General features: G+C 67.5%; 58 protein-coding genes (1 of these 58 running past the window's edge). 29 read left to right on the top strand and 29 right to left on the bottom strand.

The genetic code is table 11. The features are described from left to right. Positions 1-123: 123 nt before the first annotated feature. From serA to ACXJJ9_RS15790, 8 genes are all read left to right on the top strand, one after another. Complete coding sequence (serA, locus tag ACXJJ9_RS15825) at positions 124-1,689, top strand: phosphoglycerate dehydrogenase (protein WP_457098082.1); 1,566 nt, start codon at positions 124-126, stop codon at positions 1,687-1,689. A gap of 2 nt (positions 1,690-1,691) precedes the next feature. After that, positions 1,692-2,336 carry a histidine phosphatase family protein gene (locus tag ACXJJ9_RS15820; RefSeq protein WP_457098081.1) on the top strand — a complete coding sequence of 215 codons (645 nt, stop codon included), beginning with the start codon at positions 1,692-1,694 and terminating at the stop codon, positions 2,334-2,336. A gap of 103 nt (positions 2,337-2,439) precedes the next feature. Then, positions 2,440-3,750, top strand: a complete 1,311-nt coding sequence (gene folC / locus ACXJJ9_RS15815) for a bifunctional tetrahydrofolate synthase/dihydrofolate synthase (protein ID WP_457098080.1) — start codon at positions 2,440-2,442, stop codon at positions 3,748-3,750. A gap of 144 nt (positions 3,751-3,894) precedes the next feature. Further along, positions 3,895-4,950: an SPOR domain-containing protein gene (locus tag ACXJJ9_RS15810; RefSeq protein WP_457098079.1), complete on the top strand. Its 1,056-nt coding sequence runs from the start codon at positions 3,895-3,897 to the stop codon at positions 4,948-4,950. 50 nt (positions 4,951-5,000) lie between these two features. Beyond that, positions 5,001-5,711, top strand: a complete 711-nt coding sequence (locus ACXJJ9_RS15805) for a CvpA family protein (protein WP_457098078.1) — start codon at positions 5,001-5,003, stop codon at positions 5,709-5,711. Positions 5,712-5,727: 16 nt separating this feature from the next. Beyond that, on the top strand, positions 5,728-7,212 hold the full coding sequence (gene purF / locus ACXJJ9_RS15800; protein ID WP_457098077.1) for an amidophosphoribosyltransferase: 1,485 nt from the start codon (positions 5,728-5,730) through the stop codon (positions 7,210-7,212). A gap of 117 nt (positions 7,213-7,329) precedes the next feature. Further along, on the top strand, positions 7,330-8,148 hold the full coding sequence (locus ACXJJ9_RS15795; RefSeq protein WP_457098076.1) for a ferritin-like domain-containing protein: 819 nt from the start codon (positions 7,330-7,332) through the stop codon (positions 8,146-8,148). 57 nt (positions 8,149-8,205) lie between these two features. Beyond that, the gene (locus ACXJJ9_RS15790) at positions 8,206-8,718 is read left to right on the top strand and encodes a hypothetical protein (protein WP_457098075.1); all 513 of its coding nucleotides are present in this window, start codon (positions 8,206-8,208) and stop codon (positions 8,716-8,718) included. Between the two features lie 200 nt (positions 8,719-8,918). Here the strand turns inward: ACXJJ9_RS15790 and lpxH are convergent, their stop codons facing one another. Then, entirely contained in the window at positions 8,919-9,650 is a 732-nt protein-coding gene (gene lpxH / locus ACXJJ9_RS15785; RefSeq protein ID WP_457098074.1) for a UDP-2,3-diacylglucosamine diphosphatase, read from the bottom strand. Between the two features lie 152 nt (positions 9,651-9,802). Between lpxH and gltX the strand changes: the two genes are divergently transcribed. Both gltX and ACXJJ9_RS15775 read left to right on the top strand, forming a co-directional pair. Next, positions 9,803-11,206: a glutamate--tRNA ligase gene (gene gltX / locus ACXJJ9_RS15780; protein ID WP_457098073.1), complete on the top strand. Its 1,404-nt coding sequence runs from the start codon at positions 9,803-9,805 to the stop codon at positions 11,204-11,206. A 9-nt stretch (positions 11,207-11,215) separates the two neighbouring features. After that, positions 11,216-11,713, top strand: coding sequence for a transcriptional repressor (locus ACXJJ9_RS15775; RefSeq protein ID WP_310053727.1), 498 nt, complete (start codon positions 11,216-11,218; stop codon positions 11,711-11,713). A gap of 19 nt (positions 11,714-11,732) precedes the next feature. Here ACXJJ9_RS15775 and ACXJJ9_RS15770 read toward each other — a convergent pair whose 3' ends face one another. Both ACXJJ9_RS15770 and ACXJJ9_RS15765 read right to left on the bottom strand, forming a co-directional pair. Beyond that, positions 11,733-12,962 carry an MFS transporter gene (locus ACXJJ9_RS15770; RefSeq protein ID WP_457098072.1) on the bottom strand — a complete coding sequence of 410 codons (1,230 nt, stop codon included), beginning with the start codon at positions 12,960-12,962 and terminating at the stop codon, positions 11,733-11,735. Further along, the gene (locus ACXJJ9_RS15765; RefSeq protein WP_457098071.1) at positions 12,959-13,408 is read right to left on the bottom strand and encodes a MarR family winged helix-turn-helix transcriptional regulator; all 450 of its coding nucleotides are present in this window, start codon (positions 13,406-13,408) and stop codon (positions 12,959-12,961) included. Before ACXJJ9_RS15765 ends, ACXJJ9_RS15770 begins: the two co-directional genes overlap by 4 nt. Before the next feature lie 143 nt (positions 13,409-13,551). Here ACXJJ9_RS15765 and ACXJJ9_RS15760 point away from each other — a divergent pair, with 143 nt between their 5' ends. The 5 genes from ACXJJ9_RS15760 to ACXJJ9_RS15740 all read left to right on the top strand — a co-directional run bounded on the left by ACXJJ9_RS15760 (position 13,552) and on the right by ACXJJ9_RS15740 (position 17,526). Then, complete coding sequence (locus tag ACXJJ9_RS15760) at positions 13,552-14,928, top strand: hypothetical protein (RefSeq protein WP_457098070.1); 1,377 nt, start codon at positions 13,552-13,554, stop codon at positions 14,926-14,928. A 19-nt stretch (positions 14,929-14,947) separates the two neighbouring features. Beyond that, positions 14,948-15,847, top strand: coding sequence for a metal ABC transporter substrate-binding protein (locus ACXJJ9_RS15755; RefSeq protein WP_457098069.1), 900 nt, complete (start codon positions 14,948-14,950; stop codon positions 15,845-15,847). Continuing rightward, the gene (locus ACXJJ9_RS15750; RefSeq protein WP_457098068.1) at positions 15,844-16,650 is read left to right on the top strand and encodes a metal ABC transporter permease; all 807 of its coding nucleotides are present in this window, start codon (positions 15,844-15,846) and stop codon (positions 16,648-16,650) included. The genes ACXJJ9_RS15755 and ACXJJ9_RS15750 overlap by 4 nt, the downstream gene beginning before the upstream one ends. 36 nt (positions 16,651-16,686) lie before the next feature. Next, complete coding sequence (locus ACXJJ9_RS15745) at positions 16,687-17,115, top strand: MerC domain-containing protein (RefSeq protein WP_457098067.1); 429 nt, start codon at positions 16,687-16,689, stop codon at positions 17,113-17,115. 222 nt (positions 17,116-17,337) lie between these two features. Then, positions 17,338-17,526, top strand: coding sequence for a 30S ribosomal protein THX (locus ACXJJ9_RS15740; RefSeq protein WP_310053720.1), 189 nt, complete (start codon positions 17,338-17,340; stop codon positions 17,524-17,526). A gap of 85 nt (positions 17,527-17,611) precedes the next feature. Here the strand turns inward: ACXJJ9_RS15740 and ACXJJ9_RS15735 are convergent, their stop codons facing one another. Next, positions 17,612-18,802: a dipeptidase gene (locus ACXJJ9_RS15735; protein ID WP_457098066.1), complete on the bottom strand. Its 1,191-nt coding sequence runs from the start codon at positions 18,800-18,802 to the stop codon at positions 17,612-17,614. 37 nt (positions 18,803-18,839) lie between these two features. Continuing rightward, a complete protein-coding gene (gene hutI, locus ACXJJ9_RS15730) occupies positions 18,840-19,997 on the bottom strand; it encodes an imidazolonepropionase (RefSeq protein ID WP_457098065.1) in 1,158 nt (385 codons plus the stop codon). Between the two features lie 74 nt (positions 19,998-20,071). On the opposite strand from hutI, the gene ACXJJ9_RS15725 reads away from it, so the two are divergent. After that, a complete protein-coding gene (locus tag ACXJJ9_RS15725) occupies positions 20,072-21,421 on the top strand; it encodes a formimidoylglutamate deiminase (RefSeq protein WP_457098064.1) in 1,350 nt (449 codons plus the stop codon). A 6-nt stretch (positions 21,422-21,427) separates the two neighbouring features. Here the strand turns inward: ACXJJ9_RS15725 and ACXJJ9_RS15720 are convergent, their stop codons facing one another. From ACXJJ9_RS15720 to ACXJJ9_RS15710, 3 genes are all read right to left on the bottom strand, one after another. Then, entirely contained in the window at positions 21,428-21,934 is a 507-nt protein-coding gene (locus tag ACXJJ9_RS15720) for a methylated-DNA--[protein]-cysteine S-methyltransferase (protein ID WP_457098063.1), read from the bottom strand. Beyond that, on the bottom strand, positions 21,931-23,451 hold the full coding sequence (locus ACXJJ9_RS15715; protein WP_457098062.1) for an AlkA N-terminal domain-containing protein: 1,521 nt from the start codon (positions 23,449-23,451) through the stop codon (positions 21,931-21,933). Before ACXJJ9_RS15715 ends, ACXJJ9_RS15720 begins: the two co-directional genes overlap by 4 nt. A 134-nt stretch (positions 23,452-23,585) precedes the next feature. Next, positions 23,586-24,839 (bottom strand): alkaline phosphatase family protein, encoded by a 1,254-nt coding sequence (locus ACXJJ9_RS15710; RefSeq protein ID WP_457098061.1) that lies wholly within the window; start codon positions 24,837-24,839, stop codon positions 23,586-23,588. A gap of 100 nt (positions 24,840-24,939) precedes the next feature. Between ACXJJ9_RS15710 and ACXJJ9_RS15705 the strand changes: the two genes are divergently transcribed. Together ACXJJ9_RS15705 and ACXJJ9_RS15700 are read left to right on the top strand one after the other, a co-directional pair. Further along, on the top strand, positions 24,940-25,476 hold the full coding sequence (locus tag ACXJJ9_RS15705) for a YybH family protein (protein WP_457098060.1): 537 nt from the start codon (positions 24,940-24,942) through the stop codon (positions 25,474-25,476). Between the two features lie 89 nt (positions 25,477-25,565). Then, on the top strand, positions 25,566-25,940 hold the full coding sequence (locus tag ACXJJ9_RS15700; protein ID WP_457098059.1) for a hypothetical protein: 375 nt from the start codon (positions 25,566-25,568) through the stop codon (positions 25,938-25,940). Between the two features lie 190 nt (positions 25,941-26,130). Here the strand turns inward: ACXJJ9_RS15700 and ACXJJ9_RS15695 are convergent, their stop codons facing one another. Further along, complete coding sequence (locus ACXJJ9_RS15695) at positions 26,131-26,538, bottom strand: hypothetical protein (RefSeq protein WP_457098058.1); 408 nt, start codon at positions 26,536-26,538, stop codon at positions 26,131-26,133. Positions 26,539-26,776: 238 nt separating this feature from the next. Further along, positions 26,777-27,361, bottom strand: coding sequence for a TetR/AcrR family transcriptional regulator (locus ACXJJ9_RS15690; protein ID WP_457098057.1), 585 nt, complete (start codon positions 27,359-27,361; stop codon positions 26,777-26,779). A 147-nt stretch (positions 27,362-27,508) separates the two neighbouring features. On the opposite strand from ACXJJ9_RS15690, the gene hutU reads away from it, so the two are divergent. After that, the gene (gene hutU, locus ACXJJ9_RS15685) at positions 27,509-29,179 is read left to right on the top strand and encodes a urocanate hydratase (protein ID WP_457098056.1); all 1,671 of its coding nucleotides are present in this window, start codon (positions 27,509-27,511) and stop codon (positions 29,177-29,179) included. Between the two features lie 121 nt (positions 29,180-29,300). Continuing rightward, a complete protein-coding gene (locus ACXJJ9_RS15680; protein WP_457098055.1) occupies positions 29,301-30,026 on the top strand; it encodes a TonB family protein in 726 nt (241 codons plus the stop codon). Between the two features lie 43 nt (positions 30,027-30,069). Here ACXJJ9_RS15680 and ACXJJ9_RS15675 read toward each other — a convergent pair whose 3' ends face one another. From ACXJJ9_RS15675 to ACXJJ9_RS15660, 4 genes are all read right to left on the bottom strand, one after another. Continuing rightward, the gene (locus tag ACXJJ9_RS15675; RefSeq protein ID WP_457098054.1) at positions 30,070-30,510 is read right to left on the bottom strand and encodes a hypothetical protein; all 441 of its coding nucleotides are present in this window, start codon (positions 30,508-30,510) and stop codon (positions 30,070-30,072) included. A gap of 121 nt (positions 30,511-30,631) precedes the next feature. Beyond that, entirely contained in the window at positions 30,632-31,306 is a 675-nt protein-coding gene (locus tag ACXJJ9_RS15670) for an NAD-dependent epimerase/dehydratase family protein (RefSeq protein ID WP_457098053.1), read from the bottom strand. 127 nt (positions 31,307-31,433) lie between these two features. Further along, complete coding sequence (locus ACXJJ9_RS15665) at positions 31,434-31,682, bottom strand: GIY-YIG nuclease family protein (RefSeq protein WP_457098052.1); 249 nt, start codon at positions 31,680-31,682, stop codon at positions 31,434-31,436. Positions 31,683-31,883: 201 nt separating this feature from the next. Next, complete coding sequence (locus ACXJJ9_RS15660; protein WP_457098051.1) at positions 31,884-32,246, bottom strand: DUF1428 domain-containing protein; 363 nt, start codon at positions 32,244-32,246, stop codon at positions 31,884-31,886. Positions 32,247-32,511: 265 nt separating this feature from the next. Here ACXJJ9_RS15660 and ACXJJ9_RS15655 point away from each other — a divergent pair, with 265 nt between their 5' ends. Continuing rightward, complete coding sequence (locus tag ACXJJ9_RS15655; RefSeq protein WP_457098050.1) at positions 32,512-34,116, top strand: PQQ-dependent sugar dehydrogenase; 1,605 nt, start codon at positions 32,512-32,514, stop codon at positions 34,114-34,116. 99 nt (positions 34,117-34,215) lie between these two features. Further along, positions 34,216-34,893, top strand: a complete 678-nt coding sequence (locus ACXJJ9_RS15650) for a GNAT family N-acetyltransferase (RefSeq protein WP_457098049.1) — start codon at positions 34,216-34,218, stop codon at positions 34,891-34,893. A 31-nt stretch (positions 34,894-34,924) separates the two neighbouring features. On the opposite strand, the gene ACXJJ9_RS15645 is transcribed toward ACXJJ9_RS15650, so the two are convergent. After that, positions 34,925-35,845 carry a CPBP family intramembrane glutamic endopeptidase gene (locus tag ACXJJ9_RS15645; RefSeq protein ID WP_457098048.1) on the bottom strand — a complete coding sequence of 307 codons (921 nt, stop codon included), beginning with the start codon at positions 35,843-35,845 and terminating at the stop codon, positions 34,925-34,927. A 169-nt stretch (positions 35,846-36,014) separates the two neighbouring features. Here ACXJJ9_RS15645 and ACXJJ9_RS15640 point away from each other — a divergent pair, with 169 nt between their 5' ends. Next, positions 36,015-36,893: a sterol desaturase family protein gene (locus ACXJJ9_RS15640; RefSeq protein ID WP_457098047.1), complete on the top strand. Its 879-nt coding sequence runs from the start codon at positions 36,015-36,017 to the stop codon at positions 36,891-36,893. Positions 36,894-36,924: 31 nt separating this feature from the next. Here the strand turns inward: ACXJJ9_RS15640 and ACXJJ9_RS15635 are convergent, their stop codons facing one another. From ACXJJ9_RS15635 to ACXJJ9_RS15625, 3 genes are all read right to left on the bottom strand, one after another. After that, entirely contained in the window at positions 36,925-37,827 is a 903-nt protein-coding gene (locus tag ACXJJ9_RS15635; protein WP_457098046.1) for a c-type cytochrome, read from the bottom strand. 91 nt (positions 37,828-37,918) lie between these two features. Further along, a complete protein-coding gene (locus ACXJJ9_RS15630; RefSeq protein ID WP_457098045.1) occupies positions 37,919-38,428 on the bottom strand; it encodes a hypothetical protein in 510 nt (169 codons plus the stop codon). Positions 38,429-38,536: 108 nt separating this feature from the next. Continuing rightward, positions 38,537-38,758 carry an RNA-binding S4 domain-containing protein gene (locus ACXJJ9_RS15625; RefSeq protein WP_457098044.1) on the bottom strand — a complete coding sequence of 74 codons (222 nt, stop codon included), beginning with the start codon at positions 38,756-38,758 and terminating at the stop codon, positions 38,537-38,539. A gap of 155 nt (positions 38,759-38,913) precedes the next feature. Here ACXJJ9_RS15625 and ACXJJ9_RS15620 point away from each other — a divergent pair, with 155 nt between their 5' ends. Beyond that, positions 38,914-39,942 (top strand): fatty acid desaturase, encoded by a 1,029-nt coding sequence (locus tag ACXJJ9_RS15620; RefSeq protein WP_457098043.1) that lies wholly within the window; start codon positions 38,914-38,916, stop codon positions 39,940-39,942. Between the two features lie 72 nt (positions 39,943-40,014). On the opposite strand, the gene ACXJJ9_RS15615 is transcribed toward ACXJJ9_RS15620, so the two are convergent. Next, the gene (locus ACXJJ9_RS15615; RefSeq protein WP_457098042.1) at positions 40,015-40,671 is read right to left on the bottom strand and encodes a serine/threonine protein kinase; all 657 of its coding nucleotides are present in this window, start codon (positions 40,669-40,671) and stop codon (positions 40,015-40,017) included. A 27-nt stretch (positions 40,672-40,698) separates the two neighbouring features. Then, a complete protein-coding gene (locus tag ACXJJ9_RS15610) occupies positions 40,699-41,214 on the bottom strand; it encodes an RNA polymerase sigma factor (RefSeq protein WP_457098041.1) in 516 nt (171 codons plus the stop codon). A 165-nt stretch (positions 41,215-41,379) separates the two neighbouring features. Here ACXJJ9_RS15610 and ACXJJ9_RS15605 point away from each other — a divergent pair, with 165 nt between their 5' ends. Next, positions 41,380-41,721 (top strand): cupin domain-containing protein, encoded by a 342-nt coding sequence (locus ACXJJ9_RS15605; protein ID WP_457098040.1) that lies wholly within the window; start codon positions 41,380-41,382, stop codon positions 41,719-41,721. 18 nt (positions 41,722-41,739) lie between these two features. On the opposite strand, the gene ACXJJ9_RS15600 is transcribed toward ACXJJ9_RS15605, so the two are convergent. The 3 genes from ACXJJ9_RS15600 to ACXJJ9_RS15590 all read right to left on the bottom strand — a co-directional run bounded on the left by ACXJJ9_RS15600 (position 41,740) and on the right by ACXJJ9_RS15590 (position 45,198). Then, complete coding sequence (locus ACXJJ9_RS15600) at positions 41,740-42,504, bottom strand: general secretion pathway protein GspB (RefSeq protein ID WP_457098039.1); 765 nt, start codon at positions 42,502-42,504, stop codon at positions 41,740-41,742. Between the two features lie 2 nt (positions 42,505-42,506). Continuing rightward, a complete protein-coding gene (locus ACXJJ9_RS15595; protein WP_457098038.1) occupies positions 42,507-44,177 on the bottom strand; it encodes an AAA family ATPase in 1,671 nt (556 codons plus the stop codon). A gap of 76 nt (positions 44,178-44,253) precedes the next feature. After that, entirely contained in the window at positions 44,254-45,198 is a 945-nt protein-coding gene (locus tag ACXJJ9_RS15590; protein WP_457098037.1) for a DMT family transporter, read from the bottom strand. A gap of 120 nt (positions 45,199-45,318) precedes the next feature. Here ACXJJ9_RS15590 and ACXJJ9_RS15585 point away from each other — a divergent pair, with 120 nt between their 5' ends. Continuing rightward, entirely contained in the window at positions 45,319-45,684 is a 366-nt protein-coding gene (locus ACXJJ9_RS15585; protein ID WP_457098036.1) for a TfoX/Sxy family protein, read from the top strand. On the opposite strand, the gene ACXJJ9_RS15580 is transcribed toward ACXJJ9_RS15585, so the two are convergent. After that, positions 45,681-46,583 (bottom strand): LysR substrate-binding domain-containing protein, encoded by a 903-nt coding sequence (locus tag ACXJJ9_RS15580; RefSeq protein ID WP_457098035.1) that lies wholly within the window; start codon positions 46,581-46,583, stop codon positions 45,681-45,683. The genes ACXJJ9_RS15585 and ACXJJ9_RS15580 overlap by 4 nt on opposite strands. Before the next feature lie 158 nt (positions 46,584-46,741). Between ACXJJ9_RS15580 and ACXJJ9_RS15575 the strand changes: the two genes are divergently transcribed. From ACXJJ9_RS15575 to ACXJJ9_RS15565, 3 genes are read left to right on the top strand one after another with little or no spacing between them, the layout of a single operon-like run. Then, entirely contained in the window at positions 46,742-47,137 is a 396-nt protein-coding gene (locus tag ACXJJ9_RS15575; protein WP_457098034.1) for a cupin domain-containing protein, read from the top strand. A gap of 60 nt (positions 47,138-47,197) precedes the next feature. After that, positions 47,198-48,097 carry a DMT family transporter gene (locus tag ACXJJ9_RS15570; protein ID WP_457098033.1) on the top strand — a complete coding sequence of 300 codons (900 nt, stop codon included), beginning with the start codon at positions 47,198-47,200 and terminating at the stop codon, positions 48,095-48,097. A 39-nt stretch (positions 48,098-48,136) separates the two neighbouring features. After that, positions 48,137-48,442, top strand: a complete 306-nt coding sequence (locus tag ACXJJ9_RS15565; protein WP_457098032.1) for an antibiotic biosynthesis monooxygenase family protein — start codon at positions 48,137-48,139, stop codon at positions 48,440-48,442. 8 nt (positions 48,443-48,450) lie between these two features. Here ACXJJ9_RS15565 and ACXJJ9_RS15560 read toward each other — a convergent pair whose 3' ends face one another. The 5 genes from ACXJJ9_RS15560 to ACXJJ9_RS15540 all read right to left on the bottom strand — a co-directional run. Beyond that, positions 48,451-49,299, bottom strand: coding sequence for a DUF72 domain-containing protein (locus ACXJJ9_RS15560; protein ID WP_457098031.1), 849 nt, complete (start codon positions 49,297-49,299; stop codon positions 48,451-48,453). Positions 49,300-49,527: 228 nt separating this feature from the next. Beyond that, on the bottom strand, positions 49,528-51,375 hold the full coding sequence (locus tag ACXJJ9_RS15555) for a DUF885 domain-containing protein (protein ID WP_457098030.1): 1,848 nt from the start codon (positions 51,373-51,375) through the stop codon (positions 49,528-49,530). A 137-nt stretch (positions 51,376-51,512) separates the two neighbouring features. Next, on the bottom strand, positions 51,513-51,815 hold the full coding sequence (locus tag ACXJJ9_RS15550; protein ID WP_457098029.1) for a hypothetical protein: 303 nt from the start codon (positions 51,813-51,815) through the stop codon (positions 51,513-51,515). A 187-nt stretch (positions 51,816-52,002) separates the two neighbouring features. Next, positions 52,003-52,824: a peptidylprolyl isomerase gene (locus ACXJJ9_RS15545; protein ID WP_457098094.1), complete on the bottom strand. Its 822-nt coding sequence runs from the start codon at positions 52,822-52,824 to the stop codon at positions 52,003-52,005. Positions 52,825-53,052: 228 nt separating this feature from the next. Further along, a protein-coding gene (locus ACXJJ9_RS15540; protein ID WP_457098028.1) for a DUF1579 family protein crosses the window boundary here: on the bottom strand, positions 53,053-53,358 show its 3' portion. The gene runs 177 nt beyond the window's last position; the window shows 306 of its 483 coding nt (coding positions 178-483); the start codon falls outside the window, past its right edge — the gene reads right to left on this strand; the stop codon is at positions 53,053-53,055.

Genomic DNA, 53,358 nt, shown 5'->3' with positions numbered 1-53,358 from the left:
CGTCCACGCTTCCGTGCGACGCATGCGTTCCGCAATCGGCCTGGCCGGTGCGGGACGCCGCAGGTTCCACACGTCGTGCCGGCTAGCAGGCTTTCCGCGCTCCCAACCCTATTGGAGCTTGCGATGAAAGTACTGGCCTGCGATGGCATCCACGAAGACGGTCTGGCCCTGTTCCGCGAGGCGGGATGGGACGTCCTCGTCGCCCCCGAACCGATCAAAGACCCCCACGTCCTCGCCCTGGCATTGGCCGAGGTCGATGCCGTGCTGGTGCGATCGGCCACCAAGGTCCCGGCCGAGGCGTTGGCCATGGCGAGCGGCCTGAAAGTCATCGGCCGCGCCGGCGCCGGCGTCGACACCATCGATGTCGATGCCGCCACTGCCAGGGGCATCGCGGTGATGAACGCGCCCGACGGCAACACGCTCGCCGCCGCCGAGCACGCGATCTCGTTGCTGTTCGCGCTGGCCCGCCACATTCCGCGTGCCGATGCCGGCATGAAAGCCGGTGAGTGGCCGAAGGCCGGGCTCACCGGTTTCGAACTGGAAGGCAAGAAGCTCGGCGTCATCGGCCTGGGCCGCATCGGCGGCACCGTCGCGCGCAAGGCGCAGGGCATCGGCATGGAAGTGGCCGCGCATGATCCGTTCCTGCCGGCGTCGGCCGCGGGCAAGGGCAGCGTGCCACTGAAGTCGCTCGACGAACTGCTGGCCTGGGCCGACATCGTCACCCTGCATATTCCGCGCACCAAAGAGACCACCAACCTGCTCTCGGAGCAGCGCATGCGCGCGATGAAGAAGGGCGCCTACATCATCAACGCTGCCCGCGGCGGACTGGTCGACGAAGCCGCGCTGCTGCGCCTGCTCGACGAAGGCCACCTCAACGGCGCCGCACTCGACACCTTCGCCACCGAACCGCTGCAGAGCGATTCGCCGTTGCGCGCGCATCCCAAGCTGATCCTCACTCCGCACCTGGGTGCGTCCACGAGCGAGGCGCAGCAGGCGGTGAGCACGATCCTCGCGCGCCAGATCATCGACTTCACGGCCACCGGCGCCGTTGCCGGTTGCGTCAACCTGCCGCCGCTCACCGCCGAAGCCGCGCGCGAAGTCGGGCCGTGGATGCCGCTGATGTCGTCGCTGGGCAAGCTCGCCTCGCGCCTGGTCGATGCGCCGACCAGGCTGACCGTGACCTATGCAGGCCGCACCGATGCGCTCGACACCCGTCCGCTCACGCGCCTGCTCGTCGCGGCGCTACTCGGCACGCACTCGGGTCGCGTCACCCCGGTGAACGCATTGCAGGAAGCCGCCGCGCGCGGCCTGGTCGTCGCCGAAACCGTGGGCGGCGACGGCGACGGTTTCGATCGCCTGCTGCGGATCCGCGTCGAGGGCGGCAACAAGCCGCGCGAGATCGAGGCGACCCTGCATCGCGGTCCGCGCGTGGTGCGCCTGGACGGCGTCGAGATCGAATTCGATCCACAGGCGCACGTGCTGCTGCTTCGCAACGAAGACCGCCCGGGCATGATCGGCACGGTCGGTTCGCAACTGGGCGCGGCCGGGATCAATATCGTCAACTTCGCACTCGGCGCCGCCGGCGATGGCCAGGCGCGCGCGGCGATCACGGTGGACCAGCCCCTGAGCGAACCGCAGCTCGTCACCCTGCGCGCCACCCCGGGCGTGCTCTCGCTGCAGCAGGTGTAAGCATGAAGATATTGCTCGCACGCCACGGCGAAACCCCGTGGAACGCCGAGGGCCGCTACCAGGGCCAGGAAGACATCCCGCTGTCGCCGATCGGCGAAGTGCAGGCGCGCGCGCTCGGAGAACGCCTCGGCGAGGTGCGCATCGATCGCGCCGTCGCCTCGCCGCTGGTGCGCGCCGCGCGTACCGCCCAACTCGCACTGGGTGACGAACGCGCGGCGTTGCTCACCTTCGACGAGGGCCTCAAGGAAATCGCGCATGGCACCTGGGAAGGCCTGCTCGCCGAGGAAATCCGGGCCCGCGATCCGGAGCTGATGCAGGCGTGGCGGCATGCCCCGCACGAAGTGCTGATGCCGCAGGGCGAGTCGCTGCAGCACGTGCTGGACCGCGCGTGGCCGGCGTTCGCGCGAGCGTGCGCGGGACTGGGGGCCCACGAGACGCTGCTGGTGGTCGCGCATGACGCGGTCAACCGCGTCCTGCTGTGCCGGATCCTCGGCATGCCGCTGGCGAAGCTGTGGTCCTTCCGCCAGGCGCCCACCACGCTCAACCTGCTCGAAGGCGCCGATGTCGACTATCTCGACGTCGTGCGCCTGAACGACTGCAGCCACCACACGGCGTTGTTCGGCGAGGCGGTGCATCGGGCGTTGTGATTGCTCCCTCCCCCGCAGAGCGGAGGCTGTGATTTTCTCCCTCCCCCGCAGAGCGGGGGWGGGTTGGGGTGGGGGCGGGCAAGGCGCGCCATACAATATCGGCATGCCGCAGACGCTTGCCGACTGGCTCGACTACATCGAGCGCCAACACCCGAAGACCATCGACATGGGCCTGGATCGCGTGCGCGCAGTCGCGTCGCGCCTGCGGCTTAAAAAGCCCGCGAAGAAGGTCATCACGGTCGGCGGCACCAACGGCAAGGGCTCGACCGTCGCCTTCATCGAGGCGATCGCACGCGCGGCGGGCTGGAAGGTGGGCGCCTACACGTCGCCGCACCTGCTCGCTTACAACGAGCGCGTGCGCATCGACGGCGCCGATGCGGGCGATGCCGATCTCGTCGCGGCGTTCGACGCGATCGAGGCCGCGCGCGGCGACACGCTGCTCACGTATTTCGAATACGGCACGCTGGCGGCGCTATGGCTGTTCGAGCGTAGCCGGCTCGACCTCGCCATCCTCGAGGTCGGCCTCGGCGGACGCCTGGATGCCACCAACCTGGTCGATCCAGATGTCGCGGTAATCACCACCGTGGATCTCGATCACCAGGATTACCTGGGCGACGACCGCGAAGTGATCGGTTTCGAGAAGGCCGGGATCGCGCGCGCCTGGAAGCCGCTGGTGCTGGGCGACGACGATCCGCCTGCCAGTGTATTGCGCCACGCCTATGCGATCGGTGCCTCGGCGATCCGTGCCGGCTGCGATTTCTTCTTCGACACCCCCGATGGCAACGGCAACCGCTTCACGCCCACCGACGCCGTTCTGCCCGGTGCTGGACGCTGGACTTGGCGCGAAATCGGTTTCGCCCTCGAGCTGCCGCTGCCACGCCTCGCCGCACCGGTGCAGTTGCGCAACGCCGCCACCGCGGTCGCCGCACTGCGCGCACTGGGCAGGAAATTGCCGCGGGAGGCATTCACGGCAGGTGTGGCCAATGCGCACGTCGCCGGGCGCCTGCAGCGTTTCGAGCGCGGTGGCGTCGAAGTGGTCGTCGATGTCGGCCACAACCCGCAGGCCGCGCGTGAACTGGCCGCATGGCTCGCCGCTGAGCCTGCTGCCGGGCAGACGATCGCCGTATTCGCCGCTTTGGGTGACAAGGATCTGCGTGGCGTGGCCGATGCCTTGGCCAGCCACATCGATCGCTGGCATCTCGCCGGTCTGGCGGAGCAGGGCCCGCGCGGGCTCGATGTCGACGCCTTCGCACAGCGCCTCGACGGAGCCGCGGCCGCATCCGGGCAGCGCCATGCAGGCGTCACGGCGGCACTTGCAGCCGCGTTGGCGCAGGCCAGGCAGGGCGATCGCATCCTGGTGTTCGGATCGTTCCATGCGGCGGCCGCTGCCCTGCGGGAGCAGGCGTCGCCCTGAAGGCGGTGTGCCGCGCCTTTCCGGCTCGATTCCACTCGAATTCCGGCGCATGGATATTGGCGACGCGTTCATCAACCCGGGGGCGGGAGGGTTCCCGGGGCGCGTTATAATTCACGCGCCATTTCCCCCGAGGCCGATGAATCGATGGAACCCGCTTTGAAGCAGCGCGTGGTTGGTGCGGTCGTACTCGTGGCCCTGGCAGTGATTTTCCTGCCGATGCTGATCAAGGGTCCCGCCCCGGAAAGCGGCGTTTCCGATGTTCCCCTCAAGCTCCCCGATGCCCCGCAGGGCGACGGGGCGATCCAGACCCGCGAATTGCCCTTGGTGGCACCGGGCGCGGCGCCCGCGAGCGGCGTGGTCGGGATGGATGCGAGCGACGCCCAGCCGGACGACGCCTCGGTCGCGACGACGGACAGCGCCGCCGCCGGCACGGGACTGATGCCGGCCGCCACCGCGGCTGGCGACTACGCCGTGAGCTTCGGTCGCTATGCCACCGCCGCGGATGCCGACAACGTGGTTGCGGCACTGCGCGCCTCGCAACTGACCGGCTACCAGGAATCCATCACCGACAACGGCCGCACGCTGTACCGCGTGCGCATCGGGCCCTTCACCACCCAGGCGGACGCCGAAGCCGCGCGGCTGCGCGCGGCGCACGTGCGCGACGATGTCAGCGCCAAGGTCGTGGTCCTGAATGATGCCGCGACGGCCAGCACCGCCGCGCCGCCGGTTTCGCAACCGGTCGCCGCCCCTGCCGCGCCGGTGTCCAAGCCCGAGCCCCTGGCCGAGACCAGGCCCACTGCCACCAAGCCCGCTGCCGCCAAGTCCGTGATCCCCGCACCCGCGTCGAAGCCGGCACCGCCGCCGGCCACGACCAAGCCTGCACCCACCACGGCGACGGCCGCGAGCAAGCCCGCCACTCCCATTGCCGCCGCGACCCGGCCGAGCGAGCCCGCCGCCGCCAGCACCGGCTTCGCCGTGCAGCTGGGCGCGTTCTCGAGCGCGGTCGAAGCCAACAAGCTGCGCGACCGCGCCCGTGCCGCCGGCCTGCATGCCTTCGTCGAATCGGTGCGCACCGACAAGGGCGTGCTCAGCCGCGTGCGTGTCGGACCGGTGCTGACGCGTGCCGAGGCCGACCTGCTCAAGGCGCAGGTCGTGGCCAAGCTCGGCATCGGCGACGCCATCGTGAAACCGCACCCGTGACGCCCCCGGCGTCGCGGGCGGTGAAGCCAGGGTTGTAGGAGCGACAAGCCATGACGGCGCTGGATTGGGTATTGCTGCTGATCGTGGGCGTGTCGGGCGTGCTCGGCCTGTTGCGCGGAATGATCGGCGTGGTGGTGTCGCTGGTGGCTTGGCTACTGGCGGGGCTGGCCGCATATCTGTTCGGTGGCGACGTGGGCCGTGGCCTGGTGACGGCGGGCCAACTGAGCTGGGGCGAATACCTCGGCGGCTACGCACTGAGCTTCGCCGTCGTGTGGATCGCCGTGGCGCTGGTCGGCCTGGTGGTGCGGCGGCTCGCAAAGGAAGCCGGGTTGTCGGGCGTGGATCGCCTGTTCGGCTTCGGCCTGGGCGTGGTGCGCGGCCTGTTCCTTGCCTGCGCGTTGCTGTTGATGCTGGGACTGACCAGCGTTCCCGGCAAGCGCGCATGGCATGAGTCGGCCGGCGTCGCGACGCTGCTGCCGGCGGCCAAGTGGATGCGCGGCTGCCTGCCGCCGTGGATGGCGCAACGCGTGGACCTGGATGGGCGCGGAACATCGCTGCAGGCGCAGGTACAGGCGCAGACGGAGCAACTCAGGCAGGTGATGCCGGAAGGACTGCCGCGGTCGATCCCGGAGCTACCGCGGGCGGTTCCTGAAATTCTCTCGCGGGTGCCGGAGCAACCGGCAACGCGTCCCGATCCAAAACGGGTTACCCCGGATCCGCCCCCGAACGGCTCGACGCCGGACGACAAGCGGGTTCTCTAAGACAGGATTCATTGCTATGTGCGGCATTCTCGGAATCGTCGGCAACACGGATGTCGCCGCCCAGCTCTACGACGGCCTGTCGGTGCTGCAGCATCGCGGCCAGGACGCGGCCGGCATCGCCACCTGCGACGGCGGCAAGTTGCGCGTGCAGAAGGGCAATGGCCTGGTCAGCGATGTGTTCGACGCGGACTCGATGCAGCTGCTGCAGGGCCGCTTCGGCATCGCCCATTGCCGCTATCCGACCGCGGGTTCCGAAGGTTCGGACGAAGCGCAGCCGTTCTACGTCAATTCGCCTTACGGCATCGCGCTGGCACACAACGGCAACCTGATCAACACCGACAAGCTGCGTCGCGAGGTGTTCGAGCAGGACCTGCGCAACGTCAACACCGAGTCGGACTCGGAAGTGCTGCTCAATGTCTTCGCGCACGAGCTGAGCCTGCAGAAGGCGCTGACGCCAGAAGCCGTGTTCAAGGCGATCGAGGGCGTGAATCGGCGCTGCGTCGGCGGCTACGCGGTCGTCATCACGGTGCTGGGCCTGGGCCTGGTCGCGTTCCGCGATCCGCACGGCATCCGCCCGCTGGTGCTGGGCAAGCGCACCAAGCGCGCTGACAAGAACGAGGGCTCCGACGAATACGCCGTCGCCTCCGAATCCGTGGCGCTCGACCTGCTCGGCTTCGAGCGCGTGCGCGACGTCGCCCCGGGCGAATGCATCGTCGTCACCGCGCGCGGCGAACTGTTCGCGCAGCAGACCGCACCGCCGCAGGAACACACGCCCTGCATCTTCGAGTACGTGTACTTCGCGCGCCCCGACTCGATGATGGACAATATCTCGGTGCACAAGGCGCGCATGCGCATGGGCCAGAAGCTCGGCGAGAAGATCCTGCGCCTGATGCCCGACCACGACATCGACACGGTGATCCCGATCCCCGACACCTCGCGCGACGCCGCGCTGGAAATCGCCAACGTGCTCGGCGTGAAGTACCGCGAGGGCTTCATCAAGAACCGCTACGTCGGCCGCACCTTCATCATGCCGGGGCAGGGCCAGCGCACGAAGTCGGTGCGTCGCAAGCTCAACCCGATCCCGCTGGAATTCAAGAATCGCGTCGTGCTGCTCGTCGACGACTCGATCGTGCGCGGCACCACCTCGCAACAGATCGTGCAGATGGCGCGCGACGCCGGTGCGCGCAAGGTGTACCTGGCATCGGCCGCGCCGCCGGTGCGCTTCCCCAACATCTACGGCATCGACATGCCGTCGGCGGAGGAACTGGTTGCGCACGACCGCAGCGAGGAAGAGGTGCAGAAGCTGCTCGGCTGCGACTGGCTGATCTACCAGGACCTGGCCGACCTCGAGGAAGCCGTATCCGGGCCGAAGCAGCGCATGGAGCACTTCGACTCGTCCTGCTTCAACGGCAAATACGTAACCGGCATCGAGGAAGGCTACTTCGACCGCATCAAGCAGCTGCGTTCGGACGAGGCCAAGAAGACGCGTCGCGCGTCCTAAGGGACATGTTGTCATCCGGGCGAAAGCCGGGATCCATTTTGCCGTTGCCTTTGCAATGCAAATGAACTGCCAAAGCAAAATCAAAATGGATCCCGGCTTTCGCCGGGATGACGAATCGTGAGTTCGTCGCTGTTCGACGCCGCGCGTGCCTGCCTCGACGCGGCCACGCCCACGGACAAGCTGGCCCGGACTTTCGCCGCCGCGGACGCCTTCCGCCGCGGCGAACTCGCCATTCCCGACGACGCGCCCGCGCCGGAACCGGTGCGCATGCCCGGCCGCCCCGCGCGCCCCGCGCTCGTGCATCCGCGCGAGCTGCCGCGTCGCGGCTTCGGCACCCGGGAAGGCCTGGCGGCCTTCATCCATGCCGTCGCCCATATCGAATTCAACGCGATCGACCTGGCATGGGATGCGGCCTACCGCTTCCGCGGCCTGCCGCCTGAGTTCTATGCGGACTGGATAGGCGTCGCCGACGACGAGGCGCGCCATTTCACCCTGCTGCGCGAGCGCCTGCAGCAGTTGGGCCATGACTACGGCGACTTCGACGCCCACAACGGGCTGTGGGAGATGGCCGAGAAGACCGCCCATGACGGCCTGGCGCGGATGGCGCTGGTGCCGCGCGTGCTGGAGGCGCGCGGACTCGATGTCACGCCCGGCATGATCGCGAAGCTGCGCTCGCTGGGCGATACCGCGACCGTGGCCATCCTGGAGCTGATCCTGCGCGAGGAAGTGGCGCACGTCGCCGCCGGGTCGCGCTGGTATCGCTGGTATTGCGAGCGCGCGGGCGTCGGCCACGCGGTCCGCTTCCGCGAGCTGTTGCGCGAGTACGCCGGCGGCGTGCTGCATGGCCCTTTCAACACCGACGCCCGCCTGGCGGCGGGCTTCGACGCGGACGAACTGCTCACCCTGCAGGCCGAGGCCGCCGCGAGCGCGCCCTGACATCACCACTGGCTAACGGCCGCGCGGCTAGCGTGCGCGGGTCGACCGGAGTCGTCCGTGCGCCATCCCATCCTGCCGCTGGTGATCGTTTGCATGGCAGCCGCGCTGCTCGCGGGGTGCTCGCGTGGGACGCAGGCGCCCGCCACTTCCCGCGATGCCCCGGCGGCACCGCCTGCCACGAGCAGCGCCAATCCGGCGCCCTCCGAGCCGGTCACGGCGCCACCGATCACTCCGCCCATGGCGCAGGGCAAGCGCGCTGCCGGCCAGGAGAACGCGCCCGTGCTGGCTTGGCGTGCCATAGGTACCGAACCCTTCTGGGGCGTGCGCGTGGATGGCGACACGCTGGTGTTCACCACGCCCGAAGACCAGGCGGGCAGGACCATGCACGGGCGGCGCGTGCCGTCGCCGGGGGGCGTGGTCATTTTCGGCACTGACGGCAAGACAGATTTCAATCTGTACATCCTCCCCGGGGAATGCAGCGACGGCATGTCCGACAACCGCTATCACTACGAGTCGCGCTTCCTTTATGGCGACAAGACATACAAGGGGTGCGCGGAAGCGGCGAAGTGAGCTGCGCCGCGTGCGCGTGCGCGCCTGTCGCATCGCAAATGCGCCGCAGCGCGTGGGAGCGTGGCTGTTACAGGGACTCCAGCAACGCGTCATCCCGCGTCACGCGCAGCACTGAGCCTTGGTCGTACCGCGCCTCGGTCGAATTTGCTCATGGCAGAGCACGACGCGCCGCAGCGCGTGGAGAGGCACAGCGCCGGCTGCTAGACGGACTCCAGCAACGCGTCATCCCGCGTCACGCGCAGCACTGAGCCTTGGTCGTACCAGTCCCCCAGCACGATGCGTTGATGCCCACGGCCGTCAATGACGAGTTCATGGATCGCCGGCCGATGCGTATGCCCATGGATCAGGCGCCCGATTCCGAAGCGCGCGAACGTCGCGGCCACGGTTTCCGGAGCGACATCCGTGATCGTTTCCATCGCCCCCTGGTCCTGCAGCCCGGCCTGGTGCGCCTTGCTTGCCGCACGCGCCTGGTGCGCGAACGCGACGCGTGCGGCCAGCGGCTGCGACAGGAACTGCTGCTGCCAGGCCGGATTGCGCACCTGCGCGCGGAATTGCTGGTAGGCGATGTCGCCGGTGCACAGCGTGTCGCCATGTGCGATCAGCGTAGGTTGCCCGTAAAGCACCACGACCGCCGGGTCCGGCAGGATCGTCATGCCGGCGCGGCGCGCGTAGTCCTCGCCCAGCAGGAAATCGCGGTTGCCACGGATGAAGTACACCGGCACGCCGCCATCGGCGAGGGTGCGCAGTTCGCGCGCGACGAAAGCGCCGGTTTCGGACGGGTCGTCGTCGCCGACCCAGGCCTCGAACAGGTCGCCCAGGATGTAGAGCGCGTCGGCTTTGCGGGCTTCCGCGCGGAGGAAACGGCCGAACAGGTCGGTGACCTGCGGGCGCTCGGCATCGAGGTGCAGATCGGAGATGAAAAGCGTGGTCATGGAGGCATTTTAGGGTCACGTCGGCAAACGCGGAGCCCTGGATGCCGTTGTTCGCCCCTGCCGGCCGCCCGCGCGGCATTATTGCGACCGCCGTCCGATGTCCGCCGGGGCGAGTAAAATGCGCGATTCCCGCCTGCTGCACCAATCCCACGATGACCCGCACCCGCTTCGCTCCCAGTCCCACCGGTTACCTGCACATCGGCGGTGCACGCACCGCGCTGTATTGCTGGCTGGAGGCACGCCGCCGCGGCGGCTCGTTCGTCCTGCGCATCGAGGACACCGACCGGGAGCGCAGCACGCAGGCCGCGATCGACGCCATCCTCGATGCGATGCAATGGCTGAGCCTGGATTACGACGAAGGCCCGATCTTCCAGACCCAGCGACTGGACCGTTACCGCGAAGTCGCCGAGCAGCTCGTCGCATCGGGCCATGCGTACTACGCGTACGAGAGCAAGGAAGAGCTCGAGGCCATGCGTGAAGCCGCGATGGCGAAGAACGAGAAGCCGCGCTACAACGGCGCGTATCGCACGCAGGATGCCGGCTTCCGCGACGATCCCAACCGCGTCATCCGTTTCCGGAACCCGCTCGAAGGCACGGTCGCGTGGGAAGACAAGGTCAAGGGCCGCATCGAGTTCAGCAACAGCGAGCTCGACGACCTGGTGATCTTCCGGTCCGACGGCTACGCGACTTACAACTTCGCCGTCGTGGTCGACGACATCGACATGGAGATCACCGACGTGGTGCGTGGCGATGACCACGTCAACAACACGCCGCGGCAGATCAACATCTACCGCGCGCTGGGCAAGCAAGTGCCGCATTTCGCGCACCTGCCGATGATCCTCGACGAGCAGGGCGCCAAGCTGTCCAAGCGCACCGGCGCGGCCGACGTCATGCAGTACCGCGATGCGGGCTACCTCCCACACGCGCTGCTGAATTACCTCGTTCGCCTGGGCTGGTCGCATGGCGACCAGGAGATCTTCTCGATCGCGCAGATGACGGCGTTGTTCGACCTGAAGGACGTGAATCCGAAGGCGTCGCGCCTCGACTCCGCCAAGCTCGGCTGGCTCAACCAGCAGTACCTGAAGAGCGATGCGCCCGAGGACGTGGCAAAGCACCTCGAGTGGCACCTGCGCAACCAGGGCTACGACCTCGCCAGGGGGCCGAAGCCCGCCGACATCGTCGTCGCCCTGCGCGACCGCGTGCAGACGCTGAAGGACATGGCCGAACGTGCCGCAGTGTGGTTCCAGCCGCTCACTCAGTACGAAGAGGCCGCCGTCGCCAAGCACCTCACCGCCGCCGCACGGGCGCCGCTGGCCGATGCGCGCGAGCGCCTGGCGAAGCTGGCGTCGTGGACCGCCGAATCGGTCGCGGCCGCGTTGCACGAAACCGCCGAGGCGCTCGGCATCGGCATGGGCAAGGTCGCCCAACCACTGCGCGTGGCGATCACCGGCACGCAGGTCAGCCCGGACATCTCGCACACCGTGTACCTGGCGGGCCAGGGCGAGGCGGTGACGCGCATCGACGCGGCCCTTGCAAAGGTGCCGGCGGGGGCATAAATCAGAGCCATGGCCCACTCGCACGCCTGCACCGACCCGCAGCACCACGTCCACGATGGCGATGCCTTCGTGCGCGAGGTCGAGCGTGCGTGCGAACAACGCGGCCTGCGCCTCACCCCGATCCGCGCCAATGCGTTGCGCCTGATCGCCGATGCCGGCCGTCCGATCAAGGCTTATGACCTGCTCGACCAGATGAAGGCCACGCACGATGCCGCGGCGCCGCCGACGGTGTATCGCGCGCTGGATTTCCTGCTCGAACACGGCTTCATCCACAAGCTCGCCTCGATCAACGCTTTCGTCGGCTGCCACCATCCAGGCAGCGCCGCGCATGCAGTGCCGTTCCTGATCTGCGACGGGTGCCAGTCGGCGACCGAGCTCGAGGACGCCGCGATCGTCGATTCGCTTGACGCCAGTGCGCGCGCCGTGGGCTTCATGCCACAGGCGCAGACACTGGAAGTGCATGGCCTGTGCGCGGACTGCGCCAGGCAGGCCGCGTCCGCGGGTTGAGCGGGCCAGCCGCCGCGGGCTACGCGGCCGCTGGTTGCAGGACGACCCGGGATTCGCGGATCGGCAGGTTCACGGCCGCCGCGATCAATGCCAGGGCGATGTCGGCGTACCACATCCAGGTGTAGCCGCCGAAGCGTTCGACGACGAGGCCGCCGACCCACGCACCGAGGAAGCCGCCGATCTGGTGCGAGAGCAGGGTGAGTCCGAACAGCGTGCCGAGGTAGCGCGGTCCGAACAGCTTGCCGACGAGGCCCGCGGTCGGCGGCACCGTGGCCAGCCACGTCAGGCCCAGTCCCGCGGCGAAGAGGAAGAACGTCATCGGTGTCGGCGGCGAGGCCAGGTAGACCGCGATCAACGCCGCGCGGCTCGCATACATCAGCGCGAGCAGGTGCTTCATGCGATAGCGCTGGCCGAGCCAGCCGATGCCGAGGCTGCCACCGATGTTGAACAGGCCGATCAGCCCGAGGCTGATCGCGGAGACCTGCGGCGACAAGCCGCACATCGCGATTTCCGTCGGCAGGTGCGTGACCAGGAAGGCGATGTGCACGCCGCAGGTGAAGAAGCCGATGTGCAGGCACCAGTAGCTGCGATCGCGCAGCGCAATGCGCAGCTGTTCGCGCAGGCTCATTCCGGCAGGTGCGGCTGATGTCACGGTGGCGGGAGCGGCAGGAGCTGCGCGCCGGCGCAGCGGCCATGCCAAGGGCAACGTCGACAGCGCGGCGACCGCGAGCGCCCACATCGCCGCCGCCCAGCCGAATGCGCTGATCAGCGCCTGCACGAACGGCGCGAACAGGAATTGCCCCAGCGAACCGCCCGCATTGATCACGCCGCCGACCATCGACCGCCTGCTCGTCGGGACATGCTGCGCCGTCGCCCCGATCAGCACGGAAAAACTGCCGGCGCCAGCACCTGCGGCAGTCAATACGCCGAGCGTCATCAACAGGCCCCACTGCGAATCGAACATCGGCACCAGCGCCGTGCCCGCGACCAGCAGCAGTCCGCCCAGCACCAGCACGCGTCCCGGTCCTTTCTGGTCGGCCACCGCACCGAACAGCGGCTGCACCGCGCCCCACACGAACTGCCCGATCGCCAGCGCGAAGCTGATCTGCGCGATGCCCAGTCCGGTCGCCTTGCCGATCGGACTGACGAACAGGCCCATCGATTGACGGATGCCCATCGTGACCATCAGCGTCGCGGTGGCGGCCAGCACCAAGGGCCAGTAGCGCGGGGAATGCGGGGTCGTGGTCATCCGGTCGGGCTGCCTTCGAGTTGTTGCATCGCGTGGTCGAGGTGTCCATGCAGCACTTCAACGCCGGTTTGTCCGAGCGTGGCTTCGATCGCTTGCTGCGCCTTGCGCCACAGCGGCAGCGCAGTATCGAGCACCCCTTTGCCGGCAGTGGTGACGCTGATGCAACGCTGGCGTGCATCGGTGGCGCCCTGGGTGAGTTCGACCCAGCCGGCTGCCACCAGCGGCTTGATGTCGCGGCTGAGGGTGGTGCGGTCCATGCCGAGCTCACGCGCCAGCGCCGTGATCGTTCTCGACTCGCGCGATGCGCGGCGCAGGATCGAAAACTGGTTGATGTTGATTCCGGTCGGTGCGAGTTCGCGGTCGTAGCGCTGGCTGACCAGTCGCGACAGCTTGCGCAGGCGGAAGCAGGTGCAAAGGCTGGGCGGGTGGGGGTCTGGGCGGGGCATAGCGTGTATATACACGCATATCCGCGCACGAGCGACTGGCGCTGGGGTGAATAGGGGGCGACACCGGGCCAAAGGTCATATTGACGACCCGTTCGGCACAAGTGTTATGTTATTACATCCTTTTAAAACTGAGCCCGGCGCCCGTGCGGAAATCCCTGCTTGCCCTGTGCGTGCTGAGCGCGCTCGCGACTTCTCCGGCGTTCGCCGGCGATCCCGTTACCGATCGCCGCATCGAGGCCCTGGAAGCGCAGGTCAAAGCGCTGCAGGCGGAATTGCAGGCGTTGAAGTCGCAGCCTGTCGCGGCCACGCCTGCGTCGGCGGCCACGCCCGCGAGCAGCGAAGAGGCAGAAATCGACGCGCTTGCCGCCACGCCGGAAGCCGCTCCCGCGACTGCCGATTCCACCGAATCCGTCGCGGCGACGCCCGGCACGACCAGCGCCAGCGGCGCCAATGGCAACGCGTTCAACCCGGCGATCAGCATCATCCTCAACGGCAGCTACTCGCATCATTCGCTCGATCCCGACAACTACGTCCGCGCCGGCTTTCCGCTGGCGGGCGAGAGTGGTCCGAGCCCGAACGGGTTCTCGCTGGGCGAAAGCGAGGTTTCCTTCGCCGCCAACATCGACGACAAGTTCTACGGCCAGTTGACCGCATCGATCGAGAGCGAGGACGGCGACGACCACCTCGGCATCGAAGAGGCCTACATCGATACCACCGCGCTGCCCGCCGGTTTCAGCCTGCGCCTGGGCCGCTTCTTCTCCAACATCGGTTATCTCAACGGCCACCACGCGCATACCGACAATTTCTTCGATCGTCCGCTCGCCTACCAGGCGTTCCTCGGCGGTCAGTACGGCGACGACGGCGTGCAGCTGCGCTGGGTCGCGCCGACCAGCCTGCTGTTCGAAGTCGGCGGCGAAGTGCTGCGCGGCCAGAACTATCCCAGCGGTGGCGCGCAGGACGGTGGCCTCGGCACGCGCACGTTGTTCGCGCACATGGGCGGCGACGTCGGCAGCAACAACGAGTGGCTGGCGGGCGTCTCGATGCTGAAGACGAAGACCGAAGGTGGCGAAGACGGCTTCAACGGCGATGCCAAGGTGTATCTCGCCGACGCGACCTGGAAGTGGGCGCCGCAGGGCAACTTCAAGGACGGTGGCATCACCCTGCGCACGGAATACTTCCGCGACGACCGCGATGGTGTCTTCATCGATCCGGAAGACGACACGCTCACCTCGCCATGGGATGGCCAGCGCAGCGGGGCTTACGTCGAAGCGGTGTATCGCCTCAACCGTCTATGGGATGTCGGCTATCGCTACGACAAGCTGTGGGCGGATGCCAATGGTCCGTTCGCAAGCGACCACGACCCCTATCGGCATTCCGCCGAACTCACCTGGCGCAACAGCGAGTTCAGTCTGTTCCGGCTGCAGCTGAGCCACGACAAACCCAACGCGGACGACAGCGACAACGCCGTCACCGTGCAGTACCAGACCAGCCTTGGCGCGCACGGCGCGCACAAGTTCTAAGCCCTTAGGAATACAGACGATGAAGCTCTTCGCGATTCCCGTATTGCTGCTTGCCGCGCTGGCCTCGACGCCGGCGCAGGCCAAGCTGAAGGTGTTCGCCTGCGAACCGGAATGGGGTTCGCTGGTGACCGAACTCGCTGGCGACAAGGTCGACGTCGATGTCGGCACGTCGGCGTTGCAGGACGTGCACCAGATCGAAGCCAAGCCGAGCCTGATTGCCAAAGTGCGCAGCGCCGACCTGATGGTGTGCATGGGCGCCGAACTCGAGGTGGGCTGGTTGCCGCAGCTGATCCGCCAGTCCGGCAACTCCAAGGTGGCCTCGGGCCCTGGTTCGTTCATGGCCGCCGCGCAGGTGAAGACGCTGGAGAAGCCGACCGCGCTCGATCGCGCCTACGGCGACGTGCATCCGGACGGCAATCCGCACGTGCAGATGGATCCGCGCCGCGTGCTCGTCATCGCCAAGGCGCTCGATGCCCGCCTGGTGCAGTTGGATCCGGCCAATGCCGCGACCTACCAGCAGCGCCTCGACAGCTTCAGCAAGCGCTGGCTCGCCGCGATGGCGAAGTGGAAGGCTGAAGCAGCGCCCTTGAAGGGCCGCAACGTGGTCGTCCACCACATCAGCTGGGTCTACCTGTGGGACTGGCTCGGCATGAACCAGATCGGTGCACTTGAACCCAAGCCCGGCGTGCCGCCGACCAGCGCGCACCTGGCCAGCCTGATCGCCACCACCAAGAACGGCAACACGCTGGCGATCGTGCGCGCGGCCTACCAGGACGGGAAGCCCTCCGAATGGCTGTCCGATCGCACCGGCGTGCCGGCAGTGTCGCTGCCGTTCACCGTGGGCGGCGATGCGCAGTCGAAGGATCTGTTCGGCCTGTTCGATTCCACGATTTCCAAATTGCTGGGAGCCGCCAAATGACACTCGAAGGTCTCGATCTCAGCATCCTCGGCCCCGCGTGCGTCGCCGGGCTCGTGGTGCTGTCCACGCACGTGCCGCTGGGCAAGCAGGTGTTGTCCCGCGGCATCATCTTCATCGACCTGGCGATCGCACAGATCGCCGGGCTGGGTGTGATCCTCGCCCAGTATCTCGGCATCGACGAGCACGGTTTCGGCGTGCAGCTCGCCGCCGCCGCCGCCGCACTGGCCGGCGCCGGCCTGCTGTCGTGGACCGACCGGCGCTGGCCGGAATACCAGGAGCCGCTGATCGGCACCCTGTTCGCGCTGGCTGCCACCGGCGGCCTGCTGCTGCTGGCCGACAACCCGCAGGGCGGCGAACACCTGAAGGATCTACTGGTGGGCCAGATCCTCTGGGTCAGCTATGCCCAGCTGATTCCGGCGGCCGTGTTGTCGGCCGTACTGCTGGCTTTCATGTGGCTGCGCGGCGGGAAGCTGGCCGGGCTGCTGTTCTATGCCCTGTTTGCCCTGGCCATCACCGCGTCGGTGCAGCTGGTGGGCGTCTACCTGGTGTTTGCGAGCCTGATCGTTCCGGCCCTGGCGACGGCGGGCATGAAGGGACGGTCGCGGCTGGTCGCGGCGTACATCATCGGCGCGCTCGGCTATATCTCGGGCCTGGTGCTGTCGGCCGTGTTCGACTTGCCCAGCGGCGCCATGATCGTGTGGACCCTGGCCGGTTGCGCCCTGCTGGCGCAGGCCGTCCCGGCCGTCCGCCGCTCCCACCCTGCGCATGAAACCGAGCAGGCCGTTTTTGACGCGGCAGCGTGACCGATCAACGGCATGCAACTGTTACAATGTAACGAAATGAGCGACTTCGCCCCCCGCCCCCAGTCCAAGGGTTCGACCCGGTCAATACTCGACCGGCTCGGAGCCGCCGGATCGCTGCTGTGTGCGATCCATTGCGCACTGCTGCCGCTGCTGATCGCGGCGCTGCCGTCGCTCGGCGTGGCGGCGTGGCTGGGAGATGATTTCGAGCGCGGTTTCGTCCTGTTCGCGACCATGCTTGGCCTGTTCAGCGTGATCTGGGGCTATCGCCGTCACGGGGCGGTCCGTGCGTTGGGCCTGCTGTTGCCGGGGCTGGCAACGCTCTGGGTTGGGGTGTTGTACGGCCCGCTGCACCACGCGCTGGTCCCGCACGCCATCGCGATGACCCTGGGCGGCACGCTCATCGGACTGGCGCACCTGGCCAACCTGAGGCTTGGCCACGTCCACGACGCATCGTGTGCGCATTAATCCATGCTCCGCATGGATTAATCCCAAAGTTTGCGCAGCAAACTTCGGGCCCCGCTATGTGCTTCCGATCCCGCGGCTTCGCCGCGCCCCCTTACCAAGAGGGCTCTCACCAGAGGGTCATCGGGTAGGCCCGCGTGATAGACTTCGCGGCCTCGCGCGCGACGCGATTTCTAGTAACCCCGCACCCGCGTGCGGATTTTTGACAGATTCAGGAGTACGAACATGGGCAAGGGCGACCGCAAGACCGCTAAGGGCAAGCGCTACAACTCCAGCTACGGCAACGCCCGCAGCAACAAGGCCGTGACCAAGGCCGCCGGCACCGCCGCCGCGCCGGTCGCCAAGAAGGCCGCGACCAAGACCGTTTCCAAGGCGCCGGCCAAGAAGGCCGCGACCAAGAAGTCCGCCGCCTGAGCAGGTCTTCGTGAGACAAGAAAAAGCCCCGCATCGCGGGGCTTTTTTGTTGTGCGACTCCGTGTGCGCGGCGCGGCGCGGCGGGTCAGGGCGTCGCCGCCCGTTCCACTTCGCTCCACACGCGCAGCAGGTTGCCGCCCAGGATCTTGCGGATGTCGGCGTCCTTGTAGCCGCGCTGCTGCAGGCCCGCGACCAGCACGGGATAGTCGGCGACCGAGTGCAGTTCCGAGACGAGCGCGCCATTGACGCCATCGAAGTCGGAACCGATGCCGGCGTGGTCCGCGCCGCCAGTCAGTTGCACGATGCGATCGATGTTGTCGAGTACCTCGGCGACCGACCCCGGGGCGACCTTCGGGAATTGCGGTTCGGTCGCGGTGAAAGCCTGGCCCGCGGCGGCCGCTGCCAGCTTCGCCTGGCGGTAGGCCTCGCGCGCGCTGACGTAATCCGCATACGCCTTCGCCGCAGGGGCATCGACAAACATGCTGCCGAACGGCACCTGCACCACGCCGCCCTTGGCCGCGATCGCCTTGACGTTCTCGTCGCTGAGGTTGCGCTGGAAGCCGGGGGTGAAGTGGCGCAGCGCGGAGTGGCTGGCGATGACCGGCACGCTGCTCAGCTCCACCGCCTGCCGGATCGCGTCCTCGGACAAGTGCGATACGTCGACCATGATGCCGACGCGGTTCATTTCCTTCACCACCTGCTGGCCGAACGGGCTCAGTCCGTGCCAGCGCGGCTGCGTGTCCGTCGCCGAATCGCTGATGCGGTTGTTGCGGCCGTGGGCGAGGGTGATGTAACGCACGCCGCGGGCATGGAATTTCGCGACGTTGCCGATGTCGTCGACCAGCGGTGCACCGTTCTCCATGCCCATTGCCAGCAATACCTTGCCGCCGCGTTGCAGCCGCTTGAGATCCTTGGGCGAACGCAGGAGTGCGAACTTGTCCGGATGCCGCTGCGCCAGCGCCTCGACCGAATCGATCATCGCGTTGGCGATCTGCCAGGCGGTGCCGGCGTCGTCCTGGTCGGCCGAGGTATAGATCGACATGAAGGGGACATCGAGGCCGCCTTCGCGTGCGCGGGGGTAGTCGAATTCCTTGCCGGGCGTGGGCAGCGCCAGGTCGTCCCAATGGTCGACCAGGCCTTCAGGCGCATCGATGTGGGTGTCGACAATGGTCGCGTCCTGCGCGAGGCGGCGTGCCGCCTCCGGCGCCGGGGCGGCCTGGGCATTGGACAGCAGCAACGAGAAGGAAACCAGGACTGCCAGCGTATTGCGATTCATGCGTTCTCCAGGGCCAGATGATGCGCAGCGGTAAACGTCACAGCGCGCGGCCTGAAGCGTACACGGCTTCCGCCAACTGGCCGCCGAGCCAATAGCACAGTTCCGCCGGATGGCCGACCTGCCACTGCACGAAGTCGGCGCGCATGCCCACGCGCAGCACGCCGCGATCCGCCAGCCCGAGCGCGCGCGCCGCATGTACGGTCGCACCACGCAGCGCTTCTTCCGGCGTGAGCTTGAAATGCGTGCAGGCGATGGCCATCGCCACGCCGTGTTCGCGGAACGCCTGCAGCGGAGGCAGCCGGGTCTCGCGCAGCACGTGGAAGGCACCGGGCAGCAGCACCGCGACGGTGCCGCGGGCCGCCATCGCCCGCACGCTCTCGAGCGACGTGTATTCGACGTGGTCGGCCGACAGGCCATCGAATTCCGCCACCAGCGCCGCGCCGCCGAGATCGCTGAGCTGGTCTGCATGCAGTTTCACCGGCAATCCCAGATCCCGCGCCGTGTCGAACACCCGCCGCGTCTGTTCCGGGCTGAAGCCGATGCCTTCGCAGAACGCATCGACCGCATCGACCAGACCCTCGGATTTCAGGCGCGGCAGCCACTCGCAGACCGCCGTGATGTAGTCGTCGGCGCGATCCTTGAATTCAGGCGGCAGGGCGTGCGCGGCGAGATAGGTCGTGCGCACGGCGATGCCGAGCAGATCGCCCAGCTGCCGCGCCACGCGCAGCATCTTGCGCTCGTTGTCGAAGTCGAGGCCGTAGCCGGACTTGATCTCCAGCGTGGTCGCGCCGTCAGCAAGCAGCGCGCGCGCGCGCGGGAGCGATTGCCTGAGCAGCTCGGCCTCGTCCGCCGCGCGGGTCGCACGCACGGTGGACACGATGCCGCCACCGGCGCGCGCGATCTCCTCGTAGCTGGCTCCCTGCAGGCGCAGCTCGAACTCGCGCGCGCGGTCGCCGGCGAAGACCAGGTGGGTGTGGCAATCGACCAGTCCCGGCGTGATCCAGCCGCTGGCTTCGATCACCTCGCGCGCCAGCGCGCGGGGTTCGCCGGGCAGCTGCGAGCGGGGCCCGACGAAGGCAAGCAGGCCATCGCGCCAGCCCAGCGCGCCATCGGCGATCTCGCCGTAACCATGGGCGGCATCCAGCGTGGCCAGGTGGGCGCCGAGGATCAAACCGTCGAAGGCAGGAGTGTTCATCGCGGCGATTCTAACGGAGGCCCTACCGGGCAGCGGGCAGCCAGCCCGTGCCGCGATAGGCGAGAATGCGCGCCATGAAGACAGCCGACGCCGCCATGCTCTGGACTCCTGCCGGCTGGCAGGCCGATTCCGGATTCGACATAGACGACCGCGGCGGCATCACTGCGTTGCGCAGCGCCGAGCCCAGCGAAAGTGGGGGCTGGATCGTGCCCGGCATCGCCAACCTGCATTCGCACGCGTTCCAGCGCGCGATGGCGGGGATGGCCGAGCGGCAGACCAATCCCAGCGATTCGTTCTGGACCTGGCGCGAGACGATGTACCACTTCGCCGCGCGCTTCGATCCCGATTCGCTGCATGCCGTCGCGTCGCAGCTGTATGCCGAGATGCTCGAAGCGGGATACACCTCGGTCTGCGAGTTCCATTACCTGCACCACGCGCCCGATGGCCGTGCGTATGCCGATCCCGCCGCGATGTCGCGCGCGCTGGTCGCCGCGGCGCGGGACACCGGCATCCGCCTCACGCTGCTGCCGGTGCTGTACATGACCGGCGGATTCGACGGCCGCGCGCTGGGCGCGCGGCAGCAACGCTTTGGCCACGACGTGGACGCCTACCTGCGCCTGCTCGACATGCTGCGCGCGGAAGCGGGCGACCGGCTGCGCGTCGGCTGCGCACTGCACAGCTTGCGTGCCGTGCCGGCGGATGCGATGCAGGCGGTGCTGGCGGCGCTGCCGACCGACAGCCGCATCCATATCCACATCGCCGAGCAGGTGGGCGAAGTGCAGGATTGCCTCGCGCTGCGCAATGCGCGCCCGGTGGAATGGCTGCTCGACAACGCCGAGGTCGACCGGCGCTGGACGCTGGTGCATGCCACCCACCTCACGGCGGATGAAACGCGGCGCGTCGCTGGAAGCGGCGCCGCGGTGGCGATCTGCACGACCACGGAGGGCAACCTCGGCGATGGATTGTTCCCGCTGCGCGCCTACCTCGATGCCAATGGCGCCTGGGGCGTGGGTTCGGATTCGCATATCTCGGTGTCGCCGGTCGAGGAGTTGCGCTGGCTCGAATACGGCCAGCGCCTGATCACGCGCCATCGCAACATCGCGGTGCGCCCGGATTGCAGCAGCGTCGGCGAAACCCTGCTGCGCGGCGTGGCGGCGAGCGCGGCGCATGCGAGTGGCCAGCCTGTCGGCACGTTGGCACCAGGCGCCTGCGCGGATTACCTCGTGCTCGATACCGATGCGCCGCACTTCGCGGGCGTGCAAGCCAGCGATGCGATCGATCGCTGGATCTTCAGCGGCAACCGCAACCTCGTTCGTGACGTCTTCGTCGGCGGCGAGCAGGTCGTGAAAAATGGCATGCACCGAGATCGCGATGCGATTGCCGGGCGTTACCGCAACGCCATGAAGGTCCTGTTGCAGGCGTAAGCACGTCTACGCGAACAGATCGCGTTCGCGCGGCAGCGCTCCTTCCAGCTGCAGCAGGAACTGCTTGGTAGGCAAGCCGCCACCGAAGCCGGTCAGGCTGCCATCCGCACCGATCACGCGATGGCAGGGCAGCACGATCGGGAGCGGGTTGCGACCGTTTGCCGCACCCACCGCGCGCGTGGCCGTGGGCCGCCCCACCCGCAGCGCGAGCTCGGCATAACTGATCGTGCCGCCGAACGGAATGTTGGCGATCTCCCACCACACCTCGCGTTGGAATCCGGTGCCCTGCGGCGCCAGCGGCAGATCGAAGTCGCGGCGTTGGCCGGCGAAGTATTCCGCCAGCTGCGCCTGCGCCTGGCGCAGCACGGCGTGGTCGCCCTCGCGCCAACCGTCGCCACGCGCCATCGGGTGGCGTGGCGCATGGAACTCGATCAGCTGCAGCCCGGCATCGTTTCCGGCGATCAGCAGCGGCCCGACCGGGCTTTCGATGCGGCGATGGAGCACGTCGCTCATGCCACCCCCTTCGCGGGCTTCGGTACGTTCATCGAATCCTTCCACAACTGGATCACGGAATACGCGCGCCACGGTCGCCATGCTTCCGACCGCGCCGCGAGGGTCTTCGCACTCATGCGCGAACCATCGTTGGGCACCGCGCGCTGCAGCACCAGGTCATCGGCGGGAAACGCATCGGGATGGCCCAGCGCGCGCAGTGCGATGTAATGCGCGGTCCACGGCCCGATCCCCGGCAGCGCGACCCAGCGTGCGGTGAAATCGTCAAGCGTGCGCTCGGGCCTGAAGTCGACGCGACCGTCGAGCACGGCACGCGCCACGGTACGCACGGTCTCGGCCCGCGCGCGGGTCAGCCCGATCGCGGTGAGGTCGGCATCGGCGAGCGCGTCCGGCGCCGGGAAGAGGTGATCCAGGCCGACGGCGAACGGCGCGGACAAGGGCTGGCCGAACTTCTGCGACAGGCGCGAAGCCAGCGTGCGCGCGCCGGCGACACTGATCTGCTGGCCGATGATGGCGCGCACCGCGATCTCGAAACCGTCCCAGCCGCTCGGCACGCGCAGCCCCGGGCGCCGCTGCAGCAGCGGGCGCAGTCGCGCATCCGCGGACAGCGCGGCGCCGATCGCCTGCGGGTCGGCGTCGAGGTCGAACATGCGCCGCAGCCGGCTGACGATTTCGAGCATCTGCGCCGGGCGCGCGCCATGCAGTTCCAGCTGCAATGCATGCGGGTCGGCGTGTTTGCGCGAAGCCGGCCATTGCGAGACACGCAGCCAGCCGGGTGCAGCGCTCGTGGATCCTGCGTCCATGGCGAACACGCGCGAGTAGCTGGCACCGTCGACGACTTCGACGCCCGGCAACGCACGTCCGCGCAGGAAATCCAGCATCGCGACGAAGTCGTACGGCGGGCGATAACCCAGGCGCAGCGTCAGCGTTTTCCCGGGCAGCTCGTCGCGTTGTTTGCGCAGATCGCGTGGCGCCATGCGGTAGGCATCGAGGAAGGCGGCATTGAAACGGCGCAGGCTGCCGAAGCCGGCGGCCAGCGCGACCTCGGTGACCGGCAGCGTGGTTTCGGTCAGCAGTTGCTTGGCGAACAACAATCGCCGGGTGCCGAGCACACCAATGGGCGCAACTCCGAGCCGGTCGACGAACAGGCGTCGCAACTGGCGCTCGCCGATGTCCACGCGTTCGGCCAGCGCCGACAGCGGCTGTTCGTCGAGCACGCCCTGTTCGATCAGCTTCAAGGCGCGCGCCAGCACCGCGTCGCCGCGACGCCATGCGCCATCGCCCGGCGACAATTCCGGCCGGCAGCGCAGGCAGGGACGGAAGCCCGCCGCTTCCGCCGCCGCGGCACTGGCGTAATACACGACCCGCTTGGCCATCGGCGCCGGACACACCGGCCGGCAATAGATCTTCGTGCTCAGGACTGCGGTGAAGAACAGCCCGTCGAAGCGCGGGTCGCGGCTGCGCCGGGCCTGTTCGCAGGTCTGCGCATCGGGAAGGGTGGGGATGGCGAGGCTGGACATGGCCGCAGGCTAGCACCGCGCCGGTGCGCGGACTCGCCGGATTCGGACATCGATGCAAAAGCTCGTCGGTCGCCCTGTTCACACGCGCTGCGGCGCATTGGACCAAGCGGCTCGCCGTAGCTGACCGTGGCGCGCTATTTCAACGCAGGCAGGACGGGGCCGATGTCGCCGTCGTTGGCCTGCGGTTGGATTCCGATCAATCGTGCCAGCAGTGGATAGACATCGACATTGTCGAATGGCGCCAGTTCCTGCCCGCGCCTGAAAGCCGGGCCCTGTGCGATGAACAGCGCGCGCATCGACGGATCCGCCGGATCGTAACCATGCGATCCGCGCGTCGAACCCGGTGTGCGTCGCGCGAGCTTCTGCGCGGTGACGGCCTCCCAGCCCACGTCCATCTGGCACACGATCGGCGGCACCCGGGGATTCGCGCCGTAATGCCAGCGTGGCGGCAATTCCGCTTTGCGCCAGCATTCGTGGTGGTCATGGCGGCCGAGCAGTCGCGCTTCGGCCGCGGCTTCATGGCCCGGATGCGGCACGAAGCCGAGCACTTCGCCCGTGGTCACGTAAGCCGCGTCGGCAGGGTCCACCAGTGCGCTGATGTCCAGTGAATGGGAATACGGCACCGGCGCCATGCCATGGTCGGACACGATCACCAGGTTCACGCGATCCTGCAGTCCGCGCGCGGCAAGCCCGCGTAGCAGTCGCCCGATGGCCACGTCGACTTCGGCCAGCGTCGCATCCGTCTGCTGTGCGTCGGGACCGAAGTCGTGTGCGGTGTGGTCCAGTGCGCCCAGGTACAGCGTCGTCAGGCGTGGCCGCTCGCCGGCAGGACGCGACAACCAGCCCAGCACGGTGTCGACGCGCTGCGTCATCGGCATGGCGTCGTCGTACTTGATCCAGTCGGTCGGCCAGGTGCCGTTGATCGGCGCCTCGCTGCCGGGCCAGAACAGCGTGGCAGTGCGCAGGTGGGCTTTTTCCGCCGTCACCCACACAGGTTCGCCGCCCCACCAGCGCGGTTCGCGCACGGCCGTTTCGTTCGAATTGCTGAAGTCGCCGAGCGCCGCGTCGCGCATCGTGTTGTGCACGATGCCGTGATGGTCGGGACGCAGGCCGGTGACCAGGGTGTAGTGGTTGGGGAAGGTGAGCGAGGGATACGACGGATTCATCCATTGCGCGCGCACGCCTTCACGGGCGATGCGGGCGAGGTTCGGCGTGACGCCACGGTCGAGGTAGTCCGGACGAAAACTGTCGATCGAGACCAGCAATACCGGCGCCCGTTCCTGCGGGGATTCCTGTGGGGGTTCCTGCGGGCCGACAGGTGCGGCGGCGCAGGCCGTCAGGGCGAGGGAAACGAGGGCGGCGCAGGCCAGCGATCGGAATGGGAGCATCGTCCGATCATAGCCAGCCATCCACGCGACAACTATTGCAGGACGCCAGGCGCGCCCGGGCTGGCAAGATGCCGGCCGATACGGCAAATCCGACCTGCTCATGCGCCTACGCCTGCTTGCCTTCGCCTGCCTGTTTCCCACCGTGGCCATCGCCGCGCCTGTCGCAACGCCGCAACTCAGCGCCGAGGAGTGCACGGTCTGGCAACGCGAACAGAGTTTCGCCGGCTCGCTCGCCGCGCATGACGCCACGGCCTTCGCCGGGCACGTGGGCATGAACGCGGCCTTTGGCGCCGGCACGCCGGAGCCGACTCGCGGCCGCGATGCCATCGTGAAGCGCTGGACCGGGCTGATCGAGGGCAAGCACGTTGCGCTGCGCTGGTATCCCACGCGCGTGACGATGGCCGCGGGCGTCGACGACACCGCCTGGTCCAGCGGCCCCGCCCTGTTCGAGGTGCTGGATCCACAGGCCAAGGACCGGTACCTGCTGGGCGCGTTCCATTCCGTGTGGCACAAGGATGCTGACGGCGTGTGGCGGGTGCTGTTCGACGACGGCGTGGAACCACGCCCCGCGACGGCCGAGGACGTGAGCGCGTTCAATGCGGGTCGCGCCGAATGCCGCAGCGCGCAGCGCAGCTGACAAGCGGCTGAATCCACGCGGGTGGGCACGTGCCAGCGCCGATATCGGGGCGTATGGTGGTGGCAGGAACATCGCAACCGAGGTGCATCATGAAACGCCTGATGATCAGCCTGCTCGGTGCACTGGCCTTCGCCGCCGCGGCGCAGGCCGCCGAACCCCAGGCCGTCGAGTCCCAAGCCGTCCAACCGCAGGCCGCCGAACCCCAGGTCGCCCAGTCGCAGGAGACCGCGTCGTCCGCCACCACCATGCCGGGCACGCAAGACGCGACGCAGGCGCCGGAAGTCAACGATCGCTATTGCCTGCGCCACACCGGCACGCGCATCCGCCATGCTGCCGACACCCGCCGGTCGGACAGGTGCCACCAGATGCAGAATGGTCGCGCCTACACCCGAGAAGACATCGATCTCACCGGCGAAATCGACATCGCCGCGGCGCTGCGCAAGCTGGATCCCTCGATCCACTGAGCGAGTCGATCCACCGAAGGCCGCACCGCTACATTCCAGACGCCCGGCCATGCCGGGCGTTTTTCATTCACGATCAAGGGGGGCGGAGGCAATCAGGCGAGACAAATTATCTCCGGCCCTTTGAAAACTCCGAACATTCAGAAGCTCCGATGTGCGCCTATCGCGAAGCGGCTTCGGCTTGAATGAATTGTTAGGCGGCACCCGATAAGCCGAATGCTGCCCTACGCCTCGAAGCAATCGCTAAGAGGTCCTGGCCGATGAGGCAATACTCAGGGTCTGAGAAATACAGCACTGAGTAGATATGAACCTGGATATCGCGATCTAACAGCTCTAGTGTCCGTGACCATTGAGGCTGTAAAGCCAGGGGGACGTCTGCGAACTCAAAGGAGTTCAGTAGGATCGCCATGAGGAGGAACTGCTCATCCTCTGTCAGGTCTCCACCCTCATAGACCGCCAGGAACTCATCAATTCTTTGCGAATCCGCGAACTCGGCCTCATGGACTTGCACATGCGGATCGACAGCGAACTGGAATCGCGAGGCAAGGCTGGCAATGGCATCTGCCGTAGGGAATCGCCAGAGGTTTTGGGGAATGGCCATGCCGCCTAACTACGATTAGACCCAAAAGTGGGGTGTAGCGCGGATTCTGAGCAAGACAAGAAGCGTGCGCCTAGAGCAATTCGAGAACACCGCGTTCGTAATTTGCGAACAGCCCTCACGACCATAGTGGAGCTCGGCGCTACTCTTCGATGACGTAGATCGCGATGGCGTCGGTGTGCGATTCGGCGTGCCGCCAAAAGCACGCGTCAATCAGGTTCTTGCTCGATTGTTTGTGAAGTCATGGCATCAATCCACGCAGCAAGCGTTGCAGCGATGCCTCATAGAACCCGCGGAACTGCGCCTCGTCGTAGCTGAAGCGTCCTGCGCGATACAACGCCACCAATCCGTGCGTATGCGCCCACAAGGTCATCGCCACATCCCAGGCGTCGTCCTCGCGCAGCAATCCGGCCTGCATGGCTTCGGCCACGGCTTCGGCGGCGACGGTGAGCGTGGGCGAACGCCCGGCGCGGAAATCGTCCGGGTACTTCCGCGCATCCGCGCGCCGTGCCGAGAACGCGTGATCGAACAGATGCGGATGCGACAAGGCATAGTCGAGATAGATTCTTTGCAGGCCGATCACCCGCGCCAGCACATCGCCGCCCTGGCTGCGCGCGATCCAGTGCCGCGCGATCTCGTCGAAACTGTCGTCGCCGATGCGCTTGAGCAGCGCTTCGCGATTGGGGAAGTGGCGATAGATCGCCATGGGCGTCAGGCCGACGGCGTCGGCGACGCGGCGCATGCTTACCGCATCCGCACCGCCGCCCTCGAACAGGGCGCGGGCGGCGCGCAGGATGCGTTCGGCGGTGGGCCGGCGGGCGGGCATGTATACATCGTATACAAAAACGGTCGCGAAGGGCTCTATCCGGCCCTCAGACAGCAGTTTCCGTGTGATCGGGGGGCTCGCGCATGACAGCAGCCGAAGCGGCGGCGCGATAATTTTTGCAACCTCCGTACCCGCAGGAACGCCACGATGTCGACGTCCACCCGTCGCGACCCCTCCCGCAAGATCCGCGCGCCGCGCGGCAACACGCTCAACTGCAAGTCCTGGTTGACCGAAGCCCCGTATCGCATGCTCCAGAACAATCTCGACAGCGAGGTTGCCGAGAATCCCGCCGAACTCGTCGTCTATGGCGGCATCGGCCGCGCCGCGCGCGACTGGGAGAGCTACGACGCGATTCTCGAATCGCTGCGCAACCTGGAAGACAACGAGACCCTGCTGGTGCAATCCGGCAAGCCGGTCGGCATCTTCCCGACGCATGCGGACGCGCCGCGCGTGCTGATCGCCAATTCCAACCTCGTCCCGCACTGGGCGACGTGGGAGCACTTCAACGAGCTCGATAAGAAGGGCCTGATGATGTACGGCCAGATGACGGCCGGCTCGTGGATCTACATCGGCTCGCAGGGCATCGTGCAGGGCACCTACGAGACCTTCGTCGAGATGGGCCGCCAGCATTACAACGGCAGCCTCAAGGGCAAGTGGATCCTCACCGCCGGCCTGGGCGGCATGGGCGGCGCGCAGCCGCTGGCCGCTTCGCTCGCCGGCGCGAGCTCGCTCACCATCGAATGCCGCCAGACCAGCATCGACTTCCGCTTGCGCACGCGCTACGTCGACGAACAGGCCACCGATCTCGACGACGCTCTCGCCCGCATCGCCAGGTACACCGCCACGGGCGAAGCCAAGTCGATCGCACTGCTCGGCAACGCCGCGGAAATCCTGCCCGAACTCGTGCGCCGCGGCGTGCGCCCGGATGCCGTGACCGACCAGACCTCCGCCCACGATCCGGTGCATGGCTACCTGCCGATCGGCTGGACCGTCGAGCAATGGCTGCGCATGCAGACCGAAGACCCGGGCCGCGTCCGCGACGCCGCCAAGAAGTCGATGCGCGCACACGTCGAAGCGATGCTCGCCTTCCACGCGCAGGGCATCCCCACGGTCGATTACGGCAACAACATCCGCCAGATGGCCAAGGACGAAGGCTGCACGAATGCCTTCGACTTCCCCGGCTTCGTTCCGGCCTACGTGCGTCCGCTGTTCTGCCGCGGCGTCGGTCCGTTCCGTTGGGTCGCACTGAGTGGCGACCCGGAAGACATCTACAAGACCGACGCCAAGGTGAAGGAACTCATCGCCGACGATCCGCACCTGCACCGCTGGCTCGACATGGCGCGCGAGCGCATCAGCTTCCAGGGCCTGCCGGCGCGCATCTGCTGGGTCGGCCTGGGCCTGCGTCACAAGCTCGGCCTCGCCTTCAACGAGATGGTGCGCAACGGCGAACTCAAGGCGCCCATCGTGATCGGCCGCGACCATCTCGACAGCGGCTCGGTGGCCTCGCCCAACCGCGAGACCGAAGCCATGCGCGACGGCTCCGATGCGGTTTCCGACTGGCCGCTGCTCAACGCGATGCTCAATGTCGCGGGCGGCGCAACGTGGGTGTCGCTGCACCACGGCGGCGGCGTAGGCATGGGGTACTCGCAGCATTCCGGCGTGGTCATCGTCTGCGACGGCACGGCGGAAGCCGACAAGCGCATCGCGCGTGTGTTGTGGAACGATCCCGGCACCGGCGTGATGCGGCATGCGGATGCGGGGTACGACATCGCGAAGCAGTGTGCGAAGGAGCAGGGGCTGAAGTTGCCCATGCTGTGATGCGTCCATGGCGCACGTGGCGGGCTTGCGGGCTCGGCCGTGCGCCAAAGACGAGGGATTGCCGCATACACTCGATGGCCAATAGTCGCCTGTGACGACAGGCGCATCCAAGGGGAATTCGATGGGCAATTCGCGCGTTGCAGCGGCATTGGTGATCGCCATGGCGGCTGCGCCAGTGTCCGCACAACAGGTGCCGGCTGCAGCAACGGATTCGTGCGCGCCCGGCACACCGTTGCGTATGCCGATCTATCCGGGCGAGATGGCTGCGCGCGAAATCTCCGGCAACGTGGTCCTGGACCTTACGATCGACAAGTGTGGCCGCGTGCTCGACACCAGGCTGAAGCAGGCGGACAAGCGGGCCTTCAATGACGCGGCGCTGGCTTCGGTCAAAGGCGTGACCTTGCCCGAATCCCTGCGCGCGAACGCCATCGACGGCCATGTCGCGCTGCCGATCGCCTTCAACCTGGGCCCGATCCTGACTTACCAGAAAGTGGACTGGCCGAAGACGCACCAGCGGCCGCGCTATGAGGTGGATGATGTGCCCATGGCGTACGCGAGCGCGGACGCGGCGAATAAGGCCATCCAGTCGTCTCCCGACCTGGTCTGGCCATCGCCGTATCCGGTGCAAAGCCGCTTCGTGCAGGTCGGTGAACCGGGAGCGCGCGAGTTCTGGCTCTTCACCTTCAAAAGCGGGAGCGTCAATGTCGCTGCGCATTACCGCCCTGTCATGGTGGAAGGCGAGCCGGTGGTGAAGCTCGCAATGCGTTGCGAGGACACCGCGGAGGCCTGTTCGAAAGCCCAGGAATTCCTGCTGCAGGGATTGCCATTCGCGAAGGCCAGGAAATAAACCGTGATTCCGCGGCCTGCGCGCAAGCGCCGGTAGCGATGCTTCACGGCTTGGAAATCGTGAATCCTTCGAACTGGACGCCCAGGTTCCAGCCTTCGCCTTTGCCCGCGAGGGCGAGCGAGATGTCGCCCTTGGTCATGGCCTGCGCGGCTGCCGCCTTGCCCGCCGCCGCATCCGCACCCGCGGAGGCGTAGGTGCCGAGGACATCCTTGATGTCCCGCACACCTGAGAACTCGCCAGTTCCGTTCGTGATCTTGTACTTGCCGGCCGTCAGTCCGCCCCCGTTGGCGGTGAGTTTGACCGCCATCTTCTTGCCGTTGCTGCAGGTGACCGTGCCCGTGCCCGAGGCATGCTTGTAGAGGATCGACCACCCGCTCATGGAGTAGGTCATCTTGCAGGTCATGGTTCCGGTGCGGGCGCCCACCGGGCCACATGACAGGGCCAGTGCGGTGGCGAACAATGCAATCGCAGCACTTCTGTACATGGTGGTGCTCCGTGGGGTGGCCGTTGCCAGTCTAGGAACTCGACGGTTAAGCGGCCGTGGGTCCGGGTTTCCGGCTTACGTGCATTCGGCGCGCTGCAGCGGGCCGCGATTCCCGATCCGCTCAACCCGATGGCCTGGCGCATTCGCCCAGCCGATTGATCTCCGCGTTCTCCACGATCCGTGGCGGATCCGGCTGGTGCAGCAATTGCAGCATGGCGCGGCCAACCCGTTCGGTGGTGGTCATGACGCCGGGCATCAGGCGCACGCCCAGGCCCATGAAGGGAGCGCCGACGGCGTAGATGAGCGCGAGCGTGGTGTGCGGAGAGGTCACGCCGTTCACGGGCTGGATGCCGCCGGGCCGCAACATGATGGTGCGTAACGGCAATGCGGCCAGCGCGCGTTCGGTTTCGCCCTTGATGCGCAGCGGCATCAGCTTGCTGTCGGGATTGGAATGCGCGCCGGAGATGTAGATGAACGTGAGCGCGGGATTGAGGCGGGCGAGCGTGCGCGCCACGTGGGTCGTCAGGTCGAGCGTGACGTGACGGTACTCGGGTTCGCTCGTGCCGATGGGTGGGGCGCCGGCACAGTACAGGCAGGCATCGTAGGGATGCAGGCGGGGCGCGATGGCGTGGAGGTCCGCGAAGTCAGGGGTGACCAGGTCGTCGAGTTTCGTGTGCGCATGGCCGCTCGCATGCCGGCCCAGTGCGGTGACATGCGAGACGCGCCGATCCTGCAGGCATTCGCGGAGGACGCCCTGGCCAACCAGTCCCGTTGCACCCGTGAGCAGGATTCGCATGGCAGGCTCCTTGGCGGAGACAGATGGGGTCGCTCGGCTCGATGGTGCCGGAAACCGGGTTGGCAAGATGCGACGGGGTGCCCGGATGGCGCGCCAGGCCGGCACGTGCCGGTCCCGGGTTCCGCCCTCATCCCGCCCCGCACAGCGCGCGTTTGCGCGCTGGCGTCAGTTGCTTGATCGCGTATTCGGCGCGGCTCGCGGCGGCGCGGTCGGGATGCTCGAAGCACGCGAGCAGGCGCAGCGGCGGATGCGAGCGCGTATAACGCGCGCCCTTGCCCGCGACATGTTCGGCGTAGCGACGCTCGACGTCGGTGGCGATGCCCGTGTAGAGGCTGCCGTCGCGGCATTCGATCAGATAGACGTACCAGCAGGACATGCCACGAGTTTAGTGGCTGCGGCAACGCCGGACGACGTGCCGCCATGACGATGTGCCGCCATGACGACGGAACGTCCACGCGCCTGCGCGCAAGCTGCGGAAAAGAGAGCAGCGGGCAGGATGCGAACCCCGCCAGGCTTAACACGCTGCTCTTGCGCCGGCGATGTGGACGCAGCACGTCAGCCGGGCATCGCCGCGACGCTAGTTCTTGCGCAGCTCCACCACCGGCGCGAAGCCGCCGTAGATGAGCCGTTTGCCGTCGAAGGGCATGGGATTGCTTTCCGGGCTCATGCGCGGGTCTTTCATCACGCGCTCCATGCCGCTGTCGCGGGTGCTCTTGTCCGGCCACTCGATCCACGAAAACACCACCGTTTCGTCGTCCTTGGCCTGGACGGCGCGGCGGAAGTCGGTGACCTTGCCGTCGGGGACATCATCGCCCCAGCACTCCAGGACGCGGGTCGCGCCATATTCCATGAAGACCGAATCGCCGCTGTTGGCGTGCTGGATGAATTTGTCCTTGTTGGCAGAGGGTACGGCCATCACGAAGCCATCGATGTAGGACATGGGGTTCTCCTGTGGGTGGGCGGATGCTGGGTGGGCCGATGCGCGCGGTTATCGCGTGCACCTCTTCACCACGACGAATGGGCTGGCCGCGCTTCGACACGCGGCACAACTCACGTTAGCGGCCCGGACCTTCAGGTCCTGTGGATGGGGGGCCCGGCCGCGCATCGCCTGCCGGCGCCGGGGCGCCTTCACAAAACCAAAGCGGGCGTCGCAGGAATCTTGCGCAATCCCCGGCCCGCTGTCGGCCGGTGCCGAGGAGCGTCCCATGGCAAGGTCAAGGCGATTCGGGCTGGGTGCGATCGTGCTGCTCGCGTTGGCAACCGTGGCCTGCGGAGGCGGCGGGGGCAGAGGCGGCAATACGCCGGTCACCGGGATGAACCGGCCGCCGGTGTTCACCTCGGCCGGCACGGTCACCGTGGCGGAGAACACGGCGGGCACCTTCTTCACCGCCACGGCAACGGATCCGGATGGCAACGCGCTGACGTTCTCGATCAACGGTGGCATCGACCGGCAGCTCTTCAGCATCACGACGGGCGGTGCCCTGTCCTTCATCACGGCGCCGGATTTCGAGGTGCCGACGGACGCCAACCGCGACAACGTCTACCAGGTCGACCTGGCCGTGAGCGACGGCCGGGTAAGCGTCACGCAATCGTTGTCGGTGGCGGTCACCGATGCCTCCGAAACCGCCTTCGGCGTGCGGCGCGTGGTGGCAGGCCTCAACCAACCCGCCTTCCTCGCACCGGTGCCGGATGGAACCGGCCGGGTCTTCGTCACCGAACTCGCGGGCCGCATCGTGGTGCTGACGCCTTCCACCGGGGCGATCGCCACGAACCCGTTCCTCGACCTGAGCGGTCAACTGTCGCTCGATGGCGAGCGGGGCCTGCTGGGATTCGCGACGTCGCCGGACTTCCGCACCACCGGCACGTTCTATGTGTACGTCACCGTGTTCGATGGCACCATCGAAGTGCGCCGTTATCGAACGTTCGCCAACAATCGCGAACTTGCCGATCCCGCGAGCGGCGACGCGATCCTGCGTGTGCCGCACCCGCGCAACAACCACAATGGTGGCTGGATCGGGTTTGGTCCCGACAACCTGCTTTACATCGCGATCGGCGATGGCGGCGGCTCCGGCGATCCCGACAACAACGGCCAGAACCCCAACACGCTGCTGGGCAAGATACTGCGCATCGATCCCACGCGCGATGACTTCCCGAATGACCCCACGCGCGATTACGGCATTCCGGCGGCCAATCCGTTCGCGACCAGCGGCGGTGCCCCCGAAGTCCTGGCCTATGGCCTGCGCAATCCATTCCGGAACAGCATCGATCCCAACACCGGGGTGCTCTGGATCGGCGATGTCGGCCAGAACGCCGTGGAGGAAATCGACATGCTCCGGCCCCAGGACGCCGGCGCCAATTTCGGCTGGCCGATCCTCGAAGGCACGGCCCCCTTCCGTGGCGGCTCCACGGCCGGCCTGACCCCGCCCATCGCCGAGTACACGCGCGGCACCGGCACGCGCCAGGGCACCACCGTCATCGGCGGTTACGTCTATCGCGGCCCCATCGAGCAGTTGCAGCGAGAGTACGTGTTCGCCGATTTCGGCACGCCGAATATCTGGACGCTCCCGATCTCGCAGGTGACGCAGGGGACGACGATACCGAGCACGGAGTTCACCGTGCGCAATGCCGACTTCGCTCCCAACGCCGGTAGCTACAACAGCATCGTCAGCTTCGGTGTCGACGAGGTCGGCAACCTCTACATCATCGATCTCGACGGCGAGATCTTCGTCATCGAACGGCTCACGACGGCGGCCGCCGCCGCGGCAGCGCCCATGTCGCAAAGGTGGAATTGGGCCGCGGGACGACGGTGATGCAGGGCGTGGTTCCCGCCCGGCGTGTTGCCAGCGGCCGGGCGGGCGGACGAACATGGCGGCAGGCAGCCGTTGGCCCTTGTGCTGCAGGTATCGCGAATGATCGCCCCCGACCTCGACAATCCCTTCTGGCATTCCCTGCGCACGCGGCATCGTGGCATCGCCTTGTCCCGGGGTGAGGCGGCCCGCTACCCGGCGGAGTTCGCGCCGTTCCTTGGCGTCGCGCATGCCGGCGTGGATGTCGTGGACGTCGTGGCGCCGCTGGTCGCCCCCGGCGAGAGCGTGTACCTGCTGGGGGTCGCGCCCATCGTGCCGGAAGGCTGGCACCTGGAAGCGTTGCGGCCTTTGGCGCAGATGGTCTGCACCGCGCCGCTCGATTTGATCGAGGGGCCGGAGATCATCGAACTGTCCGACGCACATCGTGACGATGTGCTGGCCCTGACCGCACTGGTCTATCCGCATTACTTCCGCCCGCGAACGATGGAGATGGGCCGTTACTTCGGCATCTACCAGGAGGGCAGGCTGGCGGCGATCATCGGCGAGCGCCTGGGCACCGATGCGTACACGGAGATGAGTGCGATCTGCACGCATCCCGACTTCAACGGCCGTGGCTACGCGCGCCGGCTGACGGCGATGCTCACCAATGACACGCTCGCTCGCGGCCGCACTCCGTTCCTGCACGTGAGCCACGAGAACACGCGGGCGAAGCAGCTGTACGAGCAGCTCGGTTTTCGCCACCGGCGCGACATCGGCTTCTGGTCGCTGCGGCGTTCCTAGCGGGCTCTTGCCGGCAGCGATCCTGCGGGACTCAGGCTGCGGTCCACGCACGAATGAACGGCGCGAGTTGCGGCAGCAGGTCGACCATGCCGTGCAGGGGCACGATCAGCCACAGCGACCGCGTGCGCGCCCACAACACGCCGAAGGCGATGCCGGCCGGTGCGACCATGACGAGGGAATAGGCGATGGCCCACGCCGGGGTGGCATGCGCGACGCCTTCCATCAGGTGGCCGCCGCGTAACCACAGGCCGGGCGCATGGGCCAGGCCGAACAGCAGCGAAGCCCACGCCACCGCGGCCACTTGCGAGCCGCTGGCCAGCGCGATTTTTTCCTGCAGGACGCGGCGGAACAGCACTTCCTCGCACAGCCCGGCTTCGAGCGTCTGCCAGAGCCAGCACAGCGGAATCGCCCACGCGAGCGTGCTGGCGGCGGGCGAGAGTTCGTGCAGGGTGATCAGGCCGCGTCCGAATACGGCCTGCATCGCCAGGTAGGCCAGCGACATCACGACGAAGACGAGCAGCAGCCTTCGCGACGAGAGCGTCGCGCGCGTATCGAGGCGGAAGCCGAGGAACAGCCAGGCGGGCAACACCACCATGGTCACCAGCTTCACCACGACCTGGACGATCGATTGCAGCGGCTCGTCCGGGAAGGCCGTATTGATCGCGGTGAAGCCCCAGCCGAGGATGGCCAGCGCGAACACCGCCAGGTACACCAGCACGCGCGGCAACTGATGAGGCTCGGGCAAAGGTGCGGTGGCCAGATCCCGCTTCAGCGTGCACAGCCACGCCAGCAGCGGAAACACCACGCCGAGCATGGCGAACAGGAACAGGGGTTCGGCGACACTGAAGCCGGGCTCGCGCTGCAGTACGAACAGGGAGCCGGCGTAAGCGAGCGCGGCGGCGGCCAGGGCGACGATCGCGGCACGCGACGAAGGGGAGTGCGGGAGGTTCATGGGGCGCCAGCATGCCCGGTGGCGCGAATGGCCGCTCCTTCCGTTGGTCGCCCAACCATAGGCACGGGACGCCGCGCCGGGCCCTGTGATGGCGCCATACGCCACGGTCTGGACGATGCCGCGATCACCCGGCAGACTCGCCGGCGGACCGCAGCAAGGAAGCGACGTCATGGAGAAGTGGATTCTGCTCGGCATGGGCCCGGTATTCCTCGGCCTGATCGCGCTCGAGGCCTGGTATTGGCGCAGGCGCCGGCCGGGCATGTACAGCGGCCTCGACACCTTGTCGAACGCGGCGCTGGCGCTGATGCACCAGGCGGCCGATGCGGTGGCCTGGCTGCTGGTGATCGGCCTCTACCATGCGGTGTACCGGCATCGGTTGTTCGACCTGGCGCCGGCTTCGGCCTGGACGATCGCCGCCTTGTTCCTCGCACAGGATTTCTTCTACTACTGGTTCCATCGCGCCAGCCACCGCATCCGTTGGCTGTGGGCGTCGCATGTGACCCATCACTCGTCGGAGCGGCTGAACCTGTCCACCGCGTTCCGGCAGAGCCTGACCTATCCGATTTCCGGGATGTGGCTGTTCTGGCTGCCGCTCGCGTGGCTCGGATTCGAACCCACGCACATCGTCGCGGTGGTGGCGATCAACCTGGGCTTCCAGTTCTTCGTGCACACCCAGGCAGTCGGGAAGCTGGGGTGGATCGAATACGTGTTCAACACGCCCTCGCACCACCGGGTGCACCACGCGCGCAATGCGAAATACATCGATCGCAACTACGCCGGCGTGCTGATCGTGTGGGACAAGCTGTTCGGCAGCTTCGTAGAGGAAGACCCGGCGGTGCCGTGCGAGTACGGCATCGTGGGACAGGGCGCACTTGGAAAGCTTGGCAGCCACAACCCGCTGCGCCTGACCTTCCACGAATGGATCGCGATGTTCCGCGACGCGGCGCGCGCGCAAGGCTGGCGCGCCGCGATCGGGCAATTGCTCTGCCCGCCGGAACGGGCTCTGTCGCATCGCCTGCGGGTCGAGCCTGACATCACGTCGCCTTGATGGCGCGTCGTCCGGGGTGCGTGACCCTGGGTTAGCGCTGGGCCACCTTGCCGCGTCCCGGCGAAGGCTCGACGGTGCGCAGATAGGCCCACACTGCACGCAATTCCGTTTCATCCATGTTGTTGTAGACGGCCCATGGCATCAGCGGATCCACCGCGGTGCCGTCGGGGCGATGGCCGGTGTGCATGAGGCGGAGGAAGTCGGCTTCGCTCCACTTCGCCAGTCCGTTCGGATGTGGCGTGAGGTTGGCGGACATCGGCTTGCCGGGAATGACGACGGTGCCGCCGGCGAGGTCCGGCGCATGGCAGCCCGTGCAGGATTGCGCGACATAGCGGCCATAGTCGGGCGTGGCCGCAGCGGCCGGTGCCTGGCGCGGGCGCGGCGCGTGGTCGATGGTTTCGGCGGAAAACAGGGGCACCTTGCCGAGCGTGTAGAGCACGCGCCCCATCGGACGGATGGTGCTGGTGCCCGGATCGTTGTCGCTGGGCGGTAGCGTGCGCATGTAGGCGACGAGGGCGGCGGTGTCGGCGTCGGCGAGGTTGGCGAACTCACCCGAAGGCATGAGCAGCAGCGGCTTGCCCCCTGGACGCACGCCGTGGCGGATGGCAGCGGCGAGCGCGTCGTCGGTGTAGGCCGGATTGCGCAGGCTGCGGGTGAGGTTGGGTGGCACGATGCGGCCGAGCATCGGATCGTCGATGAGCACGCGCCCGGCGCCCTGCGGGCCGTGGCAATCGCCGCAGCCGCGCGTGTCGAACAGGTGCTTGCCGCGCTGCAGCGCCGCGACGTCGGTGCCGATGCGCAACGGCGGGTCGTTGACCGCGTATCTGCGCGACATCGCCTTGCCGGTAACGCCCCAGGCCACGGCGAACAACCCGCCTACACCGAGCAGGAGGATGGCCAGGCCGAGGCCGGCCCATTTCATGAAACGTCGCATCGTTCGTGTCTTCCTGTTGATTCAGGACCACTCACGAAAACCGGCTGCTCAAGCGGACAGGGCTCCGCGCCGGACGCGGATGAATACGTATTCAGTGCCGGCCGGCACCTGCGACCGCCGCGTTGCGTAAACGCCACAGGTGCGCCGCGCCACACCCCGCGATCGCTTCGAAGGCCTGCTCGTAACGCGGGTCATAGAACGCGGCGTCCACGGCTTCGCTGTCGAGCACTCCGAGCAGGATCTCGTCGTGGCTGATGGCGGTGGCGAGTTCGGACAGGCCCAGCCCGCCGTCGTGGACATAGCGCGTATCCAGGCGGGTGTCGTCGACGCGTTGCGTGCGCAACAGGCGCGCGCAATCGCCTACCACGCCACGGCCGGCGGACAGGCGCAGGCGCGCTTCCGGCATGCGCCCGGCGCCACGCCGTGGCCCCCAGGCCGCGGCCTGCACCAGCGTGTCGTCACCGGCGGGCAGGTACATGACGCAGTCGGCGAGATTGAGTTCGCGGCCGGTGTGCTCGCACAGGATCCAGGCCACCTCATCCGCATCGGCGGATTGTTGCAGCAGTTCGTCGAGCCGCAGCAGCAGCCGGTCTCGGTGCAAGAGGAATCGACTGACGACGTCCACCAACGGCGACCTCCGCGTGCGGGAGTCGAAGCGTAAACCAGTTTCGTCGGCGAAATGTCGGTTGCGCCCGTGGGCCCCGTGCGCTCAGTCCGGCGCAACCACGTCGATCCCGATGTCGTCAATCGTCACGCGCTGGCCTGCATGGATCTTGCAGGTCTTGCGCAACTCCACCGTGCCGTCCACGTGCACCACGCCGCTGGCGACTAGCTGCTTGCCGGCGCCACCGCTGTCGCACAGGCCGGTGAGCTTGAGCAGCTGGTTGAGTTCGACGAAGTCGCGATCGAGTTCGAAAGTGATGAGTTGCATGGTCGCTTCTGGCAGGGGTGGCCCAGCGTCGCAGCCGGATCGCGGATCCGCAAGCAGAGTGTGACCGCGGCCGCATTCATATCGGACCGTAGCACCCCTCATTTGCGGTGGGACGTGCTGGGCCGGACAATGGGGGCCCCTTTCGGGAGAACACCTTGAATACTGCTGCATCGCACGTCACCCCCAACGCCGCTCCGTCCGTCAACCTGCGCAAACTCTGCGCGCAATTCGCCGCTCCCCAACTGGGTCGTGCCGTGTGGCAGCTGATCAACACGCTGGTGCCATTCGCCGTGCTGTGGGCGCTGATGGCATGGAGCGTGATCGGCGAATGGGGCCATGGATGGACGCTGCTGCTGGCAGTCCCTGCAGCCGGCCTGTACGTCCGCACTTTCATCATCCAGCACGATTGCGGCCATGGCTCGTTCTTCGCCAGCGCGCGTGCGAACGACATCGTGGGCCGTGTCCTCGGCGTGGTGACGCTGTTTCCCTACGGTTACTGGAAGAAGACGCACGCCATCCACCACGGCACCTCCGGCAACCTCGACCGCCGCGAGATGGGCGATATCGAAACGCTGACCGTCGCCGAATACCGTTCGCGTTCGAAGTTCGGTCGCCTGGTCTACCGCATGTATCGCAGCACGCCGGTGCTGCTGGGCATCGGCCCGCTGTACCAGTTCGTGCTCAAGCACCGCTTTCCGTTCGACCTTCCCTTCACGTGGAAGAAGGAATGGGCGAGCGTGCTGCTCAACAACCTGGTGCTGGTCGTCGTCGGTGGCGCAATGATGTGGGCGCTGGGCTGGAAGGCCGTGCTGCTGGTGCACCTGCCGATCGTGCTGATCGCGGGCGCCGCCGGCGTGTGGCTGTTCTATGTGCAGCACACGTTCGAGGACGCGTACTGGTCGCGCAAGGAAGACTGGGATTCGAGCCAGGCCGCGATCGCCGGCAGCTCCTACTACGACCTGCCGCGCGTGGTGCATTGGTTCACCGGCAACATCGGTTACCACCACATCCACCATCTCGCCAGCCGCATTCCGAACTACCGTTTGCGCGAGGCTTTCGAGTCGAGCCCGCTGCTGCAGGCGGCGCCGCGCATCACGCTGTGGACCAGCCTGAAGAGCGCGCGCCTGAAGCTGTGGTGCGAGGAGACGCGCCGGATGGTGGGCTTCAAGCAGCTGCACGCCTGAGGCCCACGCCCCACGCCCTCATATCGCGCAACAAAAAGCGGGCTTCGGCCCGCTTTTTGTTTGCGTCTGGATTTACTCGCGCTCGAACTGCATCAGTTCGTCCAGTTGCGCCTTCGCCTTGCGCAGGCTGCCTCCCGTGATGCTGTCTTCCATGGCCCGTGCCAGGCGCGGGCGGCTGGGATGCCGGGACCAGTGGTGGAACCACCAGGTCGCCAGCAGGCCCACCACGCCGACCAGTGCGCCGATCCCGACCAGTGATGGTGCCCGCGCGTAGAGATCGACGCCGGCCAGGGCCAGCAACACCATCAGGACGGGCAGCCACATGAACCACCAGGGCAGGCCGGCCACCATGCCGCTGACGATGTACGAGCGCCGAACCTTCGCCAGTTGCTTCTGGATGTCGAGCACCGGCGCCGAGTAATCGATGCGCGCCATCTGCCCGAGGGTGATGCCGGCGAGGATGATGCAGGCCACGCCGTAGGCGTGCACGATCACGCCCGCCACGATCACCGGCGCCGCTTCCGGCTTCTGGCTCCACAGCAGCGCGGCCATGGCGATGAACGCCAGGCCCCACAGCATCTGCACGATCTGGCCCCAGAACAGCGGGCGCAAGCCGGATTTCATGCGGTCGAGCTTGCCCTGGCGGAACACCTGCAGGTTGAGCTGGTGTTGCTGTTGCAGGCGACGGTCGAGGCTCTGCCACGCGGTCTTGAAGTCGTCGAGTTCCATGGGTGGGGTCCTGTCTGCGTGCATGGCTCAGGCCATGTCGTTGCGGATTCGCTGCTTGAGTCGGCTGATCTTGGTGGCGACGTTGCCTTCGCTGATGCCGAGGATGTCGGCGATCTCGCGATGGCTGCGGTCTTCCAGGTACAGCAATAGCAGTGCGCGGTTGAGCGGGTCCTGCCGGACGATGAAGCGGTGGAGCAGGCGCAGGTGCTGGTCGCTTTCGTGGTCCCCGCCATCGCCGGGGATGTCGTGCAGCGACTCGTCGAGCGGCACCGACTGCTGCTGGCGATGGCGGTTGCTGCGCAGTTGGGAAATCGCCACGTTCAGGGCAATCCGATACATCCACGTGGAGAAGCTGGCGCGGCTGGCGTCGTAACCGGGGAACGCGCGCCACAGCTGCGTGGCGATCTCCTGGGCCAGGTCGGCGCGATCGTCGGGGTGGTGGCAGTACGAGTACGCCACCTTGAACACGATGCCGCGATGGCGGTCGAGCAGTTCGCCGAATTCCTGTCGCGTGCTGTCCTGCATGGGGGCGGCGATTTCCATGGAAGGTCCGTGTCGATTCTAGGGGGAGTGGCTGCGGGCCATCTGGCTGCCCACGACGTCATCGGAAACATGATTCGCGCAGAGCGGCGATTCCTTACAGGGTCGTCCTGCATCCGGCGTTGACGCCGGCGCGGGCAGGCTTGGGCCCGTTCCCGGGAGGCGGCCATGCGCAGCAAAACCCTGAAGTTCGGCAAGGGCTTCCGCGTCGCCTTCGATGTGCGCAAGGCGCAGGCGGCGGAGATGGTGATCGCGCCGGGCGGCAGCGAAGGCGGGCCGGATAACCGTCATCGCGGCGCGGACCAGTGGCTGTTCGTACTGTCGGGCAGCGGCGTGGCGATCGTCGAGGGGCGCCGCGTGCCGCTCAAGGCGGGCACGCTGCTGGTGATCGAGAAGCGCGAACGCCATGAAGTCCGCAACACCGGGCGCGCCCTGCTCAAGACGCTCAACTTCTACTACCCGCCGGCCTTCGATGCTGATGGCAATCCGAAGGGGCCGGGCAGGGGTTGAGACGGTTCGGGCGAACCTTCAGCGAATCGGCAAACGCAGGCGGCGCCCGCGCCACGCCAGTATCACGCCGTCGTTCTGGATCGATTCGACGGTGGCTTCGCCGAGGCGATCGCCCTGGTTGACGCGCGTGCCGTCGATGATCGCGAAGCGGTCGGCGGCATCGGGCGCCCACATGTGCATGCTCACCTTCAACGCGGGCAGTTGCTGGCGCTCATCGGACGACAGGTCCGAGAGCCGCAGGGGCAGGTCGGGACTGGTGAACGAGGGTTGCGCGGTCGTGGACGGCGGTTCGGGCACGACACGCGTGGGCGCCGGCAGCGGGGTGGGGACGACGGCGGCAGCAACGGAAGCGACGGAAGCTGGTTCGGGGTTGCCTGGCGTCGCGGCGGCCGCCGCCGGTGGCCGGGGCCGCGGCGACGCCACCGGCGGTGGTGCGAGCGGAGCCGTGGATGGCAGGTTGACGGCTCCGGCCGCGGCCGTCGTGACGGGCGCGTTCGCGCGCGGCTGCAGGGGCAGGGATGCGGGCAGCGAAACGACCGCCGGGGCCGTGGGTTCCGGGGCGATGGGGCTGGACGCGGGCTCCACCAGCGCCGGGCGCAACCACCATGCGAGCAGCAGCAGCGTGGCCAGGGCCGCTGCCGCCACCGCGATCGATGCGTTCCGGTTGCGCGTCGCGGTCGCTGCCGCTGGTGTGATCGGGCTGGCATCGCTAAGCAGGTCGGGCGCCTGGCCGCGGCGACGCTCGGCTTCGGACTTGCGCAGCGCTTCGAGGATCATCGACATGGCTACTCCAGTCCCTTCAGCAGGCGCGGGCCGGCTTCGTCGCGCGCGGCGAGGGCCATCAGGGTTTCCGGACCGATCACGCCGTCACTGGCGAGCCCGCTGTCGCCCTGGAAGCGCCGCACCGCGGCCTGCATGTCGGCGTTGAGGGTGGCGACGGCATCCGCCGGCAGGTAGCGCGTCGTGAGGCGGTCGCGCACCCACGTGAGCGACGGCGTTTGTCCGGCGACGGGCAGGGTCAGGTTGGCGGGGCCGCGCCACAGTGCCGCGTATTCGCCGTTCCAGTGGCGCGCCAGCGCCAGGCGTTCGATATCGAGCGTGTGGCCGTCGAGCGACACGCGGGCAATGCGTGCATCGGCGCCCAGGAGCACGGCCCACGCCTCGTGCGTGTCGCTGCGCAGGCGCAGCAACACGGGTCGATCCTGCGCCACCAACCGGTCGAGCGTGCCCCGTGCGCGCAGGCAGTAGGCGTCGCTGGCGATCGCGAAGGAGCAGCCCGAGGCGATGGAGATGCTGAGGTTGTCGGATGGCAGCTTCCACGCCTGCAGCAATTGCTGCCACGCCAGTGGCGAAGCGGCTGCGGCGCCATCGATGCGATTGGCCAGTGCATCGGCGTCGAGCGCCGCGGGACGCGCGGATTGCGCGGCTGCGGCGGCTGGAGCGGGCCGGACCTTGTCCGCCGTCGTCGCGGGAGTGGCCGCGGTGATCGTTGCGGTCATCGACTTTGTTGCCGTCGGCTTCGCCACCGGAGTTGCTGGCGGCGCCCGCCATGCGTACACGCCCGCGACCAGGGCCAGTGCCGCCACGCCCACGCCGCCGGGTATCAGCCAGCGCCTGGCGCGCCAGGCCGACGCCGCCCTCGGCGCCAGTGCTTCCCGCGCGGCGCGATCGACCGTGCGGGCATCGATGCGGGTGTCGTCGTGCGCGTAGCCACCGAGCAGGGCGCGCTCGGCAATCACGTTGATCAGGCGCGGTACGCCACCCGAATGCACGTGGATACGCTTGATCGCGCCGGCGTCGAACGGCAGGTGCAGGCCGCCCGCGACGCGATAGCGGTGGCGCAGATAGGTGGCGGTTTCCTGCGCGTCCAATGGGGTCAGGTGGTAGCGCGCGGTGATGCGCTGCGCGAGCTGGCGCAGGTCTGGCCGCGCCAGGATCGTGCGCAGTTCCGGCTGGCCGAGCAGGATGATCTGCAGGAGCTTCTGGGTGTCGGTCTCGAGGTTGGTGAGCAGGCGCACCTGCTCCAGCGCGTCGACGGACAGGTTCTGCGCCTCGTCGATGATCAGCACCACGCGCAGGCCCTGCGCATAGGCGTCGAGCAGGTAGGTGTTGAGCGCGTCGGTGAGCGCCTTGATGCTGCCCGACATGCCCGGGTCGACGGGCAGGTGCAGTTCCTCGCAGATCGTTGCCAGCAGTTCCGCCGGCGTCACGCGCGGATTGAGCACCAGGGCGACGCGGGTATGGGGCGGGATCTGTTCCAGCAGCAGCCGGCTCAGGGTGGTCTTGCCGGTGCCCACCTCGCCGGTGAGCTGCACGAAGCCGCCGCCGCCGCCCTGGCCGATGCCGAACAGCAGGTGCGCCAGCGCATCCCGATGGCGCTCGCTGAGGAACACGAAGCGCGGGTCGGGCGTGATCGAGAAAGGCGGCTCTTTGAGGCCGTAGTGCTCGAGGTACATGCGCAGACCAGGGGTGGACCGGCGCCTAGCCTGCCACGAACACGGGCGCGTAGCGATGTCCGTCTCGTTCAGGAGACTATTCGGCCGCGCCCTTGGATTCGGCGGTGCCCAGCACTTCCGGGCGCAGGCGATGCGGCGTGCCCAGCAAGGGGTGGATGAAGACCGCGGCGAGGATGATCGCGACGCCGAGATAGAACTGCGCACTCAACTCGCGCTGTTCGCCCAGCAGCACGATGGCCAGGACGATGGCATAGACCGGCTCCAGGTTGACCGCCAGCTGCTGGGCGAAGGCACTCATGTGCCGCAGTGCCACCAGCGACAGCGTGAACGGCAACAGCGTGCAGGCCAGCGACAGGGCCAGCAGCAGCAGGACGTCGCGCGTGCTTGGCAGCACCAGCAGGTCGCCGGCGAAGGCCGGGAACAGCAGCGGCATCACGGGGGCGAGCGCCGTGAGCACGACCGCGCCGGCGCCGAGTTCGAGTGCGGTGACGGTGAGCGGATCGGCATGTTCGACGAAGCGCTTGTTGAGCGAACCGAAGATCGCGACGAGAAGCGCCGACAGCGCGCCGACCGCGATGCCCGCGCGCATGCCGTGCGGTACGCCGCCGACTACCAGCACCACGCCGGGCAGCACCAGCACGCCCAGGGCGAGTTCGCGCTTGGAGAAGCGGGTGCGCGTGAGCCACGGTTCGATCATCGCGACGAAGACCGTGCCCAGCGCGATGCAGGTCGCGCCCACCGAGGCATTGGACAGCTTGATCGCGCCGTAGAAGGTGAGCCAGTGCAGCGACACCAATGCGCCGATGCCGGCGTAGGCGAGGATCAGCCGCGGCGGCATCGCGCGCAGCCCGCGCCAGACGCGTGGCACCAGCGCGAGTGCGGCGACCACGATCAGCAGGCGCCACCACACCAGCGGCAACGCCGGCAGCGAGATCATCTTGCCGAGAATGGCGGTGAAGCCCCACAGCACCACGCAGAAGTGGATTTGCAGGAAGGCCTTGCGGGTGTCGGTCATGGGCATGGGGGCATTATCCGCGAGCATGCCCGCCTGGCGCGCGACCGGCCCCGGTCATGGCAAGCTGGTGCCAGGCAGCGTCGAGAAGGCGCGTCGCCAGTGGTTCCTGCCGGCAGTACATCCTCCATGCGCGATGACTTCATCGATTACCTGCAGGACCTGTTCGCCGACTTCGGTCCGGTGACCGCGCGCAGGATGTTTGGCGGGCACGGCCTCTATCGCGATGGCGTGTTTTTTGCGCTCGTGATCGACGAATCGCTGTACCTGAAAGTCGATGCGCAGACGCAGGCGCGTTTCGAGGCGGCGGGCAGTGCGCCGTTCGTGTACGAAAAGCAGCGCGAGCCCATCACGCTCAGTTACTGGTCCGCGCCGGCCACCGCCATGGAATCCGCGCAGGACATGCGGCCGTGGGCGCAACTCGCCTACGAGGCGGCACTGCGCAAGGCCAGCGCAGCGCCGAAGCGCGTCCGCGCCTCCAGGCGTCCTCGTTAGCCAGGTGGGCTAGCGGATTCGCCGGGCAGGGCGAGCAGCCAGTCGACGAAGGCACGCGCCGCGGGTTTGAGGCGCTTGTGCGCCGGATACACCACGTAATAGCCCCAGCGCGCCTTCAACGCCGGACCGGGGAGGCGGACAAGCATGCCGGCGGCGAGATAGGGCGCGACGATCTTGTCCCGCGCCAGGGCGGCACCCAGTCCATGCACCGCGGCATTCAGGGCGGCCGTGCTGTCGCTGAAGCGGTAGCGTTCCTCGATCGAAGCGCCATGCACGTCGGCCGCGCGCAGCCAGTCGTGCCAGCCCTGGCGGGCGAGGTCGGACACCAGCGGCAGGCGCGTGATCGCGGCGGCATCGCGCACGTCTTCCACGCCGGGCAGGGTGGGCGACGCCACCGGGAACAGGTAGTCGTCCATCAGGTGGTGGGCGGTGAGTCCCGGCCAGTGCCCCGCACCATGGCGGATGCCGAGGTCCGGCCCGCCATCGTCGAAGCGGGTCAGCGCCACTTCGGTATCGACGGTGAGCCGAACGTTCGGATGCAGCGCGGCGAATTGCGGCAGGCGTGGCTGCAGCCAGGTGTAGGTGAGCGAATGCAGTGTCGTGATGTGCACGCGATCCAGCTCCGCGCGTGCGACGCGCAGGCTGCGCACCACGCTTTCCATGTCGGCCATCGCGCTGCCCGCGGCGTCGGCCAGCTGGCGCCCTTCGGCGGTCAGCGATACCCCGCGCGCATGGCGCTGGAACAGGACCACGCCCAGGCGCGCTTCGAGCTTGCGGACGTGGTGGCTGACGGCGCTCGCGGTGAGGTGCAGTTCTTCCGCGGCATGGGCGAAGTTCTGGTGGCGCGCGGCGGATTCGAATGCCGCCAGCGCCGGGAGCAGGTCTGCACGCAGGGCCATCATGAGCCTCAAATCTGGTTTGTGTCTGTCGGCGAAAGTATGCGCTTGTGCCGGATGGCCATGGGCCGAAAATTGCGTATGCCGACAGTGCTGCCCGACGGGCCGTGCCGTGCTCCTCCCCCACGGGCGCCATGCGCCCACCGCCAACGGAACAAGACATGGGCCGACTGGATGCGATCTCGCTTTCCACCCTGCAGGCGTCGTTGATCGACGACATTCCGGCAGTTCGCGTCGGCGCCGGTTGCTCGCGCCGCGACCTGTCGTCCGACGGCAGCGTGCGCGTGTGGGTGGTCGACATGGAGCCGGGCAGCACCTGGCCGTACGTCGACGACCACGACACCGGTGAGCACTACTACGTGATCGCAGGCGAAGTGATCGAAGGCCACGCGCGCCATGGCGCGGGTACCTACGTGCGCTTCCTGCCGGGCACGAGCCACAGACCGAGGACCGAGACCGGCGTGCGCCTGTTCGGTTTCAACCTGGATTCGGCGGCGCTGGGGGCCGCGCGCGAAGCCGCAAGCCGTGCACATCGTTTCAATTACAGCCAAGGTTGACTGTCGCTGCGATCACGCCAGACCGGCCCGCATGACAGCATTCCAACGAGGACTCGCACCATGAACACTCTTGCCACCGATCGCCCGCTGCGCAGCCTGCGCGAAAGCGCCTGGCTGACGCCGGTGGAACTGGCGGTGCTCGGCGCCATCTGGGGCGCCTCGTTCCTGTTCATGCGCGTGGCCGCCAACGACTTCGGTCCGATGCCACTGGTGGAAGTGCGCCTCGGCCTCGGCTCGCTGGTGCTGCTGCCGTTCCTGTGGCGTTATCGTTCGCACTTCGCTTCGCCGAAGCTGTGGGGCAAGCTCGCGCTGATCGGTGCGATCAATTCCGCCGTGCCCTTCATGCTGTTCGCCTGGGCGGCGCAGCGGGCCCCCGCGGGCGTGGGCGCGATTTCCAATGCGATGACGGTGCTGTTCACCGCGCTCGTCGGCTTCCTGTTCTTCGGCGAGAAGATCGGTGCCAAGCGCGCGGTCGCCTTGTTCACCGGCTTCGCCGGCGTCGTGGTGCTGGCCAGCGGCAAGATCGCGGGCGCGAGCATCGGCTGGGCGGTCCTGGCGGGCAGCGCGGCGGCGTTCCTCTATGGCATCGGCATCAACCTGGTACGCCGCCACCTGACCGGCCTGCCGCCGGCGGCGGTGGCGTCGGCGACGCTGGGCACCTCGACCCTGCTCACGCTGCCGTTTGCGATCGCCACCTGGCCACAGCATGCGATCCCGCTGAAGTCGTGGTTGTCCGCGGGCATGCTCGGCGTGCTGTGCACGGGCATCGCCTTCGTCATGTACTACCGCCTGATCGCCCGCGTCGGTGCGAGCCGTGCCTCGACGGTGACCTACCTGATCCCGGTGTTCGGCGTCGCCTGGGCATGGCTGCTGCTTGGCGAATCCTTAACCTGGACGATGGCAATCTCGGCCGCGCTCATCCTGGGTAGTGTGGCCATGAGCCAGCAACCGTCGCGCTGACAAGTGGCGGGCATTCCGCCACTCATCAAGGGGTGAGGCATGATCGCCCGACTCTGGCATGGCACCACGCGCCTCGATCGCGCCGATGCGTATGCGACGTTCCTCTCCGATCGCGCGATGCCCGATTACCGCGGCACGCCGGGCAACCTCGGCGCGCAGGTGTTGCGGCGCGACGAAGGCGACATCGCCCACTTCCTCACCCTGAGCTACTGGGAAAGCGAGGATGCGATCCGCGCGTTCGCCGGTGATGACCTGTTGARAGCGAAGTACTACCCGGAAGACGAGGGCTTCCTGCTCGCGCGCGAGCCGCAGGTGGAGCACTACGAGGTGCGGTCAGCGGGCTGACGGCGAGGTCATTGCCGGAGCAGGCGGGTAAGCGCCATCGCCGCCGCTGGATTGCGTTCCTTCGCGGCGCTGATGAAGAACACATACACGTCGCGCTGCTCCGTGGGTGGCACGCCATTGGCCGCGATGTGCGGCAGGTCGTCCGGATGCCCGCCCCGCGCCCACAGTCGTACCCGCTCGGCCCAATGAGCCAGTTCCTCTGCGGTGTAGCCGGTGTCGATCTCGCTGCGCGAGCGCATCAGCCGCGCGTAGACGAAGTCGCTGGTGACGTCGGCGAACGAGGGATAGTCGCGTGAGTCGGTGAACACGGTGCCGAGGTTACGCTCGCGCATCAAGGCGACGAAGCGTGCATCGACGAATGACGAGTCGCGCACGTCCAGCACGTGGCGCAGGCGGCGGCCATCGACTTCCTCTGGCAGCAGGTGGAGGAAGGCGGTGAAGTCCTGGTGTTCCAGCTTGCGCCCGACATCGAATTGCCACACCACCGGCCCCAGGCGATCGCCCAGCGACGCGATGCCGCCCAGGAAGTCCTCGACCTGTGCCCCGGTGTTGGCGAGCACGCGCGACTGCATGATCCGCATCGGCGCCTTGAGCGAGAACACGAAACCGTCGGGCGTTTCCGACGCCCACTTTTCGTAGACCGCGGGCCGCTGCGCGCCGTAATAGGTGCCGTTGATCTCGATCGCGCTGAGGTGGCGCGAGGCATATTCCAGTTCGCGCCGCTGCACCAGGCCGGGCGGATAGAAGTTGCTGCGCCAGGGCACGTAGTTCCAGCCACCGATGCCGACACGGATGCCGTCGATGGCGGGCACCGAGGTGCGCGACCAGTCATCGGGCAAGGCGGGTTTTCGGCTCATGCAGGCAGGGGACTTTGGGAGGGCCCGGGATGGTACCGCTGGATGTTGCTAATGGACGAACGGCGAAGTGGGGGCATTGCGGGCAAGGGCGGCCGCCACCCGGACGGGTCGGGCGGCGCCGCCCGACTGTGACAAGGACCTGGCGGCGTCCGTTCGTCCGCCCGACTGACCGACTGACCGACCACGGTAGGCCGGCGCGCGCCTTGCGACGCGCGCCGGCCCGGCGTGTCACTTGATCGGTTCGTCCAGCATCAGTTCGCGCGCGAACCGGCCCGGGGGCGAGCCGAACGACAGCAGCTTGTCGTGGTAGGCCTTGACGTTGAACTTGTCGCCTTCGCGCTTCTGCACTTCGTTGCGCAGGTCCATGTGCTCGCTGTAGCCGACGAAGTAGGTCGGCAGCTGGGCCGAGGTCAGCGACGCGCGCACCCACTTGCCGGCCGCTTCGCGCTCCTGCTGGAAGGCGGTGACGGTCATCAGCTTCATCGCGTCGTCGCGGCTCATGCCGTCGACGTGGATGGCCTGGTCGAGGATCGCGTTGGCCATCGCGCGCAGCGCCCACTTGCGCTGGATCAGCTGCATCAGCGGATCATTGTTCATGTAGCCCGCATCGGCCATGACCTTCTCGCCGTACATCGCCCAGCCCTCGATGAAGGAGCCCGAGCCCAGCACCGCGCGCAGCGTCGACGGGTACTTGTTGGAATGCCACAGCTGCAGGTAGTGGCCCGGCATCGCTTCGTGGATGCTCAGCTCGTGGATCGAACGGGTGTTGTATTCGCGCAGGAAGGAATCGACCTGCTCCTTGCTCCAGTCATCCGGGATCGGCGACACCGCGTAGAACGTATCCAGGCCCTTGTCCAGCGGGCCGGGCGAATCGCAGTAGGCCACGGACACGCCGCGCTGGAATTCCGGCATCAGGATGATCTGCACCGGCGCATCGGGCGCCGACACCAGCTGCTTCTCGCGCACGAACGCGGTCGCATCGGCGGTGGCCTGCTTGGCGAGTTCGACTACCTTGTCGCGTGCCGGGCGATCGGCGTAGGCAAGTTCGAGCGCGGCTTCGATCGCCTTCTGCTGCTGTTCGTCGCTCGGCGCGTCCGGCATCTCCGTGGGCGCGGTCGGCTTGCCGGCCAGTACCTTGCGGGCGATGTCGTACATCTCGGTGCGCGTCTGCTTGATCGCGGATTCGGCGCGGGTGCGGATTTCCTGGCGGGAGAGCGGCGAGTTCAGCGCGAAGGCGAGCTTCTCGTCGTACAGCTTCTGGCCGATGCGGAAGTCGCCCTTCGCACCGGGCACCAGGGTCTTGTCGAGCCAGGCCTGGTTCTCGGCAACGGCCTTCTTCAGCGTGGCCATCGCGGCATCCAGGCGGGTTCGGTCGGCGCCACTGAGTTCGCCCGCATGCGGGGCGATCATGTCGTCGATGATGCTGGTGACGCCGGCATTCTGCTTCTGCACCGTTTCGGCGTGGATCTTCGGCACGCGCGCCAAGTCGAGGTTCTCGCGCATCTGGGCGAACAGCGCGGGGATCTTCTCCATGCGCGCGGTGGCGGCCTTGAGGCGCTGCGGCATCGGTGCGAAGTCGCGCGCCATCAGCGTGTACAGCGCGCCGCCGGCGATGCCGTTGTAGACCTGCGGATCCCATGCCCAGCTCTGCAGCGTGTCCATCTGCCAGATGTCGTAGCGGATCTGGTTGCGCAGGATGGCGAGGTCGACCTGGTTCTCGCGCGAGAGCTTGCCGGCGTCGAGCGCATCGACCTCGGCCAGCATCTGCTTGCTGAAATCAGTGAACTTCTGGCGGCCGGCGGCGCTGAGGTCGTCGATGCGGTCGTCGAAGTCGTGCTTGCCGGTCTGGGTGGCGCTGACCGGCTGCTGTTCCAGCCAGCCGTCGAGCCAGCGCTTGGAGAGGTCGGCGAACTTCGCGTCGGCTTCGGCGGTGGACGCCTGCGTCGCCGCCGGCGTGGCGGTGGTAACGGGAGTTTCGTGCTTCTGGCAGGCGGCGGTGGAGATCAGGAGGGCGAGGGCGATCGACAGTGGGATCGCCGTTGGGACGGGACGCAGGCGCATGGTGGTCTCGGGCATCTCGGATGGAGTGGTCGGGTGTGCAGCGGAGCTGCGACGGCCGAGCATATCGCCATGCCCGCGGCGATGCGCGGGCCGCAGGTCCTGGTCTGGCGCGTCGCGGATGGTCGTACGGAAGGGACGAACGAAGCCGCGGTCTATTCGCTCCATTCCGCGTCGGACTCGAATTCGACGAGCACGTCGAGTTCGAATGCCAGCGCCTCCACCGCCTCCCGCACCTTGCCGGCAGTGGCGTTGTTGGGGGCGTCGATCTCCAGTTCGTGCACGCCGGGGCCCTGGTCGTCGGGCAGGCCGGCGGAGCTGGAGTCGTCGTCGTCCATGTGGTCCATGAGGTCGGCCACTTCTTCCACGTGCTCGATCCCTTCGATGCTCGCCAGCAGGTTGCCGATCGCGCGTGCATCGTCCTCGCTGCCGGTGATTCGCAAACGCAGTTGGGGCATGGCGCGGCCTTGTCCTGGTCTGGGCTGGGGCGCGGTCAGGCTAGGCGCCGGCGCGGCAAGGGTGCGTGACGGAGCGACCGGGCTTTGTCGAGCCGGAGCCGCTTCTATCTGCAGAATTTCCGGGGTCATGCGCTGCAAACAAAAAGGCCGCCTTCGGGCGGCCTTTCTGCTTCAGGAAACGCGGGCGTTATTTCTTCACGGGACGCACCGGCAGCGGCACGTTGCACAGATCGATATGCCCCGCGGGCCGCTTGTACCACTCGTCGCGGCGGTTGCGGCGCGCTTCCACCAGCTGGGTGAAGGCGGGCGTGTCCGTGCGCAGCAGCTCCAGCGGCACGCGGTCGTTTTCCGGTACCTCCGATGCAAGCCGGATCGCCTTGATCGCGGTGCGCTGTTCGGGCTTCTCGTAGAAACCGAGCGGACCGGTGCCGCGCGGCAGTACCGAGAGCAGTTCGATGCCCTGGACTACGCGGCCCACCACGGTGATGTTGCGGTCGAGCTGGCGCGGCGACTGGCCGGTCACGACGTACAACTCGGTGCCGTTGCTGGAATCGGCGGCGACGTCACGCCCCGCGCCGATGGCGCCGTAGCAATGCGCCAGCCACGTCTTGCCGGCCTGCGGATCGCGCGCGGCCGGGAAGCCCTCGGCGAAACCCACCTGCGGCGCCCAGCCGTCGCTGTCGGGCAGGCGATCGAACTTCACGCTTTTGCCCGTGCGTTCGAATTCCGCGGGCAGCTTGGCCTGGGCGGTGCCGAGCGGCTTCTTCTGCTGGTCGTCCTCGGCGGCATCGCCCCACTGCACGACGAAGTTGTCCTGCGAGCGGTTGATGCTCAGGCCGTTCCAATATCCTTCCTTCGCCAGCGTGCGGATGTTGGCGACATGCGCGGGGGCGAAGCCGGGGGCGAGTTCGATCACGACGCGGCCGGAGGCGAGATCGAGGTACAGCGTGTTGGCCGGATCGAGCGTGCGCCAGTCGGCCGCGTGGGTCGCGTCGAGGATCTCCTGCATCGATTTCGGCTTGGTGGCCTGCGCGCCGGGCGTCGCCGGTTCCGCTTTCCGTGCCGGCGCTTTCTGCGTCGAGGACCGGGTGGCCGGCTTCTTTGTCGGCTTGGCGGCTTGTGCGGTACAGGCCAGGCCGAGCATGGCGGACAGCAGGACTACGCGGTTGAAGTGCATGGAAGCTCCTAAGGGATCGCGAGGACGCCGCGACGGATCAAACCCGATTGTTCGAAATCATTATTCGAAGTCACGGCGGTAATTGCCGTGCATGAATTCACTGAATTCGACTTGGCCCGGGAAGCGGTTCTCGATGGTGAAGCGGTAGCCGTCGCCTGCGAAGTCGTAGCGGTAGCGCGCCTCGCCGCGTGGCGTCTTCTTCTCGAACAACAGCGTGTCGCCGTCCCAACGCCCACGGGCGGGTTCGGGCGGGAAACCCATGCTGTCGAACCACCACCACAGCACGTCACCACTGCCGGGTTCGATCAGGAAGACCCCGTGGCCGCGGAAGCAGACGCGGCCGTCTTTTTCTTCCTCGTACTCCTG

It is taken from the genome of Lysobacter sp. P5_B9, assembly GCF_054049835.1.
This window is presented reverse-complemented; position numbering and strand designations above follow the sequence as displayed.

Excerpts from the sequence above, each read along its gene's own strand:
- ACXJJ9_RS15660 (WP_457098051.1), bottom strand. The coding sequence starts at position 32,246 with ATGTCCTACATCGATGGCTTCGTGATGGCCGTACCCTCTGCCAACAAG.
- ACXJJ9_RS15595 (WP_457098038.1), bottom strand. The coding sequence starts at position 44,177 with ATGTACCTCGAGCACTACGGCCTCAAAGAGCCGCCTTTCTCGATCACG.
- ACXJJ9_RS15570 (WP_457098033.1), top strand. The coding sequence starts at position 47,198 with ATGAACACTCTTGCCACCGATCGCCCGCTGCGCAGCCTGCGCGAAAGC.
- ACXJJ9_RS15670 (WP_457098053.1), bottom strand. The coding sequence starts at position 31,306 with ATGCGAATCCTGCTCACGGGTGCAACGGGACTGGTTGGCCAGGGCGTC.
- ACXJJ9_RS15740 (WP_310053720.1), top strand. The coding sequence starts at position 17,338 with ATGGGCAAGGGCGACCGCAAGACCGCTAAGGGCAAGCGCTACAACTCC.
- ACXJJ9_RS15635 (WP_457098046.1), bottom strand. The coding sequence starts at position 37,827 with ATGCGACGTTTCATGAAATGGGCCGGCCTCGGCCTGGCCATCCTCCTG.
- ACXJJ9_RS15580 (WP_457098035.1), bottom strand. The coding sequence starts at position 46,583 with ATGGCCCTGCGTGCAGACCTGCTCCCGGCGCTGGCGGCATTCGAATCC.
- ACXJJ9_RS15720 (WP_457098063.1), bottom strand. The coding sequence starts at position 21,934 with ATGAGCGACGTGCTCCATCGCCGCATCGAAAGCCCGGTCGGGCCGCTG.
- ACXJJ9_RS15675 (WP_457098054.1), bottom strand. The coding sequence starts at position 30,510 with ATGTACAGAAGTGCTGCGATTGCATTGTTCGCCACCGCACTGGCCCTG.
- ACXJJ9_RS15575 (WP_457098034.1), top strand. The coding sequence starts at position 46,742 with ATGGGCCGACTGGATGCGATCTCGCTTTCCACCCTGCAGGCGTCGTTG.
- ACXJJ9_RS15820 (WP_457098081.1), top strand. The coding sequence starts at position 1,692 with ATGAAGATATTGCTCGCACGCCACGGCGAAACCCCGTGGAACGCCGAG.
- ACXJJ9_RS15600 (WP_457098039.1), bottom strand. The coding sequence starts at position 42,504 with ATGTCGATGATCCTCGAAGCGCTGCGCAAGTCCGAAGCCGAGCGTCGC.
- ACXJJ9_RS15655 (WP_457098050.1), top strand. The coding sequence starts at position 32,512 with ATGGCAAGGTCAAGGCGATTCGGGCTGGGTGCGATCGTGCTGCTCGCG.
- ACXJJ9_RS15755 (WP_457098069.1), top strand. The coding sequence starts at position 14,948 with ATGAAGCTCTTCGCGATTCCCGTATTGCTGCTTGCCGCGCTGGCCTCG.
- ACXJJ9_RS15750 (WP_457098068.1), top strand. The coding sequence starts at position 15,844 with ATGACACTCGAAGGTCTCGATCTCAGCATCCTCGGCCCCGCGTGCGTC.
- ACXJJ9_RS15665 (WP_457098052.1), bottom strand. The coding sequence starts at position 31,682 with ATGTCCTGCTGGTACGTCTATCTGATCGAATGCCGCGACGGCAGCCTC.
- ACXJJ9_RS15545 (WP_457098094.1), bottom strand. The coding sequence starts at position 52,824 with ATGCAGGAGATCCTCGACGCGACCCACGCGGCCGACTGGCGCACGCTC.
- lpxH (WP_457098074.1), bottom strand. The coding sequence starts at position 9,650 with ATGACCACGCTTTTCATCTCCGATCTGCACCTCGATGCCGAGCGCCCG.
- ACXJJ9_RS15775 (WP_310053727.1), top strand. The coding sequence starts at position 11,216 with ATGGCCCACTCGCACGCCTGCACCGACCCGCAGCACCACGTCCACGAT.
- ACXJJ9_RS15725 (WP_457098064.1), top strand. The coding sequence starts at position 20,072 with ATGAAGACAGCCGACGCCGCCATGCTCTGGACTCCTGCCGGCTGGCAG.
- ACXJJ9_RS15605 (WP_457098040.1), top strand. The coding sequence starts at position 41,380 with ATGCGCAGCAAAACCCTGAAGTTCGGCAAGGGCTTCCGCGTCGCCTTC.
- ACXJJ9_RS15690 (WP_457098057.1), bottom strand. The coding sequence starts at position 27,361 with ATGCCCGCCCGCCGGCCCACCGCCGAACGCATCCTGCGCGCCGCCCGC.
- gltX (WP_457098073.1), top strand. The coding sequence starts at position 9,803 with ATGACCCGCACCCGCTTCGCTCCCAGTCCCACCGGTTACCTGCACATC.
- ACXJJ9_RS15555 (WP_457098030.1), bottom strand. The coding sequence starts at position 51,375 with ATGCCCGAGACCACCATGCGCCTGCGTCCCGTCCCAACGGCGATCCCA.
- purF (WP_457098077.1), top strand. The coding sequence starts at position 5,728 with ATGTGCGGCATTCTCGGAATCGTCGGCAACACGGATGTCGCCGCCCAG.
- ACXJJ9_RS15810 (WP_457098079.1), top strand. The coding sequence starts at position 3,895 with ATGGAACCCGCTTTGAAGCAGCGCGTGGTTGGTGCGGTCGTACTCGTG.
- ACXJJ9_RS15710 (WP_457098061.1), bottom strand. The coding sequence starts at position 24,839 with ATGCTCCCATTCCGATCGCTGGCCTGCGCCGCCCTCGTTTCCCTCGCC.
- serA (WP_457098082.1), top strand. The coding sequence starts at position 124 with ATGAAAGTACTGGCCTGCGATGGCATCCACGAAGACGGTCTGGCCCTG.
- hutU (WP_457098056.1), top strand. The coding sequence starts at position 27,509 with ATGTCGACGTCCACCCGTCGCGACCCCTCCCGCAAGATCCGCGCGCCG.
- ACXJJ9_RS15700 (WP_457098059.1), top strand. The coding sequence starts at position 25,566 with ATGAAACGCCTGATGATCAGCCTGCTCGGTGCACTGGCCTTCGCCGCC.
- ACXJJ9_RS15805 (WP_457098078.1), top strand. The coding sequence starts at position 5,001 with ATGACGGCGCTGGATTGGGTATTGCTGCTGATCGTGGGCGTGTCGGGC.
- ACXJJ9_RS15765 (WP_457098071.1), bottom strand. The coding sequence starts at position 13,408 with ATGCCCCGCCCAGACCCCCACCCGCCCAGCCTTTGCACCTGCTTCCGC.
- hutI (WP_457098065.1), bottom strand. The coding sequence starts at position 19,997 with ATGAACACTCCTGCCTTCGACGGTTTGATCCTCGGCGCCCACCTGGCC.
- ACXJJ9_RS15735 (WP_457098066.1), bottom strand. The coding sequence starts at position 18,802 with ATGAATCGCAATACGCTGGCAGTCCTGGTTTCCTTCTCGTTGCTGCTG.
- ACXJJ9_RS15640 (WP_457098047.1), top strand. The coding sequence starts at position 36,015 with ATGGAGAAGTGGATTCTGCTCGGCATGGGCCCGGTATTCCTCGGCCTG.
- ACXJJ9_RS15770 (WP_457098072.1), bottom strand. The coding sequence starts at position 12,962 with ATGACCACGACCCCGCATTCCCCGCGCTACTGGCCCTTGGTGCTGGCC.
- ACXJJ9_RS15610 (WP_457098041.1), bottom strand. The coding sequence starts at position 41,214 with ATGGAAATCGCCGCCCCCATGCAGGACAGCACGCGACAGGAATTCGGC.
- folC (WP_457098080.1), top strand. The coding sequence starts at position 2,440 with ATGCCGCAGACGCTTGCCGACTGGCTCGACTACATCGAGCGCCAACAC.
- ACXJJ9_RS15560 (WP_457098031.1), bottom strand. The coding sequence starts at position 49,299 with ATGAGCCGAAAACCCGCCTTGCCCGATGACTGGTCGCGCACCTCGGTG.
- ACXJJ9_RS15650 (WP_457098049.1), top strand. The coding sequence starts at position 34,216 with ATGATCGCCCCCGACCTCGACAATCCCTTCTGGCATTCCCTGCGCACG.
- ACXJJ9_RS15705 (WP_457098060.1), top strand. The coding sequence starts at position 24,940 with ATGCGCCTACGCCTGCTTGCCTTCGCCTGCCTGTTTCCCACCGTGGCC.
- ACXJJ9_RS15625 (WP_457098044.1), bottom strand. The coding sequence starts at position 38,758 with ATGCAACTCATCACTTTCGAACTCGATCGCGACTTCGTCGAACTCAAC.
- ACXJJ9_RS15645 (WP_457098048.1), bottom strand. The coding sequence starts at position 35,845 with ATGAACCTCCCGCACTCCCCTTCGTCGCGTGCCGCGATCGTCGCCCTG.
- ACXJJ9_RS15585 (WP_457098036.1), top strand. The coding sequence starts at position 45,319 with ATGCGCGATGACTTCATCGATTACCTGCAGGACCTGTTCGCCGACTTC.
- ACXJJ9_RS15695 (WP_457098058.1), bottom strand. The coding sequence starts at position 26,538 with ATGGCCATTCCCCAAAACCTCTGGCGATTCCCTACGGCAGATGCCATT.
- ACXJJ9_RS15680 (WP_457098055.1), top strand. The coding sequence starts at position 29,301 with ATGGGCAATTCGCGCGTTGCAGCGGCATTGGTGATCGCCATGGCGGCT.
- ACXJJ9_RS15590 (WP_457098037.1), bottom strand. The coding sequence starts at position 45,198 with ATGCCCATGACCGACACCCGCAAGGCCTTCCTGCAAATCCACTTCTGC.
- ACXJJ9_RS15615 (WP_457098042.1), bottom strand. The coding sequence starts at position 40,671 with ATGGAACTCGACGACTTCAAGACCGCGTGGCAGAGCCTCGACCGTCGC.
- ACXJJ9_RS15550 (WP_457098029.1), bottom strand. The coding sequence starts at position 51,815 with ATGCCCCAACTGCGTTTGCGAATCACCGGCAGCGAGGACGATGCACGC.
- ACXJJ9_RS15745 (WP_457098067.1), top strand. The coding sequence starts at position 16,687 with ATGAGCGACTTCGCCCCCCGCCCCCAGTCCAAGGGTTCGACCCGGTCA.
- ACXJJ9_RS15715 (WP_457098062.1), bottom strand. The coding sequence starts at position 23,451 with ATGTCCAGCCTCGCCATCCCCACCCTTCCCGATGCGCAGACCTGCGAA.